The organism is Thermoplasmatales archaeon, from assembly GCA_014361195.1.
In the GTDB taxonomy this organism is placed as follows: domain Archaea; phylum Thermoplasmatota; class E2; order UBA202; family JdFR-43; genus JACIWB01.
Genome location: JACIWA010000007.1, coordinates 1 through 55,053 on the forward strand (window position 1 = coordinate 1; position 55,053 = coordinate 55,053).

Annotated in this window: 66 protein-coding genes (1 of these 66 only partly in view); 42 read left to right on the top strand and 24 right to left on the bottom strand. The window is 35.9% G+C overall.

From position 1 onward, the window contains the following. The first annotated feature begins 460 nt into the window (after window positions 1-460). The 7 genes from H5T44_04810 (at window position 461) to H5T44_04840 (ending at window position 8,556) form a co-directional block, all read left to right on the top strand. Window positions 461-1,750: a serine hydroxymethyltransferase gene (locus H5T44_04810; protein MBC7081541.1), complete on the top strand. Its 1,290-nt coding sequence runs from the start codon at window positions 461-463 to the stop codon at window positions 1,748-1,750. Next, complete coding sequence (locus tag H5T44_04815; protein MBC7081542.1) at window positions 1,747-2,268, top strand: adenylate kinase family protein; 522 nt, start codon at window positions 1,747-1,749, stop codon at window positions 2,266-2,268. Before H5T44_04810 ends, H5T44_04815 begins: the two co-directional genes overlap by 4 nt. After that, the gene (locus tag H5T44_04820; protein MBC7081543.1) at window positions 2,258-2,866 is read left to right on the top strand and encodes a CDP-alcohol phosphatidyltransferase family protein; all 609 of its coding nucleotides are present in this window, start codon (window positions 2,258-2,260) and stop codon (window positions 2,864-2,866) included. The genes H5T44_04815 and H5T44_04820 overlap by 11 nt, the downstream gene beginning before the upstream one ends. A gap of 36 nt (window positions 2,867-2,902) precedes the next feature. Next, on the top strand, window positions 2,903-4,777 hold the full coding sequence (locus H5T44_04825; GenBank protein MBC7081544.1) for a hypothetical protein: 1,875 nt from the start codon (window positions 2,903-2,905) through the stop codon (window positions 4,775-4,777). A gap of 52 nt (window positions 4,778-4,829) precedes the next feature. Beyond that, window positions 4,830-5,807 (top strand): UbiA prenyltransferase family protein, encoded by a 978-nt coding sequence (locus H5T44_04830; GenBank protein ID MBC7081545.1) that lies wholly within the window; start codon window positions 4,830-4,832, stop codon window positions 5,805-5,807. A gap of 4 nt (window positions 5,808-5,811) precedes the next feature. Continuing rightward, window positions 5,812-6,993, top strand: a complete 1,182-nt coding sequence (gene folP / locus H5T44_04835) for a dihydropteroate synthase (GenBank protein ID MBC7081546.1) — start codon at window positions 5,812-5,814, stop codon at window positions 6,991-6,993. Window positions 6,994-7,182: 189 nt separating this feature from the next. Next, on the top strand, window positions 7,183-8,556 hold the full coding sequence (locus H5T44_04840; protein ID MBC7081547.1) for a metallophosphoesterase: 1,374 nt from the start codon (window positions 7,183-7,185) through the stop codon (window positions 8,554-8,556). On the opposite strand, the gene H5T44_04845 is transcribed toward H5T44_04840, so the two are convergent. Beyond that, complete coding sequence (locus tag H5T44_04845; protein MBC7081548.1) at window positions 8,548-9,288, bottom strand: DNA polymerase sliding clamp; 741 nt, start codon at window positions 9,286-9,288, stop codon at window positions 8,548-8,550. The genes H5T44_04840 and H5T44_04845 overlap by 9 nt on opposite strands. 47 nt (window positions 9,289-9,335) lie before the next feature. On the opposite strand from H5T44_04845, the gene H5T44_04850 reads away from it, so the two are divergent. Beyond that, complete coding sequence (locus tag H5T44_04850) at window positions 9,336-9,845, top strand: nitroreductase family protein (protein ID MBC7081549.1); 510 nt, start codon at window positions 9,336-9,338, stop codon at window positions 9,843-9,845. After that, window positions 9,842-10,195, top strand: coding sequence for a hypothetical protein (locus H5T44_04855; protein ID MBC7081550.1), 354 nt, complete (start codon window positions 9,842-9,844; stop codon window positions 10,193-10,195). The genes H5T44_04850 and H5T44_04855 overlap by 4 nt, the downstream gene beginning before the upstream one ends. A 23-nt stretch (window positions 10,196-10,218) precedes the next feature. Here H5T44_04855 and H5T44_04860 read toward each other — a convergent pair whose 3' ends face one another. From H5T44_04860 to H5T44_04875, 4 genes are read right to left on the bottom strand one after another with little or no spacing between them, the layout of a single operon-like run. Continuing rightward, window positions 10,219-11,901 carry an arginine--tRNA ligase gene (locus H5T44_04860; protein MBC7081551.1) on the bottom strand — a complete coding sequence of 561 codons (1,683 nt, stop codon included), beginning with the start codon at window positions 11,899-11,901 and terminating at the stop codon, window positions 10,219-10,221. Then, window positions 11,898-12,875, bottom strand: a complete 978-nt coding sequence (locus H5T44_04865; GenBank protein ID MBC7081552.1) for a deoxyhypusine synthase — start codon at window positions 12,873-12,875, stop codon at window positions 11,898-11,900. Before H5T44_04865 ends, H5T44_04860 begins: the two co-directional genes overlap by 4 nt. Before the next feature lie 2 nt (window positions 12,876-12,877). Further along, window positions 12,878-13,432: an arginine decarboxylase, pyruvoyl-dependent gene (locus H5T44_04870; protein MBC7081553.1), complete on the bottom strand. Its 555-nt coding sequence runs from the start codon at window positions 13,430-13,432 to the stop codon at window positions 12,878-12,880. 19 nt (window positions 13,433-13,451) lie between these two features. Next, entirely contained in the window at window positions 13,452-14,393 is a 942-nt protein-coding gene (locus H5T44_04875; protein ID MBC7081554.1) for a hypothetical protein, read from the bottom strand. Between the two features lie 101 nt (window positions 14,394-14,494). On the opposite strand from H5T44_04875, the gene H5T44_04880 reads away from it, so the two are divergent. The 16 genes from H5T44_04880 to H5T44_04955 are packed head-to-tail and all read left to right on the top strand — an operon-like array spanning window position 14,495 to window position 22,173. Next, a complete protein-coding gene (locus H5T44_04880) occupies window positions 14,495-15,463 on the top strand; it encodes a 50S ribosomal protein L3 (protein MBC7081555.1) in 969 nt (322 codons plus the stop codon). After that, complete coding sequence (locus tag H5T44_04885; protein MBC7081556.1) at window positions 15,460-16,218, top strand: 50S ribosomal protein L4; 759 nt, start codon at window positions 15,460-15,462, stop codon at window positions 16,216-16,218. The genes H5T44_04880 and H5T44_04885 overlap by 4 nt, the downstream gene beginning before the upstream one ends. Next, window positions 16,205-16,462 (top strand): 50S ribosomal protein L23, encoded by a 258-nt coding sequence (locus H5T44_04890; GenBank protein MBC7081557.1) that lies wholly within the window; start codon window positions 16,205-16,207, stop codon window positions 16,460-16,462. Before H5T44_04885 ends, H5T44_04890 begins: the two co-directional genes overlap by 14 nt. A gap of 9 nt (window positions 16,463-16,471) precedes the next feature. Continuing rightward, window positions 16,472-17,173: a 50S ribosomal protein L2 gene (locus H5T44_04895; protein MBC7081558.1), complete on the top strand. Its 702-nt coding sequence runs from the start codon at window positions 16,472-16,474 to the stop codon at window positions 17,171-17,173. Between the two features lie 28 nt (window positions 17,174-17,201). Continuing rightward, on the top strand, window positions 17,202-17,594 hold the full coding sequence (locus H5T44_04900) for a 30S ribosomal protein S19 (GenBank protein ID MBC7081559.1): 393 nt from the start codon (window positions 17,202-17,204) through the stop codon (window positions 17,592-17,594). Window positions 17,595-17,598: 4 nt separating this feature from the next. Next, entirely contained in the window at window positions 17,599-18,039 is a 441-nt protein-coding gene (locus H5T44_04905; GenBank protein MBC7081560.1) for a 50S ribosomal protein L22, read from the top strand. Between the two features lies 1 nt (window position 18,040). Beyond that, window positions 18,041-18,925, top strand: a complete 885-nt coding sequence (locus H5T44_04910; protein ID MBC7081561.1) for a 30S ribosomal protein S3 — start codon at window positions 18,041-18,043, stop codon at window positions 18,923-18,925. Then, entirely contained in the window at window positions 18,894-19,088 is a 195-nt protein-coding gene (gene rpmC / locus H5T44_04915) for a 50S ribosomal protein L29 (GenBank protein ID MBC7081562.1), read from the top strand. The genes H5T44_04910 and rpmC overlap by 32 nt, the downstream gene beginning before the upstream one ends. Beyond that, on the top strand, window positions 19,088-19,381 hold the full coding sequence (yciH, locus tag H5T44_04920) for a stress response translation initiation inhibitor YciH (protein ID MBC7081563.1): 294 nt from the start codon (window positions 19,088-19,090) through the stop codon (window positions 19,379-19,381). The genes rpmC and yciH overlap by 1 nt, the downstream gene beginning before the upstream one ends. Then, window positions 19,378-19,623: a ribonuclease P protein subunit gene (locus H5T44_04925; GenBank protein ID MBC7081564.1), complete on the top strand. Its 246-nt coding sequence runs from the start codon at window positions 19,378-19,380 to the stop codon at window positions 19,621-19,623. Before yciH ends, H5T44_04925 begins: the two co-directional genes overlap by 4 nt. Next, window positions 19,620-19,931, top strand: a complete 312-nt coding sequence (locus tag H5T44_04930; GenBank protein ID MBC7081565.1) for a 30S ribosomal protein S17 — start codon at window positions 19,620-19,622, stop codon at window positions 19,929-19,931. The genes H5T44_04925 and H5T44_04930 overlap by 4 nt, the downstream gene beginning before the upstream one ends. Beyond that, window positions 19,928-20,326, top strand: coding sequence for a 50S ribosomal protein L14 (locus tag H5T44_04935; GenBank protein ID MBC7081566.1), 399 nt, complete (start codon window positions 19,928-19,930; stop codon window positions 20,324-20,326). Before H5T44_04930 ends, H5T44_04935 begins: the two co-directional genes overlap by 4 nt. Window positions 20,327-20,330: 4 nt before the next feature. Further along, the gene (locus H5T44_04940; protein ID MBC7081567.1) at window positions 20,331-20,813 is read left to right on the top strand and encodes a 50S ribosomal protein L24; all 483 of its coding nucleotides are present in this window, start codon (window positions 20,331-20,333) and stop codon (window positions 20,811-20,813) included. Continuing rightward, window positions 20,800-21,507 carry a 30S ribosomal protein S4e gene (locus H5T44_04945; GenBank protein MBC7081568.1) on the top strand — a complete coding sequence of 236 codons (708 nt, stop codon included), beginning with the start codon at window positions 20,800-20,802 and terminating at the stop codon, window positions 21,505-21,507. The genes H5T44_04940 and H5T44_04945 overlap by 14 nt, the downstream gene beginning before the upstream one ends. After that, on the top strand, window positions 21,500-22,021 hold the full coding sequence (locus H5T44_04950) for a 50S ribosomal protein L5 (protein MBC7081569.1): 522 nt from the start codon (window positions 21,500-21,502) through the stop codon (window positions 22,019-22,021). Before H5T44_04945 ends, H5T44_04950 begins: the two co-directional genes overlap by 8 nt. Beyond that, window positions 22,018-22,173: a 30S ribosomal protein S14 gene (locus H5T44_04955; protein MBC7081570.1), complete on the top strand. Its 156-nt coding sequence runs from the start codon at window positions 22,018-22,020 to the stop codon at window positions 22,171-22,173. The genes H5T44_04950 and H5T44_04955 overlap by 4 nt, the downstream gene beginning before the upstream one ends. Before the next feature lie 4 nt (window positions 22,174-22,177). Here H5T44_04955 and H5T44_04960 read toward each other — a convergent pair whose 3' ends face one another. Genes H5T44_04960 through H5T44_04970 form a run of 3 tightly spaced genes read right to left on the bottom strand, consistent with a single transcriptional unit; the run spans window position 22,178 to window position 23,759 of the window. Further along, window positions 22,178-22,648: a CinA family protein gene (locus tag H5T44_04960; GenBank protein MBC7081571.1), complete on the bottom strand. Its 471-nt coding sequence runs from the start codon at window positions 22,646-22,648 to the stop codon at window positions 22,178-22,180. A gap of 46 nt (window positions 22,649-22,694) precedes the next feature. Further along, window positions 22,695-23,090 (bottom strand): ribbon-helix-helix protein, CopG family, encoded by a 396-nt coding sequence (locus tag H5T44_04965; protein MBC7081572.1) that lies wholly within the window; start codon window positions 23,088-23,090, stop codon window positions 22,695-22,697. Between the two features lie 21 nt (window positions 23,091-23,111). Then, entirely contained in the window at window positions 23,112-23,759 is a 648-nt protein-coding gene (locus tag H5T44_04970) for a thioredoxin family protein (protein MBC7081573.1), read from the bottom strand. Window positions 23,760-23,831: 72 nt separating this feature from the next. Between H5T44_04970 and H5T44_04975 the strand changes: the two genes are divergently transcribed. The 8 genes from H5T44_04975 to H5T44_05010 all read left to right on the top strand — a co-directional run bounded on the left by H5T44_04975 (window position 23,832) and on the right by H5T44_05010 (window position 35,546). Continuing rightward, complete coding sequence (locus H5T44_04975; GenBank protein MBC7081574.1) at window positions 23,832-25,076, top strand: hypothetical protein; 1,245 nt, start codon at window positions 23,832-23,834, stop codon at window positions 25,074-25,076. Then, entirely contained in the window at window positions 25,060-25,800 is a 741-nt protein-coding gene (locus H5T44_04980; protein ID MBC7081575.1) for a radical SAM protein, read from the top strand. The genes H5T44_04975 and H5T44_04980 overlap by 17 nt, the downstream gene beginning before the upstream one ends. A gap of 48 nt (window positions 25,801-25,848) precedes the next feature. Next, complete coding sequence (locus tag H5T44_04985; protein MBC7081576.1) at window positions 25,849-26,394, top strand: hypothetical protein; 546 nt, start codon at window positions 25,849-25,851, stop codon at window positions 26,392-26,394. 7 nt (window positions 26,395-26,401) lie between these two features. Continuing rightward, window positions 26,402-26,770, top strand: coding sequence for a hypothetical protein (locus H5T44_04990; GenBank protein ID MBC7081577.1), 369 nt, complete (start codon window positions 26,402-26,404; stop codon window positions 26,768-26,770). Between the two features lie 35 nt (window positions 26,771-26,805). Continuing rightward, entirely contained in the window at window positions 26,806-28,755 is a 1,950-nt protein-coding gene (locus H5T44_04995) for a PKD domain-containing protein (protein MBC7081578.1), read from the top strand. A gap of 56 nt (window positions 28,756-28,811) precedes the next feature. Beyond that, window positions 28,812-33,287: an immune inhibitor A gene (locus tag H5T44_05000; protein ID MBC7081579.1), complete on the top strand. Its 4,476-nt coding sequence runs from the start codon at window positions 28,812-28,814 to the stop codon at window positions 33,285-33,287. A 133-nt stretch (window positions 33,288-33,420) separates the two neighbouring features. Beyond that, window positions 33,421-35,154, top strand: a complete 1,734-nt coding sequence (gene tadA / locus H5T44_05005) for a Flp pilus assembly complex ATPase component TadA (protein MBC7081580.1) — start codon at window positions 33,421-33,423, stop codon at window positions 35,152-35,154. Then, window positions 35,151-35,546, top strand: coding sequence for an NUDIX domain-containing protein (locus tag H5T44_05010; GenBank protein MBC7081581.1), 396 nt, complete (start codon window positions 35,151-35,153; stop codon window positions 35,544-35,546). The genes tadA and H5T44_05010 overlap by 4 nt, the downstream gene beginning before the upstream one ends. On the opposite strand, the gene H5T44_05015 is transcribed toward H5T44_05010, so the two are convergent. Together H5T44_05015 and H5T44_05020 are read right to left on the bottom strand one after the other, a co-directional pair. Then, window positions 35,524-36,504 carry a class I SAM-dependent methyltransferase family protein gene (locus tag H5T44_05015; GenBank protein ID MBC7081582.1) on the bottom strand — a complete coding sequence of 327 codons (981 nt, stop codon included), beginning with the start codon at window positions 36,502-36,504 and terminating at the stop codon, window positions 35,524-35,526. The two genes, H5T44_05010 and H5T44_05015, sit on opposite strands and share 23 nt — an antisense overlap. After that, complete coding sequence (locus H5T44_05020; GenBank protein MBC7081583.1) at window positions 36,492-37,490, bottom strand: NAD(P)-binding protein; 999 nt, start codon at window positions 37,488-37,490, stop codon at window positions 36,492-36,494. Before H5T44_05020 ends, H5T44_05015 begins: the two co-directional genes overlap by 13 nt. 31 nt (window positions 37,491-37,521) lie before the next feature. Between H5T44_05020 and H5T44_05025 the strand changes: the two genes are divergently transcribed. From H5T44_05025 to H5T44_05035, 3 genes are read left to right on the top strand one after another with little or no spacing between them, the layout of a single operon-like run. Further along, complete coding sequence (locus tag H5T44_05025; GenBank protein ID MBC7081584.1) at window positions 37,522-37,770, top strand: hypothetical protein; 249 nt, start codon at window positions 37,522-37,524, stop codon at window positions 37,768-37,770. Further along, on the top strand, window positions 37,742-38,086 hold the full coding sequence (locus H5T44_05030) for a peptidyl-tRNA hydrolase (protein MBC7081585.1): 345 nt from the start codon (window positions 37,742-37,744) through the stop codon (window positions 38,084-38,086). The genes H5T44_05025 and H5T44_05030 overlap by 29 nt, the downstream gene beginning before the upstream one ends. Then, the gene (locus H5T44_05035) at window positions 38,083-38,652 is read left to right on the top strand and encodes a DUF99 family protein (protein ID MBC7081586.1); all 570 of its coding nucleotides are present in this window, start codon (window positions 38,083-38,085) and stop codon (window positions 38,650-38,652) included. The genes H5T44_05030 and H5T44_05035 overlap by 4 nt, the downstream gene beginning before the upstream one ends. On the opposite strand, the gene H5T44_05040 is transcribed toward H5T44_05035, so the two are convergent. Beyond that, on the bottom strand, window positions 38,635-39,363 hold the full coding sequence (locus H5T44_05040; protein MBC7081587.1) for a geranylgeranylglyceryl/heptaprenylglyceryl phosphate synthase: 729 nt from the start codon (window positions 39,361-39,363) through the stop codon (window positions 38,635-38,637). The genes H5T44_05035 and H5T44_05040 overlap by 18 nt on opposite strands. 398 nt (window positions 39,364-39,761) lie before the next feature. Between H5T44_05040 and H5T44_05045 the strand changes: the two genes are divergently transcribed. Continuing rightward, window positions 39,762-40,742, top strand: coding sequence for a polyprenyl synthetase family protein (locus H5T44_05045; protein ID MBC7081588.1), 981 nt, complete (start codon window positions 39,762-39,764; stop codon window positions 40,740-40,742). After that, the gene (locus tag H5T44_05050) at window positions 40,733-41,395 is read left to right on the top strand and encodes a hypothetical protein (GenBank protein ID MBC7081589.1); all 663 of its coding nucleotides are present in this window, start codon (window positions 40,733-40,735) and stop codon (window positions 41,393-41,395) included. Before H5T44_05045 ends, H5T44_05050 begins: the two co-directional genes overlap by 10 nt. Window positions 41,396-41,413: 18 nt before the next feature. On the opposite strand, the gene H5T44_05055 is transcribed toward H5T44_05050, so the two are convergent. The 4 genes from H5T44_05055 to H5T44_05070 form a co-directional block, all read right to left on the bottom strand. After that, window positions 41,414-41,551, bottom strand: a complete 138-nt coding sequence (locus H5T44_05055; GenBank protein ID MBC7081590.1) for a hypothetical protein — start codon at window positions 41,549-41,551, stop codon at window positions 41,414-41,416. A gap of 194 nt (window positions 41,552-41,745) precedes the next feature. Next, the gene (locus H5T44_05060) at window positions 41,746-41,967 is read right to left on the bottom strand and encodes a thioredoxin family protein (protein ID MBC7081591.1); all 222 of its coding nucleotides are present in this window, start codon (window positions 41,965-41,967) and stop codon (window positions 41,746-41,748) included. A gap of 17 nt (window positions 41,968-41,984) precedes the next feature. Further along, window positions 41,985-42,290, bottom strand: a complete 306-nt coding sequence (locus H5T44_05065; GenBank protein ID MBC7081592.1) for a winged helix-turn-helix transcriptional regulator — start codon at window positions 42,288-42,290, stop codon at window positions 41,985-41,987. Window positions 42,291-42,304: 14 nt separating this feature from the next. Next, a complete protein-coding gene (locus H5T44_05070) occupies window positions 42,305-43,339 on the bottom strand; it encodes a permease (protein ID MBC7081593.1) in 1,035 nt (344 codons plus the stop codon). A gap of 96 nt (window positions 43,340-43,435) precedes the next feature. Between H5T44_05070 and H5T44_05075 the strand changes: the two genes are divergently transcribed. Both H5T44_05075 and H5T44_05080 read left to right on the top strand, forming a co-directional pair. Further along, window positions 43,436-44,719 carry a sodium-dependent transporter gene (locus H5T44_05075; GenBank protein ID MBC7081594.1) on the top strand — a complete coding sequence of 428 codons (1,284 nt, stop codon included), beginning with the start codon at window positions 43,436-43,438 and terminating at the stop codon, window positions 44,717-44,719. Window positions 44,720-44,756: 37 nt separating this feature from the next. Then, entirely contained in the window at window positions 44,757-46,292 is a 1,536-nt protein-coding gene (locus tag H5T44_05080; protein ID MBC7081595.1) for a lysine--tRNA ligase, read from the top strand. On the opposite strand, the gene H5T44_05085 is transcribed toward H5T44_05080, so the two are convergent. From H5T44_05085 to ftcD, 5 genes are read right to left on the bottom strand one after another with little or no spacing between them, the layout of a single operon-like run. Further along, window positions 46,274-46,903 (bottom strand): Mov34/MPN/PAD-1 family protein, encoded by a 630-nt coding sequence (locus tag H5T44_05085; protein MBC7081596.1) that lies wholly within the window; start codon window positions 46,901-46,903, stop codon window positions 46,274-46,276. The two genes, H5T44_05080 and H5T44_05085, sit on opposite strands and share 19 nt — an antisense overlap. Beyond that, window positions 46,890-47,396, bottom strand: coding sequence for a hypothetical protein (locus tag H5T44_05090; protein MBC7081597.1), 507 nt, complete (start codon window positions 47,394-47,396; stop codon window positions 46,890-46,892). Before H5T44_05090 ends, H5T44_05085 begins: the two co-directional genes overlap by 14 nt. Beyond that, window positions 47,372-47,629 (bottom strand): hypothetical protein, encoded by a 258-nt coding sequence (locus H5T44_05095; protein MBC7081598.1) that lies wholly within the window; start codon window positions 47,627-47,629, stop codon window positions 47,372-47,374. Before H5T44_05095 ends, H5T44_05090 begins: the two co-directional genes overlap by 25 nt. 13 nt (window positions 47,630-47,642) lie before the next feature. Beyond that, window positions 47,643-48,230, bottom strand: a complete 588-nt coding sequence (locus H5T44_05100; GenBank protein ID MBC7081599.1) for a cyclodeaminase/cyclohydrolase family protein — start codon at window positions 48,228-48,230, stop codon at window positions 47,643-47,645. Further along, window positions 48,227-49,129, bottom strand: a complete 903-nt coding sequence (ftcD, locus tag H5T44_05105) for a glutamate formimidoyltransferase (GenBank protein MBC7081600.1) — start codon at window positions 49,127-49,129, stop codon at window positions 48,227-48,229. Before ftcD ends, H5T44_05100 begins: the two co-directional genes overlap by 4 nt. A 131-nt stretch (window positions 49,130-49,260) precedes the next feature. Between ftcD and H5T44_05110 the strand changes: the two genes are divergently transcribed. Together H5T44_05110 and H5T44_05115 are read left to right on the top strand one after the other, a co-directional pair. Next, window positions 49,261-50,922, top strand: coding sequence for a hypothetical protein (locus H5T44_05110; GenBank protein ID MBC7081601.1), 1,662 nt, complete (start codon window positions 49,261-49,263; stop codon window positions 50,920-50,922). Window positions 50,923-51,166: 244 nt separating this feature from the next. Next, the gene (locus tag H5T44_05115; protein ID MBC7081602.1) at window positions 51,167-52,483 is read left to right on the top strand and encodes a bifunctional hydroxymethylpyrimidine kinase/phosphomethylpyrimidine kinase; all 1,317 of its coding nucleotides are present in this window, start codon (window positions 51,167-51,169) and stop codon (window positions 52,481-52,483) included. A gap of 13 nt (window positions 52,484-52,496) precedes the next feature. Here the strand turns inward: H5T44_05115 and H5T44_05120 are convergent, their stop codons facing one another. The 4 genes in view from H5T44_05120 to H5T44_05135 are tightly spaced (each overlapping or abutting the next) and all read right to left on the bottom strand, a layout consistent with a single transcriptional unit that may run on beyond the window. Then, complete coding sequence (locus H5T44_05120) at window positions 52,497-53,843, bottom strand: ATP-binding protein (GenBank protein ID MBC7081603.1); 1,347 nt, start codon at window positions 53,841-53,843, stop codon at window positions 52,497-52,499. Continuing rightward, complete coding sequence (locus tag H5T44_05125; GenBank protein MBC7081604.1) at window positions 53,843-54,613, bottom strand: proteasome assembly chaperone family protein; 771 nt, start codon at window positions 54,611-54,613, stop codon at window positions 53,843-53,845. Before H5T44_05125 ends, H5T44_05120 begins: the two co-directional genes overlap by 1 nt. Continuing rightward, window positions 54,589-54,759 carry an RNA-protein complex protein Nop10 gene (locus H5T44_05130; protein ID MBC7081605.1) on the bottom strand — a complete coding sequence of 57 codons (171 nt, stop codon included), beginning with the start codon at window positions 54,757-54,759 and terminating at the stop codon, window positions 54,589-54,591. The genes H5T44_05125 and H5T44_05130 overlap by 25 nt, the downstream gene beginning before the upstream one ends. Next, on the bottom strand, window positions 54,756-55,053 hold the end of the coding sequence (locus tag H5T44_05135; GenBank protein MBC7081606.1) for a translation initiation factor IF-2 subunit alpha. 476 nt of this gene lie beyond the right edge of the window; 298 of the gene's 774 nt are visible here — the last part of the coding sequence; the start codon falls outside the window, past its right edge; its stop codon occupies window positions 54,756-54,758. The genes H5T44_05130 and H5T44_05135 overlap by 4 nt, the downstream gene beginning before the upstream one ends.

The following is a 55,053-nucleotide window of genomic DNA, read 5'->3' on the forward strand; positions in this document are numbered from 1 at the left end:
GCAGCTATCTATGACCCAAATTGCCCTATGGATTCTGCATTTTGTGCTGATTCCGCTGCTGAAAAAAGTAACTTGCTAGCACCAAGTGGACTGAATTTTGTAACTGAATTTTGTAAAATTAATAGAGAAGGAAGCAAGATATGAAAGGACAGTTTATTATCTACGCCCACTTGTGGACAATTTAGTATCATCAAAACAAGTTTTTATTTTCGATAGCTGCAGCTCTGGGGTATTTATAAAAGCCCGATATTTTCATACTTCATTGTAGAAGCTCTAATTGGAAAAGGAGATGCTATGTTTCTGCAGAAGAAGCTGCAAGGCCCTACTCAGCATCCACAGATTTATGATGGTGTGCTAGAAGCGTGTAACGAAATACTAATTATTTAATTATTTCAAACAAGGTTTTATTTATTTTTATTTATCAATACATAATTTTTTATTCTTGTTTTTTATTTCTTCTATGGATTGGTTAAAAGAAGCATTGTTTGTTAGGGAAATGGCAAAAAAGAATAATGAATTTTTTGGAAATTGCCTGCCGATGATAGCATCTGAAAATATATTATCTCCTCTATGCCAGGAAATGCTCATAACTGATTTTCATGGAAGATATGCGGAAGGCACTCCTGGAAACAGATATTATCAGGGATGCAAATTTTTTGATGAAGTAGAAAGGAAAGCAATTGAGCTTGCAAAAATTCTATTTGATTGCAAATATGCGGATGTCCGCCCAACTTCTGGAACTGTTGCAAATATGGCGGTTTTTAAGGCTTTTGCTGAGCCTGGAAGCAATGTAACAGCTCTTGACACTGCAAATGGAGCTCATATTTCTTATGGAAAATGGGGGGCTGCTGGCTTGCGCGGGCTAAATCTGCATTTCTATCCCTTTGATGAGGAAAAAATGAATATAGATGTTGATGGAGCAATAAAACTGATAAGGGAGGTTAAGCCAAAACTTGCTTTATTCGGCCAAAGTGTCTTTCTCTTTCCAACTCCTCTTAAAGAGGTTGCGGAAGTTGCTCATGAAGAAAATGCAAAAGTTATATACGATGCAGCGCATGTGCTTGGCTTGATTGGAGGAGGAAAATTTCAACAGCCACTTAAAGAAGGAGCGGATGTAATAACAGCATCAACTCATAAAACACTTCCCGGTCCTCAAGGTGGGGTTATACTAGCAAATAAGACAAAAGAAGAGGATAAAGAAATGAAATATCTTGACTGGGCGGTCTTCCCTGGAGTAACTTCTTCATATCATCTCCACCATGTTGCTGCAAAGGCAATTGCATTTGCGGAGCATCTAAAATTTGGAAAAGAATATGCGGAGCAGATTGTCAAGAATGCAAAAAGGCTTGCGGAATCATTGTATAACCTCGGATTTGATGTCCTAGGAAAAGATTATGGATTTACTGAATCGCATCAGATTTTATTCAGGGTTGGAAAAGAAAAAGGAAAGGAATCCGCAGAAATTCTTGAAGAAGGAGGAATAATAACAAACATGAACATGGTGCTAGGTGATGAGCATCCCGCAAGGCCATCCGGAATAAGGCTCGGGGTGCAGGAGCTTACAAGGCTCGGAATGAAAGAAGTAGAGATGGAAGAAATTGCAATATTTTTTAAAAGATTGCTTATTGATAGAGAAGAGCCTGCCAGAGTTAGGAAGGATGTTTTTGATTTTAAGAAAAATTACAGAAAGATACACTATTGCTTTTATGAAGGAAAGGATGCATATGAATTTATTGAGTTAATAAAATGAAAATAGCACTGACTGGCACACCTGGTGTGGGAAAAAGCGAGGTTTCGAAAATTCTTAAAAAAATGGGATATAAAATATTGAGAATAGATGAAATTTATGAGAAATTTGTTGTTGGATATGATGAGCAGAGGAACAGCAAAATTGTTGATGAAAAGAAAATGGATAAGGAAATAAAGAAAATCAAGGAGGAAGGTGTGCTTATAATAGAAGGACATTTAAGCCATTTAATGAGTGTCGATGGAGTAATTATATTAAGATGCCATCCAGAAGAATTGAAGAGAAGGCTAATTAAAAAAGGGTGGGGTGAAAATAAAATAAGGGAAAATGCGGAAGCGGAAGCACTGGACATTATACTTCAAAAAGCACTGCAAAAGCATAAAAATATATGGGAAATAGATGTCACAGATAAAAGCATAAAGGAAGTTGCGGAAGAGATAAGGAGAATAATCGAAGAAAAAATTCCTCCAAACTATGGAAAAATTGATTATAGCGAGTGGTTGATTGAAAATGCTCGATAAATACAGGAATAAGGTAGAGAGAATAATAAATCCGATTGCAAGTAAAATAAAATTAGAGGCAAACTTCCTCAGCTATCTTTCCCTTCTCTTTGCCATTTTTTCTGGAATTTCATCCTATTTTTCATATGAAATAAGATATCTTCTTCTAGTTTCCTCTTTTTTTATAATCATAAATGGCTTTTTGGATGCAATTGATGGAGAAATTGCAAGAATAAGAAAAAAGGAGAGCAAGAAAGGAGATTTTATAGACCATTCCATAGACCGCTTCTCGGATGTATTTATGCTTGGAGGAATTGCCATCTCTCCATGGATAAATAAAATTATTGGAATAGCATCGCTTTCAATTGTTCTTTTAATCAGTTATCTCGGCACTCAGGCACAGGCAATTGGCTATAAAAGAGTTTATTCCGGCTTGCTTGGAAGAGCGGATAGAATTTTAATTTTATTCATCTCTCTCATAATCCAATTTTTTGTCCAATATAAGATATTTGGCTTTTTCCTCATTGAATGGGTAATGCTTTACTTCATTTTTGCGGGCTTGATTACCATTATCCAAAGATATTTTGAAATTATAAAATGGCTTGAATTCGATAAATGAACAGTAAAATTTATCTTCATATGCTCTTATTTAAACATGAAAAAATTATTTGCAATCCTCATCTTGCTTTTATTTGTTTCAACAAATGCAATTCCTGTAAATGAATGGAAAAGAGAAGTTTTTTACAGAAACATATCTCTTTTTGCCCCCGCGGTTGCGGAAAGCGAAGATGGCTATGTAGGCGTGCTAACCGAGATAAATGTTACGATGATGAACGGCACTGGAAATGTTTTTGTTACAACAAAACCAATGACCCAGCTTGATATGCAGGGCTCCGCAAAGCTGGCGGTAGCAGTTGCTTGCTCAATGGCGGGCAAAGATATGAAAAGCTATGATTTCATTTTCATGGTTGTTTCCTCTTCTCCAATTGTAGGTGGCCCTTCAGCGGGTGCGTTGATGACAATTGCGGTAATTTGCTTGCTTGAAAATTTAAGTGCAAGCGATGATGTGATAATGACGGGAATGGTAAATCCGGATGGAAGCATTGGACCAGTTGGAGGAATTCTTGAAAAAGGAAGCGCTGCGGGCTCCGCGGGCTTTAAATATTTTTTGGTTCCTAAGGGACAGAGCATAGAATACAGGCTATTTGAAGAAAAAATTGGGCCATTGACGATATACAGGAGGAAAGCGGTTAATGTTTCTGAAGAGCTGAATAAGAAATACAATATAAGTGTAATAGAAGTAGAAGATATAAATGAGGCAATGGGTTATTTCACAGGATATAAATTTAAGGAAGAAAAATCTGATAAGCAAATAATATCTTCAGATTTTTATGGAGGAATAATGAAGCCGATGGCGGGTGAAATTATAGGAGAAGCTGAAGAGATGTATAAAGAGGCGGAGGAAAATTTAAGTAAGACAAATTTGCCTCTTGGATGGCCATGGTATAATCCCCGTAGCATAATTCCAAATTCCCTGAAAAATGCTAAGGAAAATCTTGATGAAGCAAAAAATGCGATGTATAATGAATTTTATTACTATGCAATAAGTAAGGCATTTCAATCAAAAATAAACTCTCTTTTTGTAATTTATGCATGCAATTATTATAATGGAAAAAAAATTGAAGAAATAAAGGATGAGGTAGAAGAAATTGTCAATAAAAGCATTTCTGAATTAAGGGAAGCAAAAATAAAGGGGCTTGAAAGCCTGCAATGCATTGGCTCCGCCCAAAAAAGAGTTCTTGAAGCAGAAGAATATTTAAATAAAAGTGGTGGAGATCTTGAAATCCTTTATAATTTTGCATATGCTAGGGAGAGATGCTATACCGCTTATTGGTGGATGAATTTGAGCAATTATTTCAATGAAAGTTATAATGTTGATGAAACCTTGGTTAAGGAAATAGCGGAGGAATATTATAGCTATGCGGAAGATATTTTTTCGTATGCAAATATTTTATCAGAGCAAACTGGCTATTCAAGCAATTTTATAAATAAGGCAAATGAGGCAATTTTAAGGGCTAAAGAGCAAAAAGAAGAATTCCCTTCCTCAAGTTTATTTAATTCTCTTGAAGCAATTGCTTGTTCAAATCTTGCAATAGAAACAATCGGAATAGATGATTTAAGCGAAAAGATGAATAGAACAAAAGAAATGGCAAGTTATTCAATTCAGAAAGCAAGAGATATGGGTATAGAGCCAGTATTGGCAATTAGTTATAATGAATTTGCAAGAAGTGTTGAAAAAAATGATTCTTTAAATTCATTAATTTACTACAAGGATGCATATATAATTGCAAATACTCTTTGCCTTGCAAGGGGTTATAAAGGAGGGGATATAGAAAAAATAAATGTAATTACTTCACCTCCAAACGAAATTAAGGAAGAAAATCAAAATCAATTTTTTGCGGTCGCCTTCATTTCCTTAATTGGCGGAATAGTAATTGGCTTTTTGTTTTCCTCAAGAAGAATGGATTGAGATGGGTGGATATAATTAGCAAATATAAAATACAAATTTTTATTTACAAAGCATGATTAAAGAATACCTCAAGCTATCTCGCTCATTTAATGTTGGATTAACCGCACTCGCTCCCGTGCTAGGGGCATTCTGTAATGGAGAGAGAAATTTAATTTATCTTTTCCTTTTCTTCCTTGTTGGATTTTTCGGGCATTGCTATGGCTTTGCCCTCAATGATATTGTTGATTATAGGGTTGATGCATTGTCTGATGAGCTTAAAGAAAGGCCTCTTGTAAGCGGGAAGATAAAGATTAGAGATGCCTGGATCTTTACCCTGCTGATGCTTTTTATATCCCTTTCCCTCGGTTTTTTTATTTCATATCTTTATTCAAATTTTTATGCTTTCTCAATTCTTGTTTTTTCAGCAATTTCAATAACAGTTTATGATTTCATAAGCAAAAAATATCCAGCAATGGACATTTTTGTTGCTTTAGGTATATTTTTGTTGATTCTTTACGGGGCATTTGCGGTAAATAAAGATATAAATGAAATAACATGGATTACCTCAGCCCTTGGCACAATTCAAGTACTTTTCATGCAGTTTATAGCGGGCGGACTTAAAGATGCGGAGCATGATTATAAAGCAAAGGCAAAAACCCTTGCAATAAAATTGGGTGTAAGGGTGGAGAAAAAAATTTTCATTCCCCTTTCATTTAAATTCCTTGCATATTCTCTGCAATTCATTTATCTCTTCTTCATTTTCTATCCTTTTTACAAAATATTTGAGCACGGCCTGATTCAAATCATCATCCTTTCAATCTTGAGCATTTTAATGCTTTACATAAGCCATAAACTTCTTTCAATAAAGAAATTTGTAAGAGATGAAGTTAGAAAATATATCGGGATGCACTATTATATAAACTTTTCTCTTGTTCCAATTATGCTAACCGCTATAAATCCATTCATTTTCTTTCTTGCATTTATTCCACCTCTTGCATTCATAATTTCAAATATTGCAATACATAAGCAGATATTGCCAAAAACAATGTGATAATATGATAAGAGTAATAAGAAATAAGAAGGAAGCAAAAAAGGAAATGGAAAAGATAGGAGTTGAAAGTGAAGCAATAAAAATAATGCTACCAAAATTTTTTCATCTCAATATAAAATTAAAAGATGTTGCTCCACAGGATGCAATAATTATAAAGCAGGAAATGCTTTCATTGGGGGGAGATACCGCAATTTCGAAAAAAGCAATGCCTCCAAATTCTCAAAGAACGGATATTTTGATCGGAGGAAGTGAGAAGCAGATAAGAATTCTGTTGAAAAAATTGAAAAATCAGTATAAAAGGCTTTATGAAATATCTGAAGAAATAGAGGAAATTATAAAAGAAAGCAGGATGAGCATAAAAATAGGCAGAAAAAATTTTCAGATAGGAAAAAGAACATATATAGTTGGTATATTAAATGTTACCCCTGATTCTTTCTATGATGGAGGAAAATATTTTGATTATGAAAAAGCAATTGAAAGGGCAAGGCAAATTGAGAAGGAGGGGGCAGATATAATAGATGTAGGTGGCGCCTCCACCCGCCCTTTTGCGAGCGAGATTGATGCAAAAGAAGAGATGAGGAGGGTTTTGCCTGTCATAGAAGCGATTAAGGGGGAAATAAAAATACCGATTTCTCTTGATACCTATAAGCCAGAGGTTGCGGAAAAGGCTGTTGGGAGAGGAGTGGATATGATAAATGATGTTTTTGCTTTGAGGAAAGAAGGAATGGCGGAATTGATAGCGGAGCATGATTTGCCGGTTTGCATAATGCATATGAAAGGAGAGCCAAAAAATATGCAGATAGCTCCATATTATGAGGATGTTGTTGAAGAAATCTTCTATTTCCTTAAGGAAAGAATAAACTTTGCAGTTAAGAAAGGAATAGAAAAAGAAAGGATAATAGTTGACCCTGGAATTGGCTTCGGAAAAAGAACAGGAGAAATAGAGGATAATTTGGAAATAATAGCCCGCCTGCAAGAATTAAAGAGCTTGAAAAGACCAATTCTGATAGGCATTTCAAGAAAGAGCTTCATAGGAAATATAACTAAAACTCAAGTCGAGGAAAGGCTGGAAGGAAGCCTCGGGGCGGAGGCAATCGCAATCGCAAATGGAGCTGATTTTATAAGATGCCATGATGTAATTCAAACCAAAAGAATGGCAATGGTTGTCGATAAGATAGTTAGATAGCTATTAGTATAGAGAGCTCTTAATAGTTAGAGCCACTCAGATCGCCCATCATTCTTCATTTCTCAGATTTGCGTTCATCATCATTGTGGCAATAATAAATGGTGGAGAAAATTAAAACTTTTTGAAAACTTTTTAAAAAAGTTAAAATCAATTTTTAATAAATTTTAAAAATATTGAAAAAATATTTGCATGAAAAAGATATTTGCATTTACTTTAACTTTATTACTGCTTACAATCACTCCCCCATCTCTTCCAAAAAGCTTTTCCTTTGAAATTTTTTATCCAAAAATGGGCTATCCCGCTATAGTTGAAAGAGGAGGAAGTTTTGAAATAATTATAAGTAAGGTTGATTTCAGCAGAATAGAGGCGAAGATTGAAACTTCATATGAACCAACTCCTGATGAAATTTATGTTGAAATAGAAAATGTCTCAATAGGAGAGAAAATATACATCAAAGCAAGAATACCAGAGCTTGCTCCTCCTGAACTCTATAATATTACAGTCTTAATTGATGGGGTTGAGAAGAAAGAAGTGAGGGCAGTAAATGTTGTTGAAAATATATCACAGAATTTTAAAATCGCCCATATAAGTGATTTGCATGTTGGTGATCCAAGAGGGATAAGAATAAATTTAAAGGAAAAAATTAATTTGAGAGCAATAAAGAAATGTATAGAAGAGATAAATTTAATTCATCCTGATTTTGCTATAATAACAGGCGACCTTGTTTATGGAGCAAGATATGAAGAAGAATATGAAAAATTATATGAAATACTGGAGGAGTTTGATGTTCCTTTTTATATTTGCCCTGGAAATCATGATGGATATTTTAAAGCGAGCGAGGATGGCTTTAATTTCTGGGAAAATTATTTCGGACTTAAAAATTATTCATTTAGCTATGGAAATGCACAATTTATAATGGTAAATTCATATGATTGGGATAAAAAAGATAGATTAGCTTTCTCCCTCATACCATTAAACTGGGGAGGAGCTATTAGTGATGAACAAATAAAATGGATTGAAGAAGAGCTTAAAGAGGAATATTCAATAAAATTTATATGCTTACATCACAATCCTCTCTGGGATACAAAAAATAACTCTCTTCTGGGGAAAAGCTACTATGGGAGGGAGAAATTGATTGATTTGATAAAAAATTATAGTGTAAATTTTGTGCTGGCGGGGCATGTGCATGCGGACGATGTAACTGTTTTTGGGGCTACAACATTTATAACAACTACTACTCCTTCAAGCTCCTGCAGGGATTACTGGGGATATAGAATTATTGAATTCAGAAACTGGAGCTTTTATTCCTGTAATTATAAAGAGCCAAAATATTCAATTCCTTCCTACATGCTGAATATTACCCATGAAGGAGATAAAAAAATTTTTGTTGAAAACAATCTTGAAATAAATTTAACCCTTCATCTAAAATTTTTTGTTAAATCAGGAAATTATAAAGTCATGAATGGAGAGGTTGAGCAAATAAGAGAAAAAGATGGATATATGCAAATATATGTGAGGAGCGAGGTGGAGAGGGAAAGCATTAAGGAAATATATTTAATCTGACTCAATTCTTGGAGCAAGGAGATAAGTTATTTTTATTACTCCCAATGCTTCAAAATAGATTTTTACAGGATAATTATTTCCCAAATATATTTTTGCTTCTTGGCTAGCATCTTTGGCAATCTTGATCATATCTCCTAGATAGTCTATTGGAAACATGCTCTTTACTTTATCATTGCATTTTATACTTATTAACTCTTCTTTTGAAAGTCTCAACTCAACACTATCATTATCTCCTTCTGCTCTCATTTCAAAATAATCTTTATCTCCTTCAAGAATTATATGGTCAGAGATTCCTTCTGTGCATCTTATTGTCTGATACAATTTTTCTGTTGGTGCAACAATTTCTGCGGGTAGCTCAAGAGATGGAACTTTTGTATCAGGCATTTCACTTGCATCAAGCAATCCAATTTTCTTTGTTATATTTCCAATCCTTATTATAAGGCGAGCTTCTTCCTTACCATATTTTATCTCCACCATGTCATTGCTACCCGCTATTTTTAAAATTCCAGATAGTTTTTCAAGATCAAAAGCTATCTCTTCCTCATCATCAAGCTTGTATTCATCAAAAGCATCCTTTTCTATTTTGAAGTCAATCATTCCGACATGCGCGGGGTCAACCATTCTTCCATATATTCCATCTTCCTTTATTTTTATCTTTGCTTCATCAACAAGTATTTCTATTGCATTGGTAATCAGCTTCATAAAATCCGCTTTTATTTTGCCCTGGAACATTGTTTAAATAATACTTTTCTATTTAAAAACATAGCGATGGTGATAAAATGTTAATTGATATAATAAAAAATAGGAGAAGTGTAAGGGAATATGAAAGCAGAGATGTCTCGAATGAATTAATAATCGAGCTAATAGAGCATGCCCGCCTTGCCCCTTCCGCCAAAAATCTGCAAGAATGGAAATTTATAATTGTGAAAGATAAGGAAAAAAGGCAAAAGCTCAGCGAGGCGGCGAAAAACCAGAAATTTGTGAGCGAGGCGCCGGTTGTTATAGCGGGTGTGGCTACCTATACTGATTATGTGATGAGTAATGGAATACCCGCCTGCCACATTGATGTTGCCATTGCGATGGAGCATATCGCTTTAGCTGCTGCTGAGAAAGGGCTTGGAACGTGCTGGATAGGGGCATTTTATCAAGATAAGGCAAAAGAAATTCTTAAAGTGCCGGAAAACTGTAAAATAATAGCTCTGATGACGCTTGGCTATCCAAAAGAGGATGGGAAGGAAAAAATAAGGAAAAGAATTGATGAAATAATCTGCTGGGAAGAATTTAAATGAAAATCTGGCTTAAAATTCTGTTTATGCTTTTATCCATATTTTTGATTTGCTTATTTTTGGTATGGTGGATGAATTATGAGCCATTGAAAATAGAAATAAAAAATGAAAGGAATGAGACAGTAAGCTTGGAGATTCGCCTTTTAACGCTGGATAATTATTTGATTTTCAATAAAAGCATTTCATTGAATGAAAATGAAAGCATAACAATTGAGAATGTTACTAATATGGCAAGAAATTACTATATTGAAGTAAGGGTTGGAAATGAAAGCAAAAGAGAAAAAATAACATATGGAAAATATCATGAGAAGATAGAAATTTTGATAGGAGAAGAAATAAGTATAAAGAAATAAGAGAAAAAATATCAAAATAACATTTACATCTCTTCAAGTGCTTCTATTCCGAGCAAATTCAGGCAATTCTTTAAAACTTGTCTGGTTGCATTTACAATAGCAATTCTCTCCTTTTCTTTTTCACTTCCAATAACCCTGCAATCTCTGTAAAATATGTTAAAGCGAGAAGCTAATTTGTAAGCGTATTCCGCTATAATTGAAGGATTTCTATTTTCTATGCTCTCTTTAACAATTTCCGGGAAATATGCAATTGTTTTTATTAATTCTATTTCGCTACTATGCTCATATTTTGCCCTTAATTTTTCATATTTAGCCTTTCTCAATATTGAACAGCATCTTGCATGTGCATATTGAATAAAAGGAGCACTTTCTCCTTCAAAATTCAGGGCTTCTTCCCATTTAAAAACTATTGCTTTATCTGGTTTAACCTTTATTATATTATATCTTATTGCTCCAACTGCAACATTTCTTGCAATATATTCAATTTTGCTTTCATCTTCCTTCCTTCTTTTTTTAACTTCTTCCTTTGCTCTTTCAATTGCTTCTTCAAAAAGATCATCTAAATAAATTACCCTCCCTCTTCTTGTTGACATTTTTCCTTCTGGAAGAGAAACAAAAGCATAAAATATATTTTCAGGAGTTTTTTTATTCAAAATTTTTAAAATTATCTCAACACATTTTGCCTCAAGTTTATGATCCTCTCCCAATACATTTATCATTATGTCCGCTCTTTCTCCTTTCCATATATGATATGCAACATCTCTAAGGGGATAGAGAGAAGTTCCATCACTTCTGGTTAGGAAGAATTTATTGTCCATTCCAGAAATATTAAAAGATGTCAAGTCAAGATAAAAAGCATTTTCCTCCTCCTTTATGCAATCTGAACCTGAAATTTCCCTGATTAATTTTTCAACACTTCCATCTATAACAAATCTTGATTCTTCAACAAATTCATCTATCCTTATGTTTATATTTTCAAGTGATTCTTTTATTCCAGATAGAACTTTTTCATATACTTCTCTTATTTCCTCTAAAATTTTCTTATCCCCCCTTTCACATCTCCTTACTATTTCATTTATTTCATTTTTAACTTTCTCCTCTTTCTCCATTAATTCAAACGCTTTCTTGTAATATTCAACAAAAATATGATCCATCTTTTTATTTTCTTCCTCAATCCTTAAATTTTTAACTCCCCAGAAAAGAATCGCCACCTGCTTCCCCATATCATCAACATAATATTGAGTTACAACTTCATATCCTCCAAATTTCAGCAATCTTGCTATTGTATCTCCAATTATTGGATTTCTTGCCCTTCCAACATGCAATGGACCGTTTGGATTTGCGGAAGTATGCTCAACAATAACCCTCTTTCCTTTCTTTTCAAAGCTTCCAAAATTTTCTCCCATTTCATCTATAAAATTTAAAGTTTCCTCCGCGAGCTTCTCTTCATCTATATAAAAATTTACATAACCATTTATTGCCTCAACTCTCTTTATTAAATTTCCTTCTATGCTTTTACTTATCTCTTCCGCTATTTCAATCGGGCTTTTTTTAACCTCTTTTGAAAGGGAGAAACATGCAAAGGATGCATCCCCCACTTTTTGCTTTTCAATTTTCACCTCATACTCAATTCCATAAATTTTTTTAATTGCTTTCTTTATCCCATTCTTAACCTCTTCATAAAATCTTTCATATGTGTATTTCATTTTACTTCTTCAAACATTTTTTCCAAAAACTCTTCTCTTTTCCTGTACAATCTTTTATGTTTCCTCCTCATGTCTTTAACACTTGAAAAAATCAGGGGAGCAATTATTGTCGCATCACCATAAACAGTAACACATGTTTTTGATTCTGCATCTATTTTTTTCCATGAAATCGCCTCCTGCGGGGTGGCGCCGGAGAGCCCGCCATAAGGTGGCACATCGCTCGTTATTTGGATGAAGTAGTTATGTCCTCTTTCCTTTTTCTTGAATATCTGGCTTATCATCGGCTGGGTTTGCATGAAGAAATTTTTAGGTGCTCCTCCTCCAAGAATTATTGCCCCGCTCCTCCTGCTATTATATATTATTGCGGTTGTCTCAAGCACATCCCTTTCCACATCTGTATGAATTTTTTTGTTTTTCAGCCTTAAATAAGATAAATTCATTCCTATTGAAGAATCTCCAGGAGAAGGGCAGTAAATTGGCACATCATATTTTGCACATGTTGCAAGAAGAGAGTTAGATGGCTTTTTTGAATTTTCAAGCAATTTTTTTCCTAGATAATTGTGTATTTCTGCGGTTGAAAAATTCCCTTCAATATCAAAATTCTCCTGTATGTAGGCATCTGTCTCAAAAAGGGTTTCAAGAGGAATAAATATATCATATATCCTGACTATCCCATTTTTTGCAAGCTCTCGATCATCCACATTAAAACTTCCCTTATAAACTGGCAAATCAAGGGCAAAGTGCATGTCATGATATAAATTTGCTCCAGTAGAAATTATAAAATCAACGAGCCCGCGCTTCACCATTTCAATTATTGCTCCTCCAAGCCCAGCAGGAATAATTGCTCCCGCCAAAGTAAAGCATATTGTTGCATCATCCTCAATCATCTTTTTATATATCTCGCATGCCTCCGCCAGGCGGGCGGAATTGAAGGCATACCCATATGGAGAGAAAATAGGAGTTATTTTCTTCATTTTCACTCAACTATGAAAACCGCAGCAGCAACAACACTCGTCCATAGCCCGTGAATATCTCCTCTTGCGGTTTGAGTTATGTTGCTTGCTTTAACAATTTTTCCGCTCATCCTGAAAACCTGCTTTTTTTCATCCCATGCTTTATTCGGGTCAAATTCTATTCCAAGAGTTGTTGCAAGCATTGTTGCAGCTAAATCTTCCGCTTTTTCACCCGCTATTTTTGCACATTCTCCAAAGCTATGATATTCAGATAGGTAGCCATATAAACTTCTATCCTTAGGAATTGCAATTCCAACAGATGCAGCAATCAAGCGATTTGGCTCATTTGTTGAATTTCTTGCAATAACCACATATGTTATTTGTCCTGGAGAAAGTAATTCCTTTCCTCTCTCAGCGGATATAATTTTGCAATGGGGAGGAACTATGCTGGACACACTTACAAGATTGCAATGCTGTATTCCCGCATTTCTCAGTGCAAGCTCAAATGATTGTAGCTGGTCTTTATGCCTTCCAGCTCCTTTAGTCAGAAATAGTTTTGTGGGAATCACAAAGTTAATCAATTTCCAATATTAAAGTTTAATGTTTTTTTCCCAAAATCTCATTGTAATCTTCTTCCATTTCTTTTTTCAATTTATCCCATATTCTATTTCCAGTAAATGCATCCGCCCTGCAAGCAATTAAAATTTTTGAAGCCATCATTTTCGCTACTTTTCCCCTCTTGTTTTTAGGAGCTTTATTTACCATTTCATGCTGAAAAATTATGCCGTGTTTTGGTGGCGCCACACCCTCCTTTAAATGCCTGAAAAGAGCTCTTTCCGCCCCCAGCAGTTGTATCGTGCTCACGGGCTTTTTCGCAAGCTCATTTATGCCCCCCGCCCTTGCAACAAGCTTTGATGCTATCGAAGGACCAACAAGCTTTGTCAGATTTGGTGCAATTTCCTCCATCGATACCTCTATATATTTCTGCAGTTTTTCTCTTGCAATGTTTAAAGATTCTATTATTCTTGCCATGTTTTTCAGATTTTCCTCCTCTTCTCTATCCAGCTCCCCCTCCCCTATTTTTAGGTTAAAAATTCCATCTATTTCTTCATCAAATGAAAAATATTCATACCAGCTCCTCACTCTTTCAAGCAATATATTTGTAACTTTAATTATATCATCTATTGCATTAACCGCTTCCGCTATTCTCCTTTCCCTTTTTCTCTGCTCTTCCTCAATTTTTTTAACTGAAAACCTTATGCATACTTCTCTCAGCAAATTCTTTCCATATCCAAATTTTTCTGCGCTTATCTTAATTTCTTTAAATTTTCCCTCTCTTCCAACAGCAAGCAACCTTCTTTCTTTAACTATTGGCTTATATTTTTCAAATTTCATTTCCTCTTCAATTATTCCTCCTTTTGAAATTCTATATAGCCTGTTTGCTATTTCATCCGCATTTTTTGGAAAAAGAACCTTTTCCCTTATCTCTTTCTCATCATATAAGAATACTCCAAACCATTTAGTTGTCATATAAAGCATGAATATAAATCATTAATCATTCTTAAAATGTTTGCGCATAGCGATAAATTTTTATCCAACAATTTTATATATCTCCTCTCATATTTGGGTAAGGCGTTAAAATGTCTCAGCATAGCAAACCTAAAAGAGGATCACTGGGCTATTCGCCCCGCAAGAGAGTTAGTTCGGAAAGGCAAGCGGTAAGAAGCTGGATGGGTAATGAGGGCTTGCTTGGTTTTGCTGGTTATAAAGCAGGGATGACACATGTAATGCTGGTTGATTATCGCCCTACTTCCCTTACATCAGGGCAGGAAGTTATGGTGCCTGTTACAATTGTTGAAACTCCCCCAATGAAAGTTGTTGGAATGAGGTTCTATGAATATACTCCATATGGAATGAGGAGCATTGGTGAGATCTGGAGCGATGACTTACAAGCTTTAAGTGAGCTAATTTGCCTTCCAAAGAAAAAAGAAAAGAAGGAATACACTAATTATGATGAAATAAGAGTAATTGCACATACCCAGCCATACAAGGTTACAGGTGTGCCAAAGAAAGTTCCAGAAATTTTTGAAATTGGGGTTGGAGGTGAGCTAAAGGATAAATATTCTCTTGCTGAAAGTTTGTTTGGAAAAGAAATAAGTGTTAAAGATGTTTTTAAAGAGGGGGAAATGGTTGATATAATAGGTGTTTCAAAAGGAAAAGGATTTCAAGGGCATATAAAAAGGTGGGGAGTGAAGCTATTGCATCACAAAAACAGAAAGCACCGAAGAATGATAGGAACCCTCGGCCCATGGCTTTCGTGGGTCCGCCCTTCTGTCCCGCAAGCAGGCCAGATGGGATTCCATAGGAGAACAGAGTATAATAAGAGAATATTGAAGATAGGGGAGAAGCCTGAGGAAATAAATCCTCCAGGTGGTTTTATTCGCTATGGGTTTATAAGAAATGATTATGTAATATTACACGGGAGCATTGTTGGATGCACAAAAAGACTTGTTTTTATGAGAAAGGCAATTCGTTATCATGCTGGCGTAAAGGTTGAGAAACCAGAGATTGCATATATATCTACAACAAGCAGACAGGGTGTAAGATGAAAGCAATCGTTTATGATATAAATGGGGAAATAAAGGAAGAAATTGATCTTCCAAAATGCTTCTCTTTTGAGTATAGACCAGATTTGATAAGAAAAGCATTCAACATAATTCGCTCTAACTCTCGCCAGCCATATGGAACAGATAAAAGAGCGGGCCATTATGTTGCGGAATCTTTTGGTCCAGGTAGAGGAATTTCCAGAACACCTCGTATTGCATCTGGAAGAGGGGCTTTTGCACCTCAAACTGTAAAGGGAAGAGAAGCACATCCTCCAAAAGTGGAGAAGATATGGAAAAGAAAAGTTAATAGAAAAGAAATGATCCTTGCTAGAATTTCAGCAATTTCAGCAACTGCAAATGAAGAGCTTGTGAAGCAAAGAGGTCACAAATTTAATACTTCATTACCCATAGTTCTGGATGACACATTCAATGATGTAAGCAAGGTAAAGGATATAATTTCTTTATTCAAGAAAATAGGGATTGGTGATGATATTGTAAGGGCAAAGGAAGGGAAGCATATAAGGGCGGGAATAGGAAAATTGAGGGGAAGGAAATATAGAAAACCAAAGTCAATCCTTATTGTTACAGATAAAAAGGAAAAAATTAAAAAATCTGCTGATAATTTAGCTGGTGTGGATGTTGTAAGTGTGGATGAGCTAAATGTTGCGCACCTTGCGCCAGGAGGGCAGGCGGGCAGGCTTACGGTATATACTAAAGGAGCGATAGTTAAGCTGGGTGAGAGATATGAATCCATATGAGATAATAAGGCATCCATATATAACTGAAAAGACAATGGTTCTTATGGAGAAGAATAATTCCCTTCAGTTCATCACAAAAATTGATGCAAATAAGAAGCAAATAAAGGAAGCGATTGAGAAAATATTTGCGGTTAAAGTGGAAAGTGTTAACACAAGGATAGGAAAAAAGGGAAAAATAGCAACTGTTAAGCTAAAGCCAGAGTATAGGGCAGAAGATGTTGCTACAAGAATTGGAGCGTTGTGAGGTGAAAAAATGGGTAAAAGATTAAGGTTACAAAGGCGTGGAAGGGGGAGCATCTGGCAAAGTCCTTCATTCAAGCATAAGGGTCCAGTAGCATATCCTCCAGTTGGAGAGTATGAAGGAGTAATTGAAGATATAATTCATAATCCCGGCTCAACCGCTCCTGTTGTAGTAGTAAGACTTAATGATGGAAGAGAAGCAAGAATAGTTGCAAATGAAGGAGCAATTGTTGGAGAAAAAATAAAATTTACTAGTGAGAGTATTTTTAAAGCGGGTAATGTATTGCCACTTTCCTCAATTCCTCAAGGAGCCCCAATCTACAATATAGAAGGAACGCCAGGAGATGGAGGAAAATTTGTAAGAAGTGCAGGCGCATATGCAACAATTATATCTCACGAAAAGGACTTTGTAATAGTGAGGTTGCCTTCCGGAAAACATAAGAAATTCCTTCCTTTGTGCAGGGCAACGGTGGGGCTTGCGGCGGGAGGAGGAAGGAGGGACAAGCCGATATTAAAGGCGGGTAAGAAGTATCATATGGTGAGAAGCAGGGCAAAATTATTCCCGATTGTAAGTGGTGTTGCAATGAATCCAGTAAATCATCCTCATGGAGGAGGGAGTCATCAGCATGTTGGAAGACCAAAAACTGTTTCAAGAGGTGCTCCACCTGGAAGGAAAGTTGGTTCAATATCCGCCAGAAGGACTGGTAAGAGGTGATTAAATGGCTAGAAAGAGGAAAATTGAAATTACAAGCAAAAAAGAATTCCTTTACAGAGGGCTTAAAATTGATGATGTAACAAAGATGAGCATTGAGGATATTCTGCCATATTTGCCATCGAGGGCAAGAAGGAGTTTAAAGCGTGGCTTAACTCCTCGCCAATATAGATTTATTCAAAAACTCAGGAAAACTGAAAAAGGAAAGGTTATAAGAACACATTTAAGGGATATGATTATCCTTCCAGAATTTGTTGGTCATACAATAGCAGTGCATAATGGAAAAGAATTTTTACCAGTTAGTATTAAGCCGGAAATGATAGGTCATTATCTCGGTGAGTTTGCAATGACTAGGAAGGAAGTCAAGCACAGCGGGCCTGGCGTAGGAGCAACTCGCTCTTCAAAATATCTGCCATTGAAGTGAGAAGATGAGGTATTCAATAGAGTTAGACCCGGAAAAAACTGCGAAGGCATATGGAAAGGAGCTATATTGCTCTCCAAAGCATTGTGAAAATATAGCGAGAGCTATAAGAGGAATGAAAGTAAAAGATGCAAAGAATTTTTTGGATGATGTAATCCAGCATAAAAGAGCATTGCCATTGAAAACCCATAACAAAAATCGCCCCCATCAACGTGGTGTAGGGCCGGGTTGCTATCCAGAGAAGGCCTGCAAAATGATTCTTGAAGTTATAAAAAATGCAGAGAACAATGCAGAGTATAAAGGACTTAATGTAGAGAATATGTACATAGCTCATATTTCTGCGTATAAAGGGAGGGAAATAAAGGGATTCATGCCACGTGCTATGGGAAGAGCAACTGACTGGAATGAGCAAACAACAAATGTTGAGATAATAATTTCAGAGGAGTAAAATGGCCATAGAAAGAAAGTTTGTTGAGGAAAATCAAAAGCGTGTCTTGCTTAAAGAATTTTTAGAGAAAGAGTGCGAAAGAGCGGGTTTTGGAGGAGTTAAAATTCAGCGAATTCCTATGGGTACGCTGATAACTCTACAAGTTGAAAGACCTGGCTTAATTATAGGAAGAGGGGGGAAAAGAATAAATGAAATTACAAATATAATAAAGGAGAGATTTGGAATTGAAAATCCACAGATTGAAATAGAGGATATAGGTGGAAAGGCATTGCTCAATGCAACCCTTATGGCCCAGAAAGTTGCGGACTCGCTTGAGAGAGGATGGCATTTCCGCAGAGTTGGTCATTCAACAGTCCGCAGGATTGTTGAGGCGGGCGCAAGAGGTTGCCAGGTAGTGATATCTGGAAAGCTAACAGGAGAGAGACATAGGTCTGAGAAATTTACTCTTGGTTATGTTAAATACTGTGGTGAGGTTGCGGAGCGAGTTATGGAAGAATCAATTGCGAGTGCAAAGACAAAACCAGGAATTATAGGAGTTAAAGTTAGGTTGATGAAACCTGATGTTGAGTTACCAGATGTTGTAAAGATAGTTGAAGAAGGAAGGGAGATTTTGCAAAAAGAAATTGAAAAAGAAAGGGAGGAAAAAGAGGAAAAACTCGAGAAATTGGAAAAAATAGATATTATGGATTTGCCAGAAATACCATCAAATGTTGTTGCTTCATTGAAGAAGGCGGGAATAAAAAATGCTCGTGAGTTATATGAAATGGATATAAATGATTTAATTGAAATTAAGGGAATTGGTATAAAAAGGGCTGAAAGAATTAAGGAAATATTAAAGGAGGTGCTTAAGAAAAATGAAGGCGAGGGAAATAAGGAAAATGAATAGAGAAGAGAGAATTAAAAAACTTGATGAATTGAGAAATGAATTAATGCGGGAGTATGGGCGCTCTTCAATGGGTGGTTCATCACCCTCTCCTGGAAGAATAAGGTATATCCGTAAAAGCATAGCAAGATTACTCACAATTATGAGGGAGGAAGGAGATATATAATGGAAGTGTGCAAAGTTTGTGGTCTGCCCAGAGAACTTTGCGTTTGTGAAAAAATTGCAAGGGAGGGAAAAGAAATAAAGATATACACTGAAAAAAGGAGATATGGAAAGATTGTTACAATTATAGGAGGAATAGACTCAAGTGTTGATATATCTGAAATCGCAAAAGAGCTGAAGAAATGCTGTGCATGTGGGGGAACAGTTAAAAATAATCTTGTTGAGCTACAAGGCGACCATAAGGAGAAAGCAAAGAAGAAGCTTGAAGAAATGGGGTTCAACGTGGTGGTGGAATGAAAAAATTTTTAAAGTCTGAATTTATTGGGTTGCCTATCAAAATAATTCAATGTACTGATAAAAGCCTTGAAAAAGTTGAAGGAAAAATAATAGATGAGACGAAGAATATGTTTGTGATAGAAACAAAAAAAGGAATAAAAAAGGTTGCAAAAAGCATTGCAAAATTTGAAATAGATGGAAATGTTATCGATGGGAGAAAAATAGCATATGCTCCTCATGAAAGAATAAGGAGGATAAGATGATAGGAATAGATGTTAAAGAGCCAGAAAAAACATGCAGTGATAAAAATTGCCCTTTTCATGGGCACTTAAAGGTTAGAGGAATAATTTTAAAAGGAAAAATTGTTTCGAAGGCGATGCAAAAGACGGTTGTTGTAGAAAGAGAAAGATTTCATTATGTTCCAAAATATGAGAGATATGAGAAGAGGACAAGCAGATATAAAGCACATTTGCCCCCTTGCATAGATGTTGAAAAAGGTGATGAAGTAATCATAATGGAGTGTCGTCCTTTAAGTAAAACCAAGCACTTTGTTGTGGTGGGGAAAAAATGAAAGGAGTAGCTGCAAAAATAACCCGTGGTTTGCCAACAGGAGCGGAGCTGGAGTGTGCAGATAATACAGGAGCACAAGTAGTGGAGATAGTGGCGGTTAAAGGGCTTAAAACAGTTCATAGGAGATATCCTTCTGCAGGTGTGGGAGACATGGTTTTTGTCACGGTCAAGAAAGGGAAGCCTGAGCTGAAGAGGCAGGTATTTCCCGCTGTAATAATAAGACAGCGTATGCCCTACAGGCGCCCAGATGGAACAAGAGTGCAATTTGAAGACAATGCTGCAGTAATAGTAAATCCGCAGGGAGAGATGAAGGGCTCCGCCATAAAAGGGGCGGTGGCGAGGGAGGCTGCTGAAAGATGGCCGAGGGTGGCGGCTGCGTCCGCAATTATTGTGTGAGAACATGAGCAAGCAACCAAGAAAACAGAGGAAAAGGATTTATAATGCTCCTTTGCATTTGAGGAGGAAATTTTTGTCCGCACATCTTACAAGTGAGCTAATTGTGAGGTATAAGAGGAGAAGCATTCCAGTGGTGAGGGGTGATACGGTAAAGATAATGAGAGGCGAGTTTGCGGGTCAAACAGGGAGAGTAAGGAAAGTAAATTTGAAGGAGGGCACTGTTGAAATAGAGGGGGTTACGATTACAAAAGCGGATGGAAAGAAAGTTTCGCGCCCGATTCATGCTTCCAATTTGCTCATAACAAAACTAAATTTGACTGATCCATGGAGGAGAAGGAAGATAAGTGAGAAGCTAACAGAGGAAGAGAAAATTGAAGTTGAAAAGGAGGCGGAAGAGCAGAAGAAGGAAATTGGGGAAGAAGAGAAGGAAGAAAAGGAGGAAAAAGAAAAAGAAGAAAAGAAGGAGGAAGGAAATGAGCCATCTTAAAAGATTAAATGCGCCTCGTTCATGGCAAATAGAAAGAAAGGTAACAAAATGGGCGGTTAGGCCATCGCCTGGCCCACATGGAATAGAGGAATCAATTCCTCTGCTAAATGTTATAAGAGATTATCTTTCAGTTGCGGACACCGCAAGAGAGGCTAAGAAGTTGATATCCGCCAGGAAAATACTGGTTGATGGAAAAGCAAGAATTGACTATAGATTTCCGTGCGGGCTTATGGATGTAGTTACAATATTGCCCTTGGATGCCCATTATAGAGTTTTAATTGATTCAAGAGGTATTTTAAGGCTGGTTAAAATAGATGAAGAAATGGCAAAATGGAAGCTATGTAGAATAGAAAATAAGACAACATTAAGGGGGGGAAAGACGCAGTTAAACCTGCATGATGGAAGAAATATTATTGTGAGCGAGGATAAATATAAGACAGGGGATGTTTTAAAAATATCAATTCCAAAACAGGAAATAATCGAGCACATTCCATTGCAGGAAGGTTACATTTCATTGATAACTGGTGGTAGCCATATAGGAAAAATAGAAAGAATAAAAAAATTGATAGTTACAAGAACTCCTTTACCAAATATTGTTGAGCTCGAGAGCTTTTCAACCATAAAAGATTATGTATTTCCAGTTGGAAAAGATGAGCCATTGATAACTCTTCCACAGGTGAGTATATATGGATAATCGCAAGGATAATCCGATGAGGAGCATAAGAATAGAAAAAGTAGTTGTAAATATGGGTGTTGGAGAAGGAGGAGAGAAGCTAAAAAAGGCGGAGCAAGTAATGGAGCAACTTACTGGACAGAAACCTGTAAAAACTCTTGCAAAAAAGACAAACAGGGACTTTGGAATTAAAAAAGGTATGTCTATTGGATGCAAGGTCACTCTTAGAAAAGATAAGGCAATAGATTTTCTTAAAAAAGCTTTATGGGTTCGCGACTATAAAATTCCAAAATGGTCATTTTGTGATGGAACCCTCTCATTTGGAATAAAAGAGCATACAGAATTTGAGGGAATGAAATATCAGCCAGAAATAGGAATATTTGGACTGGATGTATGTGTTACATTTGAAAGGAAGGGATATAGAGTTAAAAGGAGGAGAATCGCAAGGAGCAATTTGCCAGAAAAAGAAAAAATAAAAAGCGATGAGATAATTGACTATATGAAAAAAGAATTTAATGTTGAGGTAATAGAATGAAGATAAAGGAAAGGCAGAAAAAATACGGGCGCATAGACGGATGCACCAGATGCGGGCGCAGGCGAGGAATCATAAGAAGATATGGAATGCGTTTGTGCAGGCAATGCTTCAGAGAAATTGCAAAGGAGATGGGATTTAAGAAATTCAGCTGATTTTTTATTCCAATTTTTCTAGATAATCAAGAAGCATTTGAAGTGCGGAATTGCAAAAATTCTGTTTATTTTCTAACCTATCTCCTTTAAATAAAAATCTTTTTACCTCAGTTCCTTCTGGAGTTGCAAGGGCAATATAAACAAGTCCAACTGGCTTTTCTTCTGTTCCTCCTGTTGGCCCCGCTATTCCAGTTGTTGCTATCGCTATGTCCGCTCCTATAACTTTTTTTGCTCCTTCCGCCATCTCGCGGGCGGTTTGCTCTGATACCGCTCCATATTTCTTTAAAGTTTCTTCTTTTACTCCCAAAATTTTAGCCTTTATCTCATTGCTATATGCTACTATTCCTCCTTTATAATATTCAGAGCTTCCTGAAATGTTTGTTAGGGTATGAGCTATTAAGCCAGCGGTGCAAGATTCCGCGGTTGCAATCCATAAATTATTTTTTTTAAGCAGTTCAGCAATTCTTTCAATCATGAAAATATATTATGAAGATGTTTTTATGCTTATCTTTCATTTCCACTTATGCGGAGGTAACAATATTAACTGATATAACTCCTTTTATACCACTTATTTTTTTTAGCAACCCTTTTATTTTATTTGCTTTGCCTCTAAACGCAATAATCTCAAGACATTGCTCTTTGTTTAGATGAATATGCATTGCTGCATTTATTACTTCATTGTATTTATGTTGTGCTTCCGTCAGCATCTCACTTGTTAAATTGCTATGGTTATAAGTAAATACTATTGCCCCCGCAACTATTCCTTTTTCCTTTAAAAATTCGTGGGAAGTAATATATTCATGGATCGCGGATGAGATTGCATTGCTCCTGTTTTTGTGGCCCATCTCTTTGTAAATTTCATCAAATTTTTCTAATAAATCATAAGGGAGGGTAGCACTAACCCTAATTTTTTTCATGGGATATCAACATTTTTTATTTTAAATACTTAATGCTTTCTTTATTTGGCCCAATAAATATTCTTCCCTTACAGAGCCAACTATTTCAATTTTTTCATTTATGACTGTTTTTGGAACACCCATTACATTGTATTTATGGGCTAAATGAGGAAATTCAGCAATTTCTACCATATCCGCAATAATATTTTCATTTTCTATTGCCATCTGGTGAGCGAGATGTGTCATAGAGGGGCAATATGGACATGTAGGGGTGACAAATACTTGTAAGTGAATTCTTTTATCTATTTTCCTCAACTCTTCCTTTGTTTCTTCTTTTAAATTACTTCTTCCCCTTGAAACAGATATTATATCTTCGATCAGGGCGGAGAATTCATATCCTGAAGGAATTCCAAAAAACCTTATTCCATATTCCCTTTTTCCAAACAGCAGTGTTGCGGGTATTTTGTCCACTTTATATTTTTCAGCAATCTCCTTTTCTTTACTGAATTCATGTACTTCAATTTCTATTTTATCACTGAGAGATTTCAATTCTTCAAGAATTTCTCCAGTTTCTTTGCAGAAATGGCACTCAAAATCCTGGGTAAAATAAAAAATTTTAACATTTCCTTCCATTTCTCTTTCAAACTTCTCCTTAATATATTTTCTATCACTTTTACCTATAATCGCCATAAGAATAAAAGAAAACTTATTTAAAATTTTCACTGCCAAAAACTTTTTTTATCAATGCGATTAATTATTTAAATGAAAACAAAGCCAAAAGTTTTTGTTAGCGAGAAAGAAAGCATCTGTATAAGATGCAGGGGGGCAAAGCTTCTTTGTGGGAAAAAAAGATGCCCGGTGCTTTTGAAATATTATAAGAGCATTGAAATTAAGCCATTTATTGAAAAGAAGATTATTTATGGCTCCTCTCCTCCTTCAGTTTTTGTTGGCAGGGTTGGCTATCCAAAAGTTTATGCGGGTCCGATGCTCCCGCCTTTTGGAGGAGATACTTCATTGATGGATACACCAGAAATGTGGTATGGTAAAAGCATAGATGAAATTGTTGATTTCAGGATGAAGTTGATAAGGGGGAAAAGTGCGGTAAATGTTTTTGATAAAGATAAAATCGTTTCTTATTTGCATGAAATAGCAATGGCGAATAAACCAGTAGATATGGAAGTAGAATTTGAAAAAAAGCCCTCTGGAAAAATAGCATTATATGATGAAGCCTCTCCTCATGGCCCATCCGCCCCAATTAAAAAAATCTGGATTGAAAATCCAAGAGTTAATCAAAAGCTGGAGAAGGTTTATTATGATGAAATGAAAGCAAAGGAAGCGGTAATCTGGCTTTACAATGAAGGGATATATGTTTCAGCAATTCAGCGAGCTCTTTCAGCTGGCCTGCTTGGGTTGGAGAAGAGGCTTGTTCCTACGAGGTGGGGTATTACTGCGGTTGATGATATGATAGGAAAAGAAATTCTTGAGGAAGTGAAAAGGCAACCATGGATAAATGAATACAGGGTTTATTTTACAAAGAGTTTAGATAATTTTTGGGTTGTTTTTATGTATCCATCTTCCTGGCAATATGAGCTTATTGAAGCATGGTATCCAAACACAAGCTGGAATCCGACTGGCAAAAAAATAGTTCTGTATGGTGACCATGAATATTTTTATGGAAGAAGCAATTATGCAAGCATAGGAGGTTGCTACTATGCGGCACGCCTCGCAAGCCTGGAGTTGCTTAAAAAAGAAAGAAAGCAGGCGGGAGTGATTGTGCTGAGGGAAATTCATCCTGGCTATATTATGCCTGTTGGGGTATGGAATGTGAGGGAAAATGTGAGGCAGGCATTGAGAAATGAGGCAAAAAAATTCAGTGATGCAAGGGATGCAATTCTTTTTATTTCTTCATTGCTTCATATTCCAATGAAAAGATGGATTGAGAGCAGTGAATTGCTCAAAAATATTCTCATGCAAAAAAAGCTAGATGAATATGGAAATATACTGTAAGAGTGCATTGACTAAAACAAAATTGCCAGGAATAGATTATTCATTGAATCCTTATATTGGCTGCTCCTTTTCCTGCTTATATTGCTATGTCCCTTATTTATTTAAGATGAAAAGGGATGAATGGAAAAATGTAAAGGCAAAGATAAATATGCCAAATTTACTGAGGGAGGAAATAAGGAAAAAGGAAAAGGGAATTGTCGGGATTTCTTCTTCAACAGATGCATATCAACCATATGAAAGAAAATATGAAATAGCGAGAAAATGCATTGAATTGCTTTCAAAATATGGATGGAAAATAGATATTCTTACTAAATCAGATTTGATAATGAGGGATATAGACATTATTAAAAAGAGTGATGCGAAAGTAGGAGTAACAATAACAACATTTAATGAAGAGGTGATAAGGGAATGGGAGCCATTTGCTCCCTCGCCCTATAGAAGAATTGAAGCAATTAAAAAATTTTCAGATGAAGGAATATTTACCTATATTTTTTTCGGGCCAGTTTTTCCATTTATAAGGGAGGAGGAAATTGAATACTGTATTGAAGAATTTATAAATGCGGGGGCAAAAGAAGTTATTGTTGATTCATTGCATATAAAGCAAGGAATGGCGAGTGAAATTGAAAAAATTTTTCCTAAAATAGATTTGCAGAGGTATGGAGAAATATTTGAAAAAGCAAAGAAGTTTGCAAAAGGAAAAATAGAAGTAACTAAGGCATGGTAAAAGGGAAATGAAAGCGAAAGATTATATAATTTAGATTATTAATTTTTGATGAAAATTGTTGCTTTATTTGTTGCGGGGTTATTTATTTTATCCGCATTTGTAGGAGCTAAAAATAATAAAAGTGAAAAATTTGCTGGGAAAGATGATATTAAAACTTTTAGCTGGTTTGTTTCCTCTCTTCCCTATAGTGTTTCATCCGTTGATAAAGAAAATTCCATGAGATATTCATTTTATTTCATAACTGGCCATTATATGTATGAAAAAGGTTTTCACGCGGATGGAATAATATTTCATTTTCCAAATATTTATGATGGAAAGGAACACTGGGCAAATCTGACAGGTTATGCGGAGATTAAATTTCTTGATGGAGAATATTATAGAAATGATAATTATAAAGTTGTTACTCACTGGTGGGGGTCGCCTGGCTTTACCTATTATTCCATAAAAATTATTTTTTCTCGCAAAATTGAATTCATTCATCTGCATCTTGATTATAGTGAAGATGATAGATATATAAGAACAATTGATAGAACATTTTATGGAAGATGGAGCGACTTTTTTATGATGAAAATGTTTATATACTCATGCCTATGATAATATTGTGAAAGGAAAATATCTGGCTTATGGTATAATTGCATTAATGATGGGGGTAGCGATAACATCAGCATTTTCTTTTAAACCAGCTCATCCCTCGCCGATAAAAGTATATATTTTAGGAGGCATAGGTTGCAAAATGGGGGTAATAAATGATGCAAATTCCGCAATTACCGCAAATTATAGCATCATGTATTGGAATATGGGAAATCATCGTGTAGAAGGAACTTTTGATGTCCCTCCAAATTCTGTTGCTGAAAAAACATTTTATGTTTTCTCCGGTTTCTCGCCGATAATTGCAAGCATCAACGCTGGCGGTGAAGCAATGTCAAGGCAGGGATACATTTTGCTATTCTTTGTCCTATTTCCAGATTGAAGAAAAATCTTAAATAGCTACAATGTATTTCATGCATGAATAGCTATGGGAGGCTTTTACTTGCCCTTTCCATAGGGCTAATGGTAGCGGGTTTTACTTCTATTTTCCAGGGAAAAGGAAATGAAAATTCTATTGAAAGAGGTTTAGGATGTATATTGGAAGAGATAACTCCTGATAATAATGTAAATTTCGTGAATCTTGCTCCTCCTTCCTGGGATTGGAGAAATCAGGGGATAGTTACTTCAGTTAAAAATCAAGGGGGTTGTGGTTCATGCGTCGCTTTTGCTTGTGTAGGAGTTTTTGAAGCGGTTATAAAATGGAAAACTGGTTTGACAACTGATTTAAGTGAAGCACACCTATTTTTCTGTGCGGGAGGGAGGTGTGAGGTAGGAATGGCGATAAGCACCGCAATGGATTATTTAAAGAATTATGGGGTGAGTGATGAAAACTGTTTTCCATATGATGGTGCAATTTACGGGCAAAATTTGCCATGTAATCCATGTGAGGGATGGGAGGAGAGTGCTTTTAAGATAGATTCATGGGGGACAGTAAGCGGGAGAGAGAATATAAAAAACACAATTTATAATTATGGGCCAGTTGCTGCTTCTTTTATTGTTTATGAAGATTTTTATCGCGAGTATCCGAATCCTAGCAGATGGCCAAATGATGTGTATTATTATCAATATGGAAATTCAGTGGGGGCGCATGCGGTTGCAATTGTGGGATATGATGATGCCCAGCAATGCTGGATTTGCAAGAATAGCTGGGGAGCGACATGGGGACTACAGGGATACTTTAAAATAAAATATGGAGAGTGCGGAATAGATGACTGGGTATATTACATAACATATTCTCCTACTCTTGTTGCAAGTGCGGGTGGGCCATATAAAGGGAAACCAGGAGAGAGCATACAATTTTATGGTTCTGCATATGGAGGAGTAAATCCATATAGCTGGAACTGGAGCTTTGGAGATGGAAGTTATAGCAATGAGCAAAATCCAAGGCATGTATATACTAAAGCGGGAAATTATACAGTTAGATTAACTGTAAGAGATGCAAGAGGACAAACCGCTAGTTCAACAACTAACGCAATTATAAATAATCCTCCCTCAAAGCCAAATATAAAAGGGTCAAATGCGGGAAGAAAAAATATTCAATATACTTTCTATTTCGTTTCCACTGATGCAGATGGAGACAAAATAAAATATAAAGTTGATTGGGGGGATGGGAGTTCGTCTGAAACAGGATTTATTAAATCAGGAGAGAATGCAATTTTAACTCATGCATGGAAGAAAGAAGGGAAATATAACATAAGAGCAGAGGCGGAAGATGAAAGAGGAGAGAAGAGTGGATATTCAAGCTATTATATTGAAATAGGGGAGAAGGAAGCACCATTTCCTCCAACGAATCCTTATCCAGAAGATGGAGCAACCTCTGTTCCATTAAATGTTGTTCTTTCCTGGGAGTGCTATGATCCAGATAACGATACTCTATATTATACAATATATTTAGATGGAAAAAAAGTTGCGGAAAATATAACCGCAAATAAATATCAGTTGCATAACCTTGAGCCATTCAAGGAATATACATGGGAAGTGCATGTAATTGACAGCGATGGCTTAACTTCACAAAGCCAAACATGGCATTTCAGAACAAAAGATATAACTCCTCCAGATGTCAGCATAATTGAGCCGAAAGAAAATCATCTTTGCATTGGAAATTTTTCAATACCATTCTTCAAAACATTTTATATTGGAAAAATAAAAGTCATTGTAAATGCAAGTGATGAGCAATCTGGGTTGCAAAAAATAGAATTTTATGTAAATGGAAAGCTTGAAGCGACAATTTATGAAGAGCCATATGAATGGGTATGGAATGAAGATACACTTTATGATTTGCATAAGCTTGAAGTAGTGGCATATGACAATGATGGAAACTATGCAAAAGACAGCATCGAAGCAATTGTTTTAAATCTCTTCCCCTAAACTTTTTTGGGAAAAAATTTATATACTCTTTTTCTATATACATTTGGAGGCAGAAAATGACCGAAAAAAAATATAGGTTGGTAATAAGCGTGTTTGTAGCGATAGCAATGATAACAACAACAATACCAATGGCAATAACAGTTCCACCACCATCCGATACACAACAGGCAATTAATGAACCAATACCACCGACACCAGGTTATCAAGGACCACATGGACAGATAGTATTTGAAGAAACATTTGATGCAGATCTTGGTGTATTTACCGTAATAGACAACTCTGGAGATGGAACATGGCAGTGGGATGGCACAGGAGCAGCAATGTGGGCGGATGGAGGAGAAACTGATGATGAGGATGACTATTTAAGCACAGATATAGAGTTACCAGATATTGATACAACTTGCAATGCACTTACACTGCAATTTGACTACTGGGGAGAAGGCGGAGTATTTGAAGTACTCGCAGGCATTGATGTTTTGGGAACATTTACCGCAGCAACACGGGCTACTGCAGATATTGATTTAACAAGCTATGAAGGAACAACAATAACCCTTGCTTTCCATGTTTACGCAACTGAAACAAGAACAATATATATTGACAATGTTGTGATTGCACAGAACCCAAGAACTGATATAATAATAAATGGAATCGAAGGAATGGAAGATGGCGGAAGATACAATACATTCCCGAAGTGGATAGATGTTAATGTAACAAATGGAGGAACAGAGCCAATCACAGGAGCGGATTTCCATCTACAAATTTATCAGGAAGTACCATTTGAGCCAATAATATATAATTGCTGGGACATGGAGGAATGTTTCTTGCTTACATGGGATGTATTCAGCTGGGATGGAGATCAGGCAACATGGTATTGGACAGAAAAGAGGAGCCACAGCCCAACCCACAGCTATCACAGCCAGCCAGATTATCTGGCAACATATGAAGCGTACTCATTTGATAGCTTGGTACTGCATGACTATTTCGCAATTCCAACAACAATTGAAGTAGATGGACGTACACAGCCAGTAACAGGAGCATATCTGACATTCTGGCACTGGTGCGAAGGAGAGTTTGATGGAACAAACCCAATTGATTATGGTGTAGTAAGGCTCGAGACCGCAGCCCCACCACCAGCAAGCGCAATTGTTGGCGGACCATATTATGATACAGATGGAGAATGGGTACAGGAAACAATAGATATATCCGCATGGATTGGAGAGAGCTTCAAGATAAACTTCACATGGAGAAGTGACGGATACCTTAACTTTGAGGGATGGTATATAGATGATATATGCATTGAATTGAGAGTTGGAAGCGCTCAACCATTAATATTCCAGGGATATGAATACGTAGATTTTGAAGCGGGAGAAACAAAGACATTCGGTTTCCCAATTCAATGGACAATTCCGCAACCAGGAACATATTATATAGAAGTCTATACTGACTATGAAGATTGCAATCCACTTGGAAATAGAATCAACTGGACAATATGGTTTGGAGATGTATGCGATGGAGAAATAACAAACATAGAGGTTCCACCATTAGTACGAATGCCAAACGACCCATGTGGAGAAGAACTCAACTGGGTTATAGTTCCAATAAATGTAACAGTTCATAACAATGGAACACTTGTCGAAGATATACCAGTTGAAGTAACCGCACGCCACAAGATAACAGAAAAATTGTGGTGGGATGATGTTGAGAGCGGAGACCTTGGATATAGATATGTAACCTGGGGTTCATCAATAAGTATGTGGAATATAGTTGGTGCAGATTTCTACAGCCCGTTCCATTCATGGCACTTTGGAGATTCCCCAACAACATATCCAGCAGGAGTTAATGGTGGATTTGCAGTAGTTCCATATGATACAATAGATTGGATCGACTTGAAGAACTATCCAGATGCAGATATAGTAATAAAGGCAAAGTGGGACTTTGTAGCACCTGATAGGGCGGTTCCAGTTTTAATTAATGGAAATACATGGTACTTCTTCATTGGTAGAAGCATGCACTTAACAGGAAATTCTGGAGGATGGCAGGAAGTAAGATTCAGTGATTTGCTGGAAGGATATGTAACATATTATGGATTGAACAACATCTTTGAATTGCCCGAATTATACGGATTTACAGACTTCAAAGGATTTGCAATAGGTGTATGTGGTCCAGGATTAGCCCCAACAGTTGGAGGAGGAGCGGGATTATACATTGATGATATACTCGTGTATAAGAGCTATGCAGGAGAAGTAGTATGGAGCGATACACTTGTAGCAGAAGATTTAGAGCCATGCCAGAGCAAGGTGTTGTACTTTGAATGGAATACAACAGAATATTGCGATTATATTATAACCGCAACAGTTAAACTTGATTGCGATATGGACCCAACAAATGATGAGATGGGAGCACCAACAAGAATATATAAACAGATATATGAAGGAGATGACTTTGAGAAGTGGGAACAGGAAGACAATACATATGGCCTGCCAGATCACTGGCATATTGTAGAAGAATGCTCAATCTGCCCAGATGATCACATCTGGTGGAATGGAGACGAAGCAACTGGAATATATGTCAATGGAGTTGATGAAATCCTTGTAATAAATAGAACATTTGACTTCACAGGTGTAACAACCGCAACACTCAGCTTTGAAACATATTATTATATTGAAGCTGGATATGATTATGGCTATGTAGAAGTAAGCAATGACTGCGGTATGACATGGTTCAGAATAGAGAGCTATACAGGAAATACAGGAGGAGTATGGGTAACTGAAACATTAACACTTGAGGAAGGAGTAACAATATTGTATAGTGAATATACAGATTTGTACTTCACAATGCCAACTGGTTTCTTCACAGATAAGATGCACTTCCGCTTCAGATTTGTGTCAGATGAATTGACTGCGGAGAAGGGATGGTTCATTGACGATGTTATGGTAGTTGCAGACGGAGATACACTCTTCTTCGATGATATGGAAGATGCGGCATTCAGTGCAGATGCATGGTATCATATGGCCTGGTATGCAGGATGCCACTGGCATGAAGAAGATACATTTGGAGCACCATATCCAAATCCACCTGTAGCCTTCTGGAACGGAGAACCAAGAAATGTAATCGGAGAAGGAACACTATACACATTTGGAAACTATCCACCAGTAGGAAGTGCAATAAGCTTTGGTGCATGGACTTATACTAAAGTATCACCTGGCCTTGGTTCATGGAATTACTGGTATGGAGTCTGGGGAGAAAGAACATACTGGGCACAGGCATCAGCGGGAGAATGGCAGGAGATGTGGCGCAACTATACAGTTGACTTCTCATCTGTTCCAGTAGGAGCAACAATAACGTTCTATCTGGATGCTATTGCATATCCCTCAACAGCCACATATTGGCTTGAGGCAAGAAGTGGAACAACAACAATGTTATATCCAATTCCAGGAGATGATAGTGGCGATCTACAATTATTCACATTTGATTTGTCACCATTTGCGGGAATGTCTAATGTAAGACTTGCATTCCATGTAAATCATACAACAGTAACCGGGCAGGAAGAATTCACACTATGGGATGGATGGATAGTCGGACAAGGACCAATATGGCCATATGGCAGATACTATAACAAGGTTGATGAGAAATTAATACTCTACTTCGACTTGACACATGCATATGAAGCATTCCTCGAATGGGATCAAATGTACAGCTTTGCAGATCCATATCCATATGACTATGGATTAGTTGAGATATGGACAGGAAAGGAGTGGAAGGCATTGTTCATAGTGCAGGGCAGCAGTGGCGGTGGATGGGGACACATGAAACTTGACATAAGCGAGTATGTTGGCGGAGACGAGCTGACAAAGATAAGATTCAGATTTATAAGCGATGAAGCAAACACTGACATTGGATGGCTCATTGACAATGTAACGATACAGGGCAAGATTGATTATAAGAAACCAAAAGCAAGCATATCATTAAGCCCAGCAGCACCAAATGGATGCAATGACTGGTATAAGACAGGAGTAACAGTAACAATAACTGCAACAGACAATGTAAAGGTAGCAAAGATATGGTATCGCATTGATGGCGGAAGCTGGAAAGTATATACCGCACCATTTACAGTTGATGTAGATGGCTCACACACAGTTGACTACTATGCAGAGGATATTGTCGGAAACACATCACCAGTTGGAACAGTAAGCTTCAAGATAGATAAGACAGCTCCAACAGTAACAATAACCGCTCCACAGGCGGGATACATCTACTTAATGGGCAGACAACTCTTCAAGAACCCACTCGGAGGAACAGTAATAATTGGAGGAATCTACTTTGAAGCAACCGCAACCGATGCAATGAGCGGAGTTGACTATGTATCATTCAACATAAATGGCTATACATATGACGATGCAAGCGCTCCATACAAGATATGGTGGCACAAGTTCGACTTAATGCCAAAGAAATACACATTGACAGTTTCAGCGTACGACGAAGCATGCAACAAAGCAGCTGATGCAACACTAGCCTTTACACACTGGCTATAAGCCAACCCTCTTTCCCCTTTTTTTATATATTTTTAAAAATTTAATAAAAAAGAATGGAGAAAAGCTTATTTCCTTTTTTCCTCAAATTTAATCATTTCAAACAAGTTTATAAGCATATTTGCTTTTATTCTTGATGAAAATAGTTCCTGATACAAGCATAATAATAGATGGAAGGCTTAGTGAATGGATTAAAAGCGGAAAGATTCAAAAGGTAGATATAATAATTCCAAATGCGGTTTTAAAAGAGCTTGAGAGGCAGGCAAATGATGGCTTAGAAATAGGAATAAGCGGGCTTAATGAAATTGTTGAATTGCAGAAACTGAGCAAGGAAGGAAAAATATATCTTTATTTCCAGGGGAGTAAGGAAGGGAATGCGGATGAAATTATACGCGAGGTTGCAGAAACATTGCATGCAACTCTATTTACTTCAGATAAGATACAGGCAAAGGTTGCAGAAGCAAAAGGAATAAATGTTTATTATCTGCCATCATTGCATGAAGAAAAGGAGCTTAAAATTCTTAAATATTTTGATGAAGAAACAATGAGCATTCATCTCCGCCAGGATTGCAGACCAGTTGCAAAAAAGGGAAAGCCAGGAAATTTCAGAATAGTTGAAGTAGGTGAAATTTTAAGTGAGAAAGAGCTGGCAGAGATAGCACATGAAATAATTGAATATGCAAAAAGAAATTCAGATAGCTTTGTTGAAATAGAGAGAAAGAATGCAACAATAGTGCAGATAAAAAATATGAGAATTGCAATATTGAGGCAACCATTTGTTGATAAATTTGAAATAACCGCAACAAAGCCAATAGTAAAGTTGAGCATAGATGATTACAGCTTGGATGAGGAGCTTAAAGAAAGGCTAACAGATTATAATCGAGGAATTCTTATCTCTGGCCCTCCTGGCTCGGGAAAATCAACCTTTGCACAGGCAATTGCTGAGCATCTTTACAGCCTGGGAGCAATTGTAAAAACAATGGAAAATCCTCGCGATCTGTGGGTGAGAGATGAAATAGCCCAGTATGCACCTCTTGAAAAAAGCATGGAGCTCACTGCAGACATTTTACTTTTGCTCCGCCCCGATTTTGTTGTTTTTGATGAAGTAAGGAGGAGCGAGGATTTCAAAATTTACGCTGATATGCGCCTTGCTGGAATCGGGCTTATTGGAGTAACTCATTCAAACCGTGCAATAGATGCTATACAACGTCTCATCGGAAGAGTTGAACTCGGGATAATTCCTCAAGTTGTTGATACGGTTATTCATATTTCTTCGGGGAAAATAAAGGAGGTCCTTGAGCTTGATTTTACTGTAAAGATTCCTCATGGAATGGAAGAAGCTGATTTAGCCAGGCCAGTTATAGTTGTCAGGGATTTCTATACCAAGAAAGCAATTTATGAGATATATACATATGGAGAGCAGGTAACTGTAATGCCAGTAAAGGAGAGAAGAGAAGAAAATGTTGAAAATGTTGAAAGGGTTGTATCAAAATATATAGATAGCAAATTCAGGGTGGAGATAAATAGAAAAGTTGCAAATGTTTATGTTAATGAAAGCGAGATACCCCATATTATTGGAAAGGGAGGAAAAACAATATCTGAAATTGAAAGGGAAGCGGGAATAAAGATAAGGGTTCATCCTTTGATTGAAGAGGAAATAATTCCGGATATAATTAAAAGGAAGAAAGAAATTGTTATCAGGGTTGGAAAGGCATTTGCTGGAAAAGAATTAAAAATTTTCATTGATGGAAATGTAATATCTGCAAGGGTTGGAAATAATGGGGAAATAAAATTCAAAAGGAATAGTATTGAAGGAAGGAAAATAGTTGAGGCAATTGCATCAGGAAATAAAATATCTGTGAAATTATGAAGGTTGTAACAGGTATTCTGCTTAATAAAGGAAAAATATTACTCCTTAAAAGAGGAAATAGAGTTAGAACATATAAGGGAAGATGGGCGTGCATTTCTGGCTATCTTGAAGAAGATGATCCATTGAGAAGAGTAATAAAAGAGATTGAAGAAGAAACTGGAATAAAGGAAAATGATATAAGAATTTTGAGGAAGGGGGAGCCAATAAAATTTTATGATGAGGAGGAGAAAATTGAATGGGAGGTTTATCCCTTTATATTTGAAACAAATAGGGATGAGATAAAAATTGACTGGGAGCATGTTGAATATAGATGGGTTGGAATAGATGAAATTGATAAATATGATACGGTTCCAAAATTAAAAGAAACAATTAAGAAACTTTTAAATCAATAACTCCATGTATTATTCCTGGAGCATATGACTTTATCTTTTTTGATAAAATCATTTCAAGCTTTTTACCATTTTTTATCGCAACTTTCTTTAATTTATCAAAAATTTTATCTGGAAAATCCTCTTTCTTGCATTTCTGATGAAAATGAATCACTCCTTCATTATTTAAAATTTTTAAAGAATGCTCAAAAAAATCAAAAGAGTTGAGATAACCCATTATAATGCGATTTGCTATATTTTTAGGAGCAACTTCTCTACAATCCCCTAGCAATGGAGTAACCAAATCAAAGACTTCATTCAAAATTATATTCTCTTTTAGATAATTATATGCAACTTTATTTATTTCACATGCATAAACCCTTGCTCTTCCATAAACTGCAATTGGCAAGCTAAAGTAGCCAATACCAGCAAACATATCAACAACCACTTCATTTTTATTCGCCACTTTTGCCATCCTTATCCTTTCATCAATATTTCCAGAAGAAAACATTATCTTCTGAACATCAAGCTTATATTTTATTCCATTTTCAACATGAATTGTTTCTGTGCTATTTCCATAAACAAGCTTGAAGCATGGTATTCTTTTAACTCCTTTTATTCCTCCAATATCCTCAACAACAGATTTACATTTTAGCACTTCTGCATAAACTCTTGCAATTTCCTCATTCCCATTAATTCCATTTAAAATTAGAACATCTCCTATCTTTTCCCATTTTCTTGGAATATCTTCCTTCCCTATTATTTTTTTAATCTCTTCAAAAGGAGTGGGTTGCTTAAAAACTGGCTCTTCTTGCTCAATAATTTCATAATTAAAGTTACCCAAACCCGCAGAATCTTTTAAAGGCAATTCTACCTCTCCATCCCTTCTCTTTACTTTCCTCCTTTCATCAATTAGCCCTTTTTCATAAAGCATTCTTTTAACTTTTTCCGCCTCGCTTTTCTTAACAACTAGAGCAAGCATTTTAATGCAATCTTAAATGCTTTAAAAGGATGTTTTATTAAAAAATTCTTCGCAAATTTCCAGTGATAGTCAAAATCCGCATTCCTTACTTCTATTTCTTCAAGAGCATCATATCTATGCCATTTCAAAAAAATTTTTCTCAGCAATAAGCATCCTTTCAGCTCCTCTCCATATGCACGCATAAATTCCCTTTCATATGCAAAGAAATCATCAAAATTTTTAGCAATTATCTCGCTAGCCAGCAATCCCGCATATAATCCACCTCCGCTTGTTGCCTTTACCTGCCCTCCTGCATCCCCCACTATTGCACATTTTTCCTTTGCAAGCTTTTTTATTCCATATGGAATTAAAGCATATCTTTCATTTTTTACCTCATATCCCACCATTGATTTAAATTCCTCAAATTTTTTCCTCAGCCCTTTTTCATTTGTTCCCATCCCAATCCTCAGCTCATCTCCAGCAGGAATTACCCATCCAAAGAAGCCAGGAGCAAATTTTCCAAAATATACCCTAACATATTCTCCATTTTCTTCGCTATTTGCAATTCCCTGAACCGCATTTATATAATTTATCTTTCCTTTGAAATCCCTTGCAATATTGCTCCTTGCTCCATCCGCCCCTATCAAGCGCTCGCATTTCTTCTCAATTTTTCTGCAATTCAAAAAATATCTTGCTCCTTCGCTCATCGCCTTTTCCGCAAGGCAAATATCAAATTTTTTCCTGTCTATCACATATGCATATGTCTTATCTCCTCCAATAAAAATTTTCTTTCCATTTGGGAGAAAAATTTCCGCTCCCTTTATTTCATTTACCACCGCCTCCCTGCAATATTTTATTACCCTCTCGCTGACAAGTCCCCCGCAAACCTTATTTCCTATTTCCTTATTTTTTTCATAAACCGCAACCTTATATCCTTTTTTTGAAAGAAGCCAGGCAATCGTGTTTCCAGTTGCTCCCGCTCCTATAATTGCAATATCAAAACGCATTATATTTAAATCCTTTTCATATTTAATATTAATGCCAAAAAAACTTGATTATATTGCAAGATTTGTTATTGATTCAGAGGGAAATAGAATAGGAGAAAGCATCTCTGTCTATAAAGATTTGCTTATAATAAAAAAAGATAATGAATATTACGCAATCCCATTCCGCCACATAGAAAAGAAAGATGAAAATATTTTAGTAAAAGGAGTGATTCAGTGGGAAAATGCAAAAAAGCTTGCGGAGGAGTGGAAAAATGTTAAAAATGGTCATAGTAGTGAATAAAATAGAAATGTCCCCAGGAAAGATGGCAGCGCAGGTGGCGCATGCAGCGGTTGATTGTGCAATAAAGGCATGGAAAAAAGATAAAAAAATTGTCAAGAAATGGATTGAAGAAGGGCAAAAAAAAGTTGTTCTTGAAGCAAGTGAGGAAGAAATTCTGAATTTGCAGAAAAAGGCAAGCAAGGAAAAAATTTTCAACTCCCTTATAAGAGATGCTGGCTTAACAGAGCTTAAAGAAGGAACCCTTACCGCACTTGCAATAGGGCCAGGTGAAGAAGAGAAAATAGATAAGATAACGGGGCATCTCCCATTAAAATGAAAAAAGAAATAAGAATAATCGGAATAGATGATATGCCTTTCTCATTTAATGATAGTTTCACTGATATTGTTGGGGTGGTTATGAGGGGCGGGAAATATCTTGAAGGTGTTTTGAAAACAACAATAGAGGTTGATGGGAAAGATGCAACAGATAAAATAATAGATATGATTCAGGCAAGCGGGCACAGAGGGCAGATAAAAATAATAATGATAAATGGCGTTGCTTTGGGTGGGTTTAATATAGTTGATTGTGAAAAATTATTCAATGCTACAGATATTCCTGTTATTACAGTTGCGAGGAAAAAGCCAAATATTGATAAAATAGAAGAAGCTTTAAAAAAGCATTTTGATGATTGGAGGGAGAGAATCGATTTGATAAATAAGGGAAGGACAGAGGAAATTAAATTGAGGTATCCTATATATATAAAATATTTTGGAATTGGAAAAAAATCTGCAATAGATGCAATAAAATTATCTATTATAAGAGGGGCAATTCCAGAACCAATAAGAGTTGCTCATTTAATAGCGACTGGAATAAAAAAAGGAGAATCAAGGGGTAGATGCTGACTTTATCGCCTTTATTATATCCTTAATTCCTTCAATTTTTTCTTCAACAATTGAGCCAGTTACAATTACATTTGCTCCCGCTTCTATTTTTCTTCTTGCCTGCTCTGAATTTTTTATTCCCCCTCCCACTATTATAGGAATGCTCACAACTTTCCTTATTTCTCTTATCATTTCATCTGGAACAGGTTTCTCCGCACCTGAGCCAGCATCAAGATATATGCAATCCATACCCATGCATTCCGCATATGCTGCATACCTTATTGCCTTTTCATAGTCATTCTCACCTATTCTATCCAGCATTGTTTTTGTTTCAACTGTTGTTGGCTTAGCGCTTGTGCTTATAACCATATACCCCATAGGAATTGGCTTTATCCCAATTTTTTTAACTATCACCCCTCCTTTGAGTTGCTCTCCCCTTACATGCTCATATACCAATGAATTGAGAAATTCCATGAAGAAAATATAATCCGCATTTTCAACAATACTATTTGCTGAATTCGGAAATATTATAACCGGCAAATCACATCCTTTCTTTATTTCTTCAACACATCTCCTTATCTCCTCTCTTTTTGCGGTTGATCCACCAACCATTATTGCATCGCTACCATATTCTTCACAAATTTTTGCCATCTCACCCGCTTCCTCCGCACTCTGCTTATCAGGATCTATAAGGGAGAAATGCATTTTTGCTTTCCTCATTTTTTCAATCATAAAAAGAGAATTTCTCTAAAGCTTTAAACTTTTTCTTTTGAAAATTTAGCAGATTATATATACAATGAAAAAATAATTAAGGAGGCGAGAGGAGCAAGGCGGAGGCAAGGGGGAGAGTAAAAAAGAGTTTCACCTTGCTCCTCTCTTTGCCTATATTTTATAAATTTTTTCTTATTAATAATAAGAAAAGTTCTATATAAATTTTTTGGTACAGGCATTGTTATTTTCAATTTACAAATGCGCTTTCATGCTTCCATACAAGAATATTAATCATTCTGGAATATTCTTTCTACCCGCTTCTATTACTTAATGGCAATCTTTCAATCTTTTTCAGCAATGCTTTCCTTGCAGGCATTCATTGGTTAAATACTTATATTATTTTTCTATTTATGGATTGTATGCCGGAAGAAATCATTGACTTTGAGCGATTTTTCAAGGATACGCAAGCGGAAATAAGAAAGGAAATTGAGAGAAGGTTTAATGATGAAGATATAAGATATTCATTGCTCGGTGGAAAACTACTTCGTCCTGTAATGCTTATCTTATCATTTAAAGCATGCAATGGAAAAAAAGAAAAATATAAGAAAGCAATTGAAAGTGCTATAGGAGTTGAGCTTGCCCATTCCGCTTCCTTAATTCATGATGATATTATGGATGGTGATATGGAAAGGAGAGGAAAGCCCGCCCTTCATACAATTAAAGGAATAGGACCCGCAATACTTATAGGGCATAAAATGATAAATGAAGCATTCAGAATCTCTCTTGAGCATGGAGAAAACAATGCAAAAATATTTCTGGATACCTGGAATGAAACGCTAAACGGGCAACTAAAGGATATAGATTTTACTTCTCATATAGAAAATTTACTCATGAGCGGAAGGCCGGAAAATTTACTCGAAGAATATTTCAAAATAATAGAGATGAAGACCGCCTCCCTGTTTGCTGCCGCCTGCAGGGCGGGGGCAATAGAGGCAAACTCGGAGGAGGAAGTGATTATGCTCATGAAGGAGTATGGGAAAGAGGTTGGTATTGCTTATCAGCTTGCGGATGACTTGGTTGATATTGTTGAAGGGAAGAAGATAGAGGAAGGAATAATAATGCCGATAGTAAGAATGTATGGAAAGAATGTTGATAAAAGAATTCTGGAAAACATAAAGGTAGAGGGAAAAAAGCTTATAGAAGAAATGCTCAGCAAGAGGGGAAAGAGTATAAAGGGGATATATGAGGAAGAGATAAACAAGCACATCAAGAAAGCGGTTGAGCTCGCATCCTCTCCTATGCTTGAAGAAACAATTTATAAGAAATTACTCAAGGGGGCGCCATTTTATATTGTAAATGAAATGATAAAAGAAATCGGGATGAGGATAGAATGGGAATAGAGAAAAAGGGAATGCTTTCTCCATTTACAATATTTACATGCATAATTACGGGTGGATTTTTCCCCTTACTCGGCTCTTTCTTTTATTCCCTTTTTAATGAAAAAATATACTGGGAGGGAGTTATATTAACAAGTGTTGGTGGCTTCATTGCCCACTATTTTCTTGCACATACAATTCATGATTTAATTCATCTAAAAATTGAAAAAAGAGTGACAACAAGTGAAAGAACTCTTAAAATTCTCTTTGTAATATCCGCAATAATTCTTCTTTCAATAGCAATATATCTTGCATATTATTCAGGATGGCCTGTAATTGTTTTTTCAATAATTGGAGCAATAACATGCTTATATGCGGAAGGGCTTATACATCATGAATCGCAGATGGCATTTGGTGCAATGTTTCTTGTAATCGGCTCTTTCTATGTCCAGTATGGTTATTTTAATAAGCATTTCAGCGTCTCAATCCCGCAAAAAGCATGGATTGAAGTAGTTTTACTTTCTCTCTTTGCATTTTTCAGCCAATATGGATGGCTACTTTTCTATAGAATAGACGATTACGGTTGGAGTGTTAGGAAGAAAAATGAAAGCATATTAATAACAAAAATTGGATTAATATTTCTAGTTCTTTTATTCTTTATTCATTCCATTCTTTAGATATATTCTGCTTTATAGCTATATCTTATTCGCTTTCATTACTTTATTCCAGCAATCCTTGCATAAAGGCAATCTTTTAACAGAGCAACAAGCCCTGTAATTCAGATAATTTGCATCCTTTTCTTCTATTTCCTTCCCGCATCCGTCACATTTCATTTTATCCGTCTTTATGAAAGATTTTGTTAATTTAAATTTTGTCAAAAATGTACCATCTTATAAACCCTGTTAAACACTTTTTATTCAGAGAAATATGAAGAGATGAATATTGCTCGCTTACCAATTTCTAACTCTGGGTAAAGCATTTTATTCTATCAGAAGGAGCAATCCTAGAAAAGATTAATCTGTTTTTTCTATAATTTATTTTTCAAATCTTTTTCAATCATTTCCTTTATTTCATCCTTGCCAGCTACTCTTCCCATTATTTTTATTTCTCCATCTATTGCTATTGCAGGCGTTGCCATTACTCCGCGGGCTGTTATTTCCCCTATATCTTCTATTTTCACAATTTCTATGTCTTCTCTTTTAATTTCCTCCACCGCTTCTTTAACTCTTTTTTCAAGCAATTTTAGCATTTCTCTACCTTCTTCAGTTAATGAATATATTGTAAAATTTCCAATTTTTTTGCCTTTACAATTCCTTCCTCCTTTAATTTTGAAATATGATATGAGCATTTTGAATAAGGGGAATTAGTTAATTTTGCAAGCATGCAAACACACATCCTCTGTTTATCGAGAACATAAATTATTTTTAATCTTTTTTCATTTGCTATTGTTTTTATAAAACTAACAAACCTCTTGCTAATTTTTTTCTCAACCATTGAAGCAATTTTCTCAAATCCTCCTTTTTTATTCACTTCTTTCTTAATTTTTTCAGGAATTTCAATCATATTCATCATTTTATTCAACCTATTCAACTTATCACCCCAAATATATATCCAATTAAAGTAGATAAAGCAACAACAAGAGAAATATAAACGAATGTTTTCTTCACCCCGATAATCCTTGAAAGAACAACCATACTTGGCAAGCTTACAGATGGACCAGAAAGAAGTAAAGAGAGTGCGGGACCAGAACCAATCATTCCTGAGCTATAGCCAAATAAATCATTTAAAATAGGCACTTCAAGGAGTGTTGGCATATAAAGTAATGCTCCTATTATTGATGCAATAAAACAGCTATAAATGCTATTGCTTCCCACATAATTTTTAACAAGCGTGCCAACCGCTATATCTGGCTTTTCTCCAGTATATTGAGAAGCTATTCCTCCTATGATTCCGACTAAAAATACTCCCACAATTAAAACAGGAAAAATCTTTTTTACAAGCCACCATGTCTCATATCCCCAGTTTTTAACCTCCTCCTTCTCATAATAAAAAATCAAAGCGTAGGAAATTAAAATTGTAAGCAAATATATTACAGGAAATTTTATATACCAACTGGCGGGGAATGTTGCCATGATCAAGATTAAAATAAGAGCCACGAAGACAAAAATTTTATCCCATCTTTTCCTTCCCTTATACTCATGACTACTACTTATCTCTCTTTCATCTGAAAAATCATGCGGAATCGAAAAAATTGCTCGGGCAATTCCTATATCAAAGCCAAGAACTCTGGCAGTAAAAACTATCGCAAGCACATTTATCGCGGGGCCCGAATAAAGAAACGCCACCGCGGGCCCGATTCCCCCGCCTCGCCTGTATATGCCAGAGAAGATTGGCAAAATTGTGCAACTGCAAACCGCTAATATAGCGCCTGAAACAGATGCAATAGGGTATGAAATATACTTTTTTGTTTTTGAACCAAAATATCTTAAAATGCTTTCCTTTGATATGAATGCGGATATTGCACCCGCAATGAAAAAAGCGGGAATTAGGCAAGTCAATACATGCTCAGAAAGATAACCTGCTAACGCATCTAACCCAGCCATTAATATTTCATAAATCATATTATTATATTATTTCAAATTTTTTTGAAATATCAAATTAAAGAATTATATAAATTTTGTTATGCCAAATTTTTTAAATTAAGAAACAATAAAGGCATGGAAAGATGGTCATCTAAGCTCGGTTTTGTTCTAGCAGCAATTGGCTCTGCAGTTGGTATTGGGAATATATGGCGTTTTCCATCTGTTGTTGGGCAGAATGGAGGAGGTGGTTTTCTTTTTCCTTATCTTATTGCTGTTTTTATGTTTGCCCTTCCTCTTATGATACTCGAACTGGCTATAGGAAGAGGACTAAGAAGGAATGTTGTTTCATCCTTTGAAATATTAGGGAGAAAATATATGGCTGTTGGGTGGGCAATATGGCTTATGGTTTTGATGATTCTAAGTTATTATTTGGTTATAACAGGATGGACACTTGGATATTTTATTTTTTCATTGTCTGGTATAAATATTTCATTTGATAGTTTTATTTCATCATATCAACCTATTGTGTATTTCTTCTTATCCGCAGTCATAGTTGGCGTAATTATCTCTATAGGAGTAAGAAAAGGAATTGAAAAAATTGTAAAATTTATGATGCCATTTTCTATAATAATATTACTTCTACTGGCCTTTTACTCTCTAACCCTCTCAGGTTTTATGGAAGGAATCAGATTTCTTTTTAGACCAGATTTTAGTGTTTTAAAAAATCCTCTCGTATGGGCCTCCGCTTTTGGACAGGCATTTTTTTCACTTTCGGTGGGTTTCGGAATTCTTATTACTTACGGAAGCTATATGGACAAAAACACTAATATACCTTCTTCTTCCATCATAATAACTCTTGCAGACCTTTCCATTGCAATTTTAGCAGGATTTGTTATATTTCCAATTGTGTTCACATATGGATTGCATCCAGGTGTGGGAGCGGAACTCGCCTTTTCTACTCTTCCGAAAGGTTTTGAAATGATGCCTTTTGGTCAACTGATGTCTGCATTATTTTTCCTCACTCTATTCTTTGTGGCTATTACTTCAGCAATTGCAATGATGGAAATGAATTCTTCTGTAATAATTGAACGCAAAAAAATATCAAGAAAGAAAGCAAGTTTTATCTTAACAATTTTTGTAATTATTCTTGGTTTACCATCCGCTATGAGTTATAGCAATCTCAATATAAATTTCCATGGTGATAGAATCCTGGATATTATGGATAAAACAATAGGTACGTTAGCACTCCCATTATCTGGTTTGATGATTGCCCTTATTTTTGGCTGGTTTTTTAAAAAAGAAATTTTAAAGGAAGAGTTAAATTCTAATTACTGGTTTTTATTTGTTAGTTTGGTTACTAAATTTATCCCTATTATTCTTTTTGTAAATATTATTTTTACAATTTTACAGATTTTTTAGCATCCCAAAAAATATATATTTTTTATCTTATCCTTTTGTGCATTGGGCGGATATAGTGGCGGAAAAACTCTATGAGCAGAAAAGAGAGCATGTTTTAGCTACCGCTATAACTCCTTCTGGGCCGATTCATGTTGGAAATTTAAGAGAAGTGCTTACAACAGAGGCGGTTTATAGAGCACTAAAGGAGAGGGGAGGAAATGCAAAGCTTATATACATAGGAGATACCTTCGACCCTTTAAGAAAAGTTTATCCTTTCTTGCCCGAGGATTATGAAAAATATGTAGGGATGCCTTTATCAGAAATTCCATGTCCCTGCAACGGGCATGCCAGCTATGCCCATCATTTCCTTGAGCCATTTCTTGAGAGTATAGAAAAATTGGGAATTAAGCCAGTAATATATTATGCACATGAGCTCTATGGAAAAGGTGTTTATAATGATGCAATAAAAACATCTCTTGAAAATTCGGAAAAAATAAGAGGTATTTTATCAAGCATATCTGGCAGAGATTTGCCCCCCTCTTGGGCGCCGGTGAATATAAAATGCGAGAGATGTAAAAAACTTGCGGGAGAATTAACTTCTTATGATCATCCTGATTTAAGCTACAAATGCAAATCCTGTGGCTATGAAGGTGTTCATGATGTAAGGAAAGGAGGAATTGCAAAGCTTCCATGGCGAATTGACTGGCCTGCGAGATGGAAAATTTTTGGAGTAACTTTTGAGGCATTTGGAAAGGATCATGCTGCTGCTGGTAGCTCCTGGGATACAGGTAAGGTAATTTCAAAGGAAGTTTTTGGATACGAGCCGCCGATGCCCCTTGTTTATGAATTCATAAATTTAAAGGGAAAGGGGGCGATGCATGGCTCAACAGGCATAGCAATATCTGCGGAAGAAGCGCTAAAAATCATTCCACCTGAAGCCTTTCGTTTCCTCTTTATGAAATACGAGCCACATCGTCATATAGATTTCGATGCTACATATGGAATTATCAATCTTATGGATGAATATGATAAATATGAAAAAGCATATTTTGAGGGAGAAGGCGAGTTTAAGGAATTCAAAAGAGTTTATGAGCTTTCCCAGCCATATGAAATTGCAAAAAGAAAGCCAATTACAATACCCTATTTACATCTTGCAATTGTTGCACAGATAGGAAAAAATTTTGAGGAAGTTGTTGAAATACTGAAAAGAAAACATGATTTGCGGGAATTTGATCTGGAAAGATTGAAGGAGAGATATGAAAAAATAAGTTATTGGCTCAAAAAATATGCTCCAGATGAGATAAAATTTGAGCTTGTAGAAAATTATCCAAGTTTAGAGCTGAGTGATGAGGATAAAAAATTTTTAGATGCATTGATTAAAAATTTTGAAACCTTAGAATGGGAAGCAGAAAAAATACATTCCATGATTCATGAAACCGCAAAAAATAACAATTTTTCAGCAAGAAGAGCATTTGAGCTGATATATTTAATAACACTCGCAAAAACAAGAGGGCCGAGGGCTGGCTATTTCCTCCAGTCTCTTGGAAAAGAATTTATATTAAACAGGATGAAAAACTATTTAAATATTGCATAGGGTATTTCAAAGCATTCTTCATTTATAATGCGAAAGGCCCTCGCCTCCTTATTAATCGGGTCAATGACAATTGATGCATGAAATCTTTTATTAAAATAATTTTTTTGAGTATCTAAATCAGTGCCTGACATAAATGAGGAATAGCCTGGGTGGGAGTGATACCATCCAACTATTATATAATCTCCTTTTATCTCGTCTAATTTATCAAAAATTTCTCCAAATGCATCTCTTTTGAATTTTACATTAAATGAGGAAGAATCGAGAGGGGCGGTTATTATATCAAATGCAATAGTATATTCCTCCTCCCAGTAAAATAAATCACCTATTATGAATCCCATCGCCTCTTTTTCTTCTTTTGCCATTTCATATGAATGAAAAACCATTTTCTTGAATGCCTCATTTTTTATGTAAAAGTTTAATTCATCCAGAAAAGGATAATCAAATTGCTTCTCATTCCTGCTAAATCCTATTTCTTCTAAATTTCTCTCCCTATATATTTCCCCAATTAGCCTTTTTATATCATCTTTCGGATAATGAAATAATATCTGTGATGGAGGCGGAGCTATCTTCCTCTCTTTCTTTTCTTCTCTTTCTATTTTAACCATCTTCATCTATTATTCTAGGCCTGCTTCTTATTTGCTGTGGAACAAATGGATTTTTGTTGAAATATTCTGCAGCTCTTGTGCATGTATCGCTTTCAAAAGGATTTTTAGGATTTGGATAAGAGAGCAATGTTTCTATACCTTTTATAAATGCAAGAAGGTTTGATTTTATCGACCAGTTATCAAGCAATTTTGTGCATACATATCCTCCTTCTTCCGGTGGCATTATATTTGGATGAAATATTTCGCTTTTCCACCTTACAATTGGAGTTTGGTATGGATAATCAGGAGTTATTATTATCTTCAATTTATGGTTGTATTTTGTTAAAATTTTTCCATCGCTGAGAACAGGGCCAGGTGTATTTACAAGTGTAACATTTATTTCAATTGGCAATTTATTTAAATTTTCATCTGATAGAACAAAGTGGTGGGCGGTCTTTTTTCTGCATTCCGCAATCTCATTTTTAATTCTCTTTATCAATATCTCCTTTGGTAGGGGCATTTTCCTCCAACAGGATCAGGTATAAGCTCAATCATATCCCCATCTTGCAGGAGCGCTTCTTCAACAGTTAATTCTGCTTGAAGAATTTTCTTTCCTATTCTCAAAACATATGCCCCGGGATTTTTCTTCCAATAATTTGCTGCCTCCTCTATAATTTCCTCTATAGTATTTTCCTTATTTACATCCATTTTAAGTTTATTTCCGGTTTCAACATCTTTAACAACTATTTTCATCTCTTTTAATTTTTTAAAAATTTATAAATTTTTCCACAATCTCCATTGTAGCTTCTCTCAATTTCTCCGCTTCCCTTCCCATTTCATCAATTTTTCTCCTCATTTCACTTTTGTAAATTTGATCTTCAATGCAAGAAAGATTTATTTTTACATTCAAGATTGCTGAATTAAAAGAGGCATTTGCAAAAAGCATCGCAACTCCCGCATCACTTATCGAATTTTTATTCCCTTTCTCCGCAATTTCCCTTATTTCCCTCATTAAAATGAAGCATTTCTCAGCGGTTTTTGCTGGAACCTCACAAGCTTTCTTATATGCTTCCTCAATTCCCTTTTTTTCCCTTATTGCCTTAATGACTTCATTGAAAGCATTTGCATCTTCCTCAACAAGCAAGAGAAATTCCTTCCTCATGTTTTTCAATTCATAAAGCCTCGCTTTCATTTCTTCCTCAACGCTTTCATACTTCTTTTTCCCTATGGTAAGATTGCAGACCATCTCCGCCAGCCCGCATGCAATTGCCCCACCAAGCGCGGACGCACTGCCTCCTCCTGGAGCGGGAGAAGCACTTGCCAGTTCCTCAAGAAATTCTTCCATGCCCTTCATTTGCTCACCTCCAATAACCTTTTCTCTATTACCTGCTCCGGTTTGAAATTATCGAGTTGCAGATAAAAAGAAGCGACATCAATCAATGCATCAAGTGGAACCATCCCAACAATTTCGCTTGAAAGGACATTTACTCCATATCTCTCCGCCTCTCTTTTTATTGTCTCAAAAACTCTGAAAAGAGGTGTTTGCTTGTAATTTGTCATGTTCATTGATACCTGCACAATATTTTTCTCTTTTATTTCAAATCCCATCGCTTTTACATATCTATACCCTCCACTGCTATGCCTTACTGCTTTCGCAATTTTTTTTGCGATTTCAACATCATTTGTTGCAAGATTTACATTAAAAGCTATGAGAATTTCTCTCGCCCCCACAGCGGTAGCCCCAGCAGTTGGATGTATTGAATTCGGTCCATAATCAGGCACCTTTTCCGGATTTTTTCCTATTTCTTCTTTTAGTCCTTCAAATTCTCCTTTTCTTACATCCGCAAGATTTCTTCTGCTCTCTTTTTTTGCAGCTTCTTCATATAAAAAGCATGGAACTTTTGTTATTCTTGAAAACTCCTCCGCAAATTCATTTGCAATTTTTATGCATTCTTCCATTTTTGTATTCATTATTGGAACAAATGGAACAACATCCATTGCCCCCATTCTTGGATGCTCTCCCTTATGTTTGTTCATATCTATTAGCTCAACCGCTTTTATTGCCATATCAAGAACCGCTTTTTTAACTTCCTCTGGCTCACCAAGAATTGTTACATCTGTCCTATTATGGCTTTCATCAGAATGAATGTTTAATATTTTCACATTGTATTTTCTTACTTCATTGATTATAGCATCTATTACTTCCTTATTTCTTCCCTCACTAAAATTTGGGACACATTCAATCAATTTCATAAAAGGATATATAAGAAAGGGTTTTAAGGATTGCTATCAGATACTTTTTATATAAAATTGAAAATCAACAAACTTGTTTTAATCAAAAAGTTTATTTATATCTTATTAATTTACTTTAGGAGGCTGATAAAATGGAAGGAAAAAAGATGTTGGCAATAATTTTGGCGACAATAGTGATTACTGGAGCGATGGGAGCAATTGCTGCAGACAAAACAAAAAACAGCGAGATAAAAAAAATAGAAAAAGTGAAATTAGAAAAAGCGGGAATAAAACCGCACATGGAAGTATGCAAAGAAGTAAAAACAGTGGAAAAGAAAATTATACCCATGCCTCTCGGAGATGTGCAAATAACCGCATTTGAAACAGATGAGATGCACCCCGCAATTGCAAGCGATGGCGCAGGAAACATATTGCTTGCATTTGAAGGCGATTTAAGAGGAGAAGGGACACCAAATGTATGGTTTACTTATGGAACAGGCGGAGGAACTTACTGGTGGGAAAATGCGGTTGCATGGAATATAGAAAGTCCTCCAGAGAGACCTTCTCTTGATTACTGGGGAGGAAAAATATTCTTTGGGACAATGGTTCCGAGCCCATATGACCACGAAGGAGGTGCTCTTTATTTATTCTCTTGTGAAGATCCAACAGACTTTGAGACCTATATGTTGGTATATTGGGCTGTAGAAAACCTTGGAGCGGGTTACTATGGATTTGTGGATGTTGATATAGCATGCGACAATGCTTTCGAGAGCTGGGCATATGGAGGAATTTCAATACTCGGAGATCATGGAAGAGGAGGAGAAAAATTGACAGGAACACCAATGTTTTCCTATCAATTCACAGAAGACGGATATGCATGGTTCTATTATTTCAGCAGTGCAGATGATCCATTCAGAATAGAAAAAGGACAATCAACCGCATTTGATATTGACCCAGTAACTCATCTTGCATATCCAATATGGAATTATTTAAATGCAGAAACAGGTGTGCTTGACATGTATTTCTGTATATTTGACTTCGGAAAATGGGATGAGTACCAAGGATATCCAATTCATCCAGATGTCAGAGACGGATTCATAAATACAACTGGAATAAATGACATGAACATAGATATTTCCGCATATAACAATAACATAATAATTGTCTCACAGACAGATGAATATGGAAGCCAGGATATAACATGCTACTATTCAAAAGATGGACTTCGAACAATTAAGAAGGCGATGATAGCGAATACAGGAGCAGATGAAATGTATCCGAGAATAATGCATGTTGGAGAAAATACTGCAATATGCATATTCGTAAAGAATGGAAATCTATACTTCTCTCAAACTGAAGACGGAGGGGCAACTTGGTCAGAGCCAGTGAAAGTTAATGATGTTGATGGAACTGTTGCGGAAGAATATGATACCGCTGATGTTTGCAAAGCGGGAGTAATATGGATGGATAACAGAAATGGAAACTATGACTTATTCTTTGATACCGCTGGGGCATTCCCAATTATTGGAATCCAGGATATTTCTGGTGGGTTTGGTGCAAAAGCAACAATAGCAAATATTGGAAACGCACCCGCAAAGAATGTTGCATGGAGCATTGACTTAGAAGGAGGACTTGTTTTGTTAGGAAAGCATAAGGAAGGAATAATTTCAGAAATTCCAGCGGGAGCAACCACAACAATAAGCACAGGCTTAGTTCTTGGAATTGGAAAGACAACGATAAAGGTAAAGGCAGGAGATGCTCTGGCGACAGCGAGTGGCTTTGTACTCGGCCCATTTGTGCTGGGCGTGAGCTAATCTTTTCCCTTTTCTTTTTTGTATTTTGAAATTTAGAATAATTTAACGGAACTTTTTATAAGATGCGATTGCAGTTCCAGCAAGGATTGCATTAATTCAAATCAGGAACACCTTTTCTATCCTTTGCCCTTGCTATAGCATTTCTATTTTTAAAATCAATTTTTTCTGAAGCACCTTAAGCCAACAAATTGAAACCGCTGTAATCGCTTTTGAAAATATTCATATATCTTTTTTGTTTAATATTATGCCAGTTGCATTGACAATTGCGGGGAGTGATAGTAGCGGTGGAGCAGGATTGCAAGCGGATTTGAAAACCTTTTCAGTTTTTTATGTACATGGAGTTTGTGCGGTAACCGGAATTACAGTTCAAAATACCTCTAAGATAGAGAAAGTTTATGATTTATCTCCCTCGCTGATAAAAAAACAAATAGTTGCCCTTGCAGAAGATTTAGAAATAAATTCAGCAAAAACTGGAATGCTCAGGAACAGTAAGATAATAAAAGAAGTTGCAAGAACTCTTTCAGGATATGATTTTCCTGTTGTTGTTGACCCAGTTATTCTTTCAAAAAGTGGATATGAATTGCTAAAAGAAGATGCGATAGAAGATTTTATAAATTTTATTTTCCCTATTTCCTATCTCATAACACCAAACAGGTATGAAGCGGAAAAACTGAGCAATATAAAAATAAAAGGGAAAAAGGATGTAGAAAAAGCTTTAAAGATTTTGAAGAAAGAAGGAGCAAACTCAATTTTGATAAAAGGAGGGCATTTTCCAAATAAGACAGATTATCTCTATCATGAAGGAAAAATTTTTGAATATAAAGGAAAGAATATAAAAGGATGCACACATGGAACAGGTTGCAGTTTTTCAGCAGCAATCACCGCAAATCTCGCAAAAGGAATCGAGTTAAGGGAAAGCATAAGAATAGCAAAGAATTTCATAGAATCCGCAATAATGTATGGAGAAAAAATTGGAAAAAGATGTCCGGTAAATCAAATTTCATGGTTAGGAAAGGATGCGGAAAGATGGAGGGTTTATGAAGAGCTGAATTTTTATTTGAATGAGCTTTTAAAAGAAAATATTTATGATTTAATTCCTGAAGTTGGAACAAATTTTGCATATGCACTGCCAAAAAATTTTTTGAAGGATAAAAACGATATTTTAGCTATTGAAGGAAGAATAATAAAAGCGGGAAAAAGTTTAAGAGTAGGAGAAATAAAATTTGGCACATCAAGGCATTTAGCAAGTGCAATAATGAAAGCAATGGAGTATGATGAAAGCAAAAGATGCGCAATAAACTTCAAATATGATGAAAATTTAATAAGAAAAGCTGAAAAATTTTATAGAGTAGCTGGGTATGACAGAAGGAAAGAACCAGAAAATATAAAAAAGGAGGAGGGAAAAAGCATTTCCTGGGGAACAGAGGTTGCAATTAAAAAAGCGGGAGAGGTGCCAGATATAATTTTCCATAAAGGTGATGTTGGAAAGGAAGCAATGATAACAATTCTAGGAAAAAATCCAAAAGAAATAATTGAAAAAATAAGAAAAATAATTTATTAATTTATATTTCTCTCTATTTCCCTCCATGCTTTGTTTCTCTTATCCTTACTTCCACAAATAGCGGGCAGGCAAGCGGGGAGCCAGCAACGATAGCAACCCCTACGGGAAGCATTTGAATTTCATTGGAAGAAGACGAATCAAGTCCTTCAACGCTTGAAGTGATTGCTTTAAGGTCATTTGGATTGGTTGTTTTGAGGATTATGTGTGTGTTGCATTGAGATATAACATTTTTATCTATTCTTGCGGGGCGCTGTGTTAAAATTGCTAATCCTATGCCAAACTTTCTTCCCTCTGAAGCTATATTTTTTATTATGTTACTTGCCATGCTTTTTCCCTGTCCTCTTTCCGGACAATATCTGTGAGCTTCTTCAATAACTATAAGCAATGGAGGAATTGAATTATTTTTCCTTTCTTCAAATATTCTTGTAAGGAGTATTGAAACGAGCATTTCCTGAATATAAGGCGGTACACCTTTCATATTTATTATTGAACATCTCCCATTTTTTACAATTTCATCCAATGGTGTATAATATTTAGAGAAAATTCCCATTGATTTTATCTGCTCCATTTGATTTATTAGTCCCCATTTAGCACTGCTTTTTGCATCCCTTATTTCTTCAAGAATATCATCTATTGTATATATTCTCCTCTGGCTGGCATTTTTCCATGCTTCATATAGCAATCCTTTCTGAACTTGAGTTGCCTCAGGAAATAAATAAAGAACGTCTTGAAATGATAAATTTACTTCATCGAGCAAGAGAGGAATTGCATCTCTGTTATTACTGCAAACAGGAGAGTATTCAAAAACATTTTTTGCATAACTTTTTGGGCTAACATCAAATTTCTTCATCAAATCTATCTCTTCAAAATTTGGATGGCGTAGCGATGTATATTCTCCATGTGGATCTATTATTAAGATTGCATTCTCCCTTTTTATAAATCCCTCTACAATTACTCCCATTGTATAGCTTTTTCCACTTCCGCTTTTTGCAAGTATGCATAAATGCTTTTGAATGAGTATTTCTGGAGATAGAAAAATTTTAATATTCATATCTTTAAGAAGACCTATATATATTCCCTCATCTCCTAACCCAATTATCTTCTTTATCGTTTCTTCATCCGCTCTATAAACTTTTTCACCAACGCTAAAAGGTGTTCTTACCATATATCTTTCTTCAGTTGAGCCAATTATGTTTGCTTTTGCAAAAGTTCCATCGCTTCTATTAAAAATTTCCCATACTTGAGATAAAATTTTCTTTTCATGAAAGACGCATACATAATCGAGCTTCTTTATTTCTTTACTTGCCTTAAATGTAAAATAAGAAGTAGTTCCCTCTACTATTTCACCAATTTCCTCCATTATCCTATATACCTCAAATCTTCTCTTTCACTCTTCTCCTTTTCAATCATCGATCTTTCAATGCTTTTTATTTTCTCAGTAATTCTTCTCAGCTCCTCTGCTTTTTTATCCAAACTTGAAAGACTAATTTTTAACCCGAGAATTTTTGAAAGCACACTCGCAACTTCTCTTGCTGAATTTGGATCAACAATATATCCAGATGTTTCTCCCATAAGGCACGCCCCCCGCATCCCGCGCATTTTTCCCAGGCCCAAGAGCAAGCCAGAGGCGCCCACTATGCCCCCGCCCTCATCTTCCTTGAATACAATCCCGTGTTTCTTAAGTTCTTCGACAATTTCAATGTCTGTTGCTGCACCTGTAACTCTTGGATGTTCTACTTCTACGCCAAGTCCATATCCTCCAAGGGTAAAAATCATTTTCACTCCAAAATTTTCTGCAATGTCGAGTATTTTTTCTGCAAGCAAATATTGTCCGTGAGGTGAAAGAGCCTGATAATCGCCTGTAAGGAGAATTAAATCTTTCTCTCCTTTATAGTAAAAAAATTCATTTTTTACCATTCTTACCACACCATTTGAGCCAATTATAACTTGAGGTGGAAAATCTGTAGAATATAGTTCCGCAAATTTCTTTGCTTTCATCTCCTCTATTAAATGCTCAACCGCCAGTTTTCCAACATTTCCTATTCCTGGCAATCCTTCAATTAGTATCGGATCCTTTAGCTGGGGTTTTTCCAAATATATTATTTTTATTTCTTCAAATTTTTTTGCCATATTTTTTCCTCCTTTAACATCCTCCTATATTTTCCATATTTATCTTGAGGGGAGAAACGGGGAGGTTCCTTTCTTTGAGTTTCTGAATTGCAAACAGTACAATATTTTTTTAGGGTATATCTTCTGCATTTCTTACAATATTTCATTTCATTTCCCTTATGAATTTTCCATCCCCTTTATGCTTCTTTATATATTCAATTGCTTTATTTACATTTTCTTTTAATTTCTTCTCCGCTATCTTGTAATCAGGCGCAGTTACTTCAATTCTATATAGCGGGGCGGATATATACTTTACTCTAATTTTCAATTCATTCTCCTCCTCTATCTTTTCAAGAGCCTTTATTATATGATTTATTCCATCGCTAAGAGGGCATGTTAATTCAACATATCCGCTTATCTCCACAAAAGGAACTACTATATTTTGCTTTGCAACCTCTATA

What these genes read in the sequence shown, in the direction of transcription:
- H5T44_05110 (MBC7081601.1), top strand. Translation starts at nt 49,261, where the DNA reads ATGGAAGGAAAAAAGATGTTGGCAATAATTTTGGCGACAATAGTGATT.
- H5T44_04840 (MBC7081547.1), top strand. Translation starts at nt 7,183, where the DNA reads ATGAAAAAGATATTTGCATTTACTTTAACTTTATTACTGCTTACAATC.
- H5T44_05040 (MBC7081587.1), bottom strand. Translation starts at nt 39,363, where the DNA reads ATGATTGAAAAAATGAGGAAAGCAAAAATGCATTTCTCCCTTATAGAT.
- H5T44_04830 (MBC7081545.1), top strand. Translation starts at nt 4,830, where the DNA reads ATGATTAAAGAATACCTCAAGCTATCTCGCTCATTTAATGTTGGATTA.
- H5T44_04875 (MBC7081554.1), bottom strand. Translation starts at nt 14,393, where the DNA reads ATGCTTTATATGACAACTAAATGGTTTGGAGTATTCTTATATGATGAG.
- H5T44_04885 (MBC7081556.1), top strand. Translation starts at nt 15,460, where the DNA reads ATGAAAGCAATCGTTTATGATATAAATGGGGAAATAAAGGAAGAAATT.
- tadA (MBC7081580.1), top strand. Translation starts at nt 33,421, where the DNA reads ATGAAAATAGTTCCTGATACAAGCATAATAATAGATGGAAGGCTTAGT.
- H5T44_05035 (MBC7081586.1), top strand. Translation starts at nt 38,083, where the DNA reads ATGAAAAAAGAAATAAGAATAATCGGAATAGATGATATGCCTTTCTCA.
- H5T44_04970 (MBC7081573.1), bottom strand. Translation starts at nt 23,759, where the DNA reads ATGGCGATTATAGGTAAAAGTGATAGAAAATATATTAAGGAGAAGTTT.
- H5T44_05050 (MBC7081589.1), top strand. Translation starts at nt 40,733, where the DNA reads ATGGGAATAGAGAAAAAGGGAATGCTTTCTCCATTTACAATATTTACA.
- H5T44_04950 (MBC7081569.1), top strand. Translation starts at nt 21,500, where the DNA reads ATGGATAATCGCAAGGATAATCCGATGAGGAGCATAAGAATAGAAAAA.
- H5T44_04995 (MBC7081578.1), top strand. Translation starts at nt 26,806, where the DNA reads ATGAATAGCTATGGGAGGCTTTTACTTGCCCTTTCCATAGGGCTAATG.
- H5T44_05025 (MBC7081584.1), top strand. Translation starts at nt 37,522, where the DNA reads ATGCCAAAAAAACTTGATTATATTGCAAGATTTGTTATTGATTCAGAG.
- folP (MBC7081546.1), top strand. Translation starts at nt 5,812, where the DNA reads ATGATAAGAGTAATAAGAAATAAGAAGGAAGCAAAAAAGGAAATGGAA.
- H5T44_04890 (MBC7081557.1), top strand. Translation starts at nt 16,205, where the DNA reads ATGAATCCATATGAGATAATAAGGCATCCATATATAACTGAAAAGACA.
- H5T44_05030 (MBC7081585.1), top strand. Translation starts at nt 37,742, where the DNA reads ATGTTAAAAATGGTCATAGTAGTGAATAAAATAGAAATGTCCCCAGGA.
- H5T44_05000 (MBC7081579.1), top strand. Translation starts at nt 28,812, where the DNA reads ATGACCGAAAAAAAATATAGGTTGGTAATAAGCGTGTTTGTAGCGATA.
- H5T44_04815 (MBC7081542.1), top strand. Translation starts at nt 1,747, where the DNA reads ATGAAAATAGCACTGACTGGCACACCTGGTGTGGGAAAAAGCGAGGTT.
- H5T44_04860 (MBC7081551.1), bottom strand. Translation starts at nt 11,901, where the DNA reads ATGAAATACACATATGAAAGATTTTATGAAGAGGTTAAGAATGGGATA.
- H5T44_04825 (MBC7081544.1), top strand. Translation starts at nt 2,903, where the DNA reads ATGAAAAAATTATTTGCAATCCTCATCTTGCTTTTATTTGTTTCAACA.
- H5T44_05045 (MBC7081588.1), top strand. Translation starts at nt 39,762, where the DNA reads ATGCCGGAAGAAATCATTGACTTTGAGCGATTTTTCAAGGATACGCAA.
- H5T44_05020 (MBC7081583.1), bottom strand. Translation starts at nt 37,490, where the DNA reads ATGCGTTTTGATATTGCAATTATAGGAGCGGGAGCAACTGGAAACACG.
- H5T44_05065 (MBC7081592.1), bottom strand. Translation starts at nt 42,290, where the DNA reads ATGATGAATATGATTGAAATTCCTGAAAAAATTAAGAAAGAAGTGAAT.
- H5T44_05075 (MBC7081594.1), top strand. Translation starts at nt 43,436, where the DNA reads ATGGAAAGATGGTCATCTAAGCTCGGTTTTGTTCTAGCAGCAATTGGC.
- H5T44_05070 (MBC7081593.1), bottom strand. Translation starts at nt 43,339, where the DNA reads ATGATTTATGAAATATTAATGGCTGGGTTAGATGCGTTAGCAGGTTAT.
- H5T44_04910 (MBC7081561.1), top strand. Translation starts at nt 18,041, where the DNA reads ATGGCCATAGAAAGAAAGTTTGTTGAGGAAAATCAAAAGCGTGTCTTG.
- H5T44_05130 (MBC7081605.1), bottom strand. Translation starts at nt 54,759, where the DNA reads ATGAAATATTGTAAGAAATGCAGAAGATATACCCTAAAAAAATATTGT.
- H5T44_04820 (MBC7081543.1), top strand. Translation starts at nt 2,258, where the DNA reads ATGCTCGATAAATACAGGAATAAGGTAGAGAGAATAATAAATCCGATT.
- H5T44_05015 (MBC7081582.1), bottom strand. Translation starts at nt 36,504, where the DNA reads ATGCTTGCTCTAGTTGTTAAGAAAAGCGAGGCGGAAAAAGTTAAAAGA.
- H5T44_04975 (MBC7081574.1), top strand. Translation starts at nt 23,832, where the DNA reads ATGAAAACAAAGCCAAAAGTTTTTGTTAGCGAGAAAGAAAGCATCTGT.
- H5T44_05060 (MBC7081591.1), bottom strand. Translation starts at nt 41,967, where the DNA reads ATGCTAAAATTGCTTGAAAAAAGAGTTAAAGAAGCGGTGGAGGAAATT.
- H5T44_05085 (MBC7081596.1), bottom strand. Translation starts at nt 46,903, where the DNA reads ATGAAGATGGTTAAAATAGAAAGAGAAGAAAAGAAAGAGAGGAAGATA.
- H5T44_04985 (MBC7081576.1), top strand. Translation starts at nt 25,849, where the DNA reads ATGAAAATTGTTGCTTTATTTGTTGCGGGGTTATTTATTTTATCCGCA.
- H5T44_04930 (MBC7081565.1), top strand. Translation starts at nt 19,620, where the DNA reads ATGATAGGAATAGATGTTAAAGAGCCAGAAAAAACATGCAGTGATAAA.
- H5T44_05125 (MBC7081604.1), bottom strand. Translation starts at nt 54,613, where the DNA reads ATGGCAAAAAAATTTGAAGAAATAAAAATAATATATTTGGAAAAACCC.
- H5T44_04925 (MBC7081564.1), top strand. Translation starts at nt 19,378, where the DNA reads ATGAAAAAATTTTTAAAGTCTGAATTTATTGGGTTGCCTATCAAAATA.
- H5T44_04855 (MBC7081550.1), top strand. Translation starts at nt 9,842, where the DNA reads ATGAAAATCTGGCTTAAAATTCTGTTTATGCTTTTATCCATATTTTTG.
- H5T44_04905 (MBC7081560.1), top strand. Translation starts at nt 17,599, where the DNA reads ATGAGGTATTCAATAGAGTTAGACCCGGAAAAAACTGCGAAGGCATAT.
- H5T44_04880 (MBC7081555.1), top strand. Translation starts at nt 14,495, where the DNA reads ATGTCTCAGCATAGCAAACCTAAAAGAGGATCACTGGGCTATTCGCCC.
- H5T44_05120 (MBC7081603.1), bottom strand. Translation starts at nt 53,843, where the DNA reads ATGGAGGAAATTGGTGAAATAGTAGAGGGAACTACTTCTTATTTTACA.
- H5T44_05095 (MBC7081598.1), bottom strand. Translation starts at nt 47,629, where the DNA reads ATGAAAATAGTTGTTAAAGATGTTGAAACCGGAAATAAACTTAAAATG.
- H5T44_05115 (MBC7081602.1), top strand. Translation starts at nt 51,167, where the DNA reads ATGCCAGTTGCATTGACAATTGCGGGGAGTGATAGTAGCGGTGGAGCA.
- H5T44_04980 (MBC7081575.1), top strand. Translation starts at nt 25,060, where the DNA reads ATGGAAATATACTGTAAGAGTGCATTGACTAAAACAAAATTGCCAGGA.
- H5T44_04850 (MBC7081549.1), top strand. Translation starts at nt 9,336, where the DNA reads ATGTTAATTGATATAATAAAAAATAGGAGAAGTGTAAGGGAATATGAA.
- H5T44_04945 (MBC7081568.1), top strand. Translation starts at nt 20,800, where the DNA reads ATGAGCCATCTTAAAAGATTAAATGCGCCTCGTTCATGGCAAATAGAA.
- H5T44_04865 (MBC7081552.1), bottom strand. Translation starts at nt 12,875, where the DNA reads ATGAAGAAAATAACTCCTATTTTCTCTCCATATGGGTATGCCTTCAAT.
- H5T44_04895 (MBC7081558.1), top strand. Translation starts at nt 16,472, where the DNA reads ATGGGTAAAAGATTAAGGTTACAAAGGCGTGGAAGGGGGAGCATCTGG.
- H5T44_05100 (MBC7081599.1), bottom strand. Translation starts at nt 48,230, where the DNA reads ATGAAGGGCATGGAAGAATTTCTTGAGGAACTGGCAAGTGCTTCTCCC.
- H5T44_04965 (MBC7081572.1), bottom strand. Translation starts at nt 23,090, where the DNA reads ATGAAAAAAATTAGGGTTAGTGCTACCCTCCCTTATGATTTATTAGAA.
- H5T44_04845 (MBC7081548.1), bottom strand. Translation starts at nt 9,288, where the DNA reads ATGTTCCAGGGCAAAATAAAAGCGGATTTTATGAAGCTGATTACCAAT.
- yciH (MBC7081563.1), top strand. Translation starts at nt 19,088, where the DNA reads ATGGAAGTGTGCAAAGTTTGTGGTCTGCCCAGAGAACTTTGCGTTTGT.
- rpmC (MBC7081562.1), top strand. Translation starts at nt 18,894, where the DNA reads ATGAAGGCGAGGGAAATAAGGAAAATGAATAGAGAAGAGAGAATTAAA.
- H5T44_04940 (MBC7081567.1), top strand. Translation starts at nt 20,331, where the DNA reads ATGAGCAAGCAACCAAGAAAACAGAGGAAAAGGATTTATAATGCTCCT.
- ftcD (MBC7081600.1), bottom strand. Translation starts at nt 49,129, where the DNA reads ATGAAATTGATTGAATGTGTCCCAAATTTTAGTGAGGGAAGAAATAAG.
- H5T44_04955 (MBC7081570.1), top strand. Translation starts at nt 22,018, where the DNA reads ATGAAGATAAAGGAAAGGCAGAAAAAATACGGGCGCATAGACGGATGC.
- H5T44_04810 (MBC7081541.1), top strand. Translation starts at nt 461, where the DNA reads ATGGATTGGTTAAAAGAAGCATTGTTTGTTAGGGAAATGGCAAAAAAG.
- H5T44_04960 (MBC7081571.1), bottom strand. Translation starts at nt 22,648, where the DNA reads ATGATTGAAAGAATTGCTGAACTGCTTAAAAAAAATAATTTATGGATT.
- H5T44_05055 (MBC7081590.1), bottom strand. Translation starts at nt 41,551, where the DNA reads ATGAAATGTGACGGATGCGGGAAGGAAATAGAAGAAAAGGATGCAAAT.
- H5T44_05010 (MBC7081581.1), top strand. Translation starts at nt 35,151, where the DNA reads ATGAAGGTTGTAACAGGTATTCTGCTTAATAAAGGAAAAATATTACTC.
- H5T44_05090 (MBC7081597.1), bottom strand. Translation starts at nt 47,396, where the DNA reads ATGCCCCTACCAAAGGAGATATTGATAAAGAGAATTAAAAATGAGATT.
- H5T44_04935 (MBC7081566.1), top strand. Translation starts at nt 19,928, where the DNA reads ATGAAAGGAGTAGCTGCAAAAATAACCCGTGGTTTGCCAACAGGAGCG.